This window comes from Bradyrhizobium sp. AUGA SZCCT0160 (assembly GCF_018130105.1).
Lineage (GTDB): Bacteria > Pseudomonadota > Alphaproteobacteria > Rhizobiales > Xanthobacteraceae > Bradyrhizobium.
On the sequence record NZ_JAFCMD010000013.1, the window covers coordinates 1 to 56,616 of the forward strand.

The following is a 56,616-nucleotide window of genomic DNA, read 5'->3' on the forward strand; positions in this document are numbered from 1 at the left end:
CAGGGCGGGATGGCGATAGATGCGCACTGATTTGGGTCGGCCGACTACAGAAATATTTTTGATTTACGGAAATTTTCTACTTGACACGATTTCTGAAACTCGGAATTGATTTGCCCGTCGGGTTGTTTTGTCGCAGCTAAGCGTCATTGCGAGGAGCGAAAGCGACGAAGCAATCTAGAGCCGCTATGCCGCGCTATGGATTGCTTTGCTTCGCTCGCAATGACGAACGACACCTACCTTTGCGGCAGCCGCTCGAAACTCGGCATGCCCTCGGGGACGTGGTGGTAGGGCTGCTTGTCGACGGTGTAGATCGCGATCTGCGGGCCGTCGAACAGGGAGGGGTCGTCGAGCGTGCCGACTTTCACCACGACACCTGGCAGTCCCGGTGGCCGCGTCACGACGTGGGTGCCGCATTCGGCGCAGAACTCCCGCGTCACCGCGCGTTCCAGGTCGGTGCGCTTGAACTGCTTGGGAGTCTCCTTGGTGTATTTGAAGCCGGCGATCGGCATCACCAGGAACATGTTGGTCGAGCCGCCAGTGATATACTGGCATTCGCGGCAATGGCACTGCGCTTTCATCATCGGGTCGCCCTCGGCCTGATAGCGCACCTTGCCGCAATAGCATCCGCCTTCGAGTTTCATGACATCCTCCCGGTTATCGTTGCAGTCAATTCTGCGCCGTGAGCAGGATTTGGCAATGCTTTTTTAGCTCTGGTTTCTGTTCCATCGTGATTTCAGCCATTCCCGGATTAGCTTGTGCAGGACGACGAAGGCGAGTTTGCTGGCAGGAGCACGTAATGGACGAGGACGGATTCTGGAAAATCGTGCAGCGCGCGCACGATAGTTCGGGTGGCGATATGGATCAGAAATGCGACGCGCTGCGCCAGCAATTCGCGGCGCTGCCGAAGGACGAGGCGCTCGAGTTTGCGCGGTTGTTCAATGAAAAGATGGATCAGGCTTATGACTGGCCGCTGTGGGGCGCGGCTTACGTCATCAATGGTGGCTGCAGCGACGACACCTTCTCCGATTTTCGCGCCGCGTTGATTTCCCGGGGACGCCAGGCGTTCAAGCGCGCGCTGTCGGATCCGGACTCCCTGGCGGACGACGGCTTTGATGAATTGGACTGGTTCTACGAAGGCTATCAATACGCCGTCACCGATGGCGTTGAAGCGGTTGGCGGCAACCTACCGGCGCGGAGTGCGCCAGCTCAGCCATCCGGAACCGAGTGGCAGGAGGACAAGGTTTACGACCTGTTTCCGAAACTCAGTGCGAGATTTGGGTGATGACACGCAATCCCGCAAAAGGTGTTCTATTTCGCCCCCGGTAGCCTCACCTGACTGTCGCGCATGTCGAGCGCAGATTTGCCCTGAATTTCCAGACAGCCGCTCTCGACCAAGGCGTCGATGCGTGCCGCCAGCACAAGATCGCCGACCTGAAGGACTTCATCATCCATTTCTGCAGCCAAAATCTCCCCGACGATCCTTGCCACCTTCTGCCAGTCGTTCGTTGCGCAAGACATCAACCGCGTATCGAAATACGAAATGGGCGCCGACACGAGTTCCGTGCCTTCGATGACGCGCAGCGGCGCGTTCTCGGAACGAAGCTGCTGCCACAGATCGCGATATCGCAACCGCGCGGCGGCCTGCAGCGGCTCGGCCAAGCTCCATAGCTTGTCTTGGCCAATTATGTCTGTCGGAATAATGCCAAGACTAATGGCCAAGGTCGACGGCGGTGTCGGGTCTTGCCCGGAGTTGCGAGGCACCTTGACCTCACTCAGATCGACCACGTCGCATGGCGCGTCTTCCATTCGCCACAGCCATTCGAGAAAGCCCGCATACTCCACGGTCGATCGCCGCGACGTCCACGCGACCTTTCGACGGCCAGGGGAAAGCGCCTCGCGCCAGAACGCTTCTGTTTCGGGAGTGATGTCATTCCATCCCGTCCAGCCAAGTTCGTTCTCCACCCATTTCGATCGGAGCGGCAGATCGGGAGGGTTGATGGGTCCGAAGCCAAGGTGGTCGAAAGAGGAATGACCTGATCGTCGCGGCCGGCATTCGCAAGAGCTTGCCTCAGACTGCCGGCGCCGGAGGGCGTGAATACGACGTGAAGCGGGGGGAGCGTCATCGACAGTCCTCGGTGAAGGCTTCCGATGCCATGTTGCCACTCAAGCGTCTACTCAAGTTCGATTCAATTTCCAAACTCCAAAAAAAAGAAAGGGGCTCCAACTTGCGCTGGAGCCCCTCAACGGTCAGGGCATTGCCGGGTATGTGCCCGAACCGGAGTTGTGGGTGCGACCCCTTGGGGATCGCACCCCGGGAGAACTCACATGTTGTAGGCGCGTTCGGTGTGCTCGGTGACATCGAGGCCTTCACGTTCGGTCTCGACGTTGACGCGCAGGCCGACGATGACATCGACGACCTTGAACAGGATGGCAGAACCGATGCCCGACCACACCAACGTGGTGCAGACGCCCCAGAGCTGCGAGACCATCTGGGCTGCGAAGTCGTATTCCGCGATCTTGCCGATGGTGTAGTCCATGACACCGGTACCGCCGAGTGCCGGGTTCACCAGGATGCCGGTGCCGAGCGCGCCGACGATGCCGCCGACGCAGTGGACGCCGAACACGTCGAGCGAGTCGTCATAGCCGAGCGCATTCTTCACCACGGTGCAGAAGAACAGGCAGACGATTCCGACCACGAGACCGAGCACGATCGCGCCCATTGGACCAGCGTAACCGGCCGCGGGCGTAACCGCCACCAGGCCCGCCACCGCACCCGACAACGCGCCGAGCACGGAAGGATGACCCTTGACGATCCATTCCGCGAACATCCAGGCCATCGCCGCCGCTGCCGTTGCAACGAAGGAGTTGGTCATGGCGAGCGCGGCGCCGCCGGAGGCTTCGAGGTTCGATCCGGCGTTGAAGCCGAACCAGCCGACCCAGAGCAGCGAAGCGCCGATCATGGTCATGGTCAGCGAGTGCGGGGCCATCAGCTCCTTGCCGTAACCGACGCGCTTGCCGATCAGGAGCGCACCGACGAGACCGGCGATGCCGGCGTTGATGTGCACCACGGTGCCGCCCGCGAAGTCGATCGCGCCCTTCTTGAAGATCCAGCCCTGGTCATCCCCGAAGGCGGTCTTCGCCGCATCGAAGGCGGCCTGCGCAGCCGCTTTGTCCGTCGCGGCTTCGAAGGTCTTGAGCGCGGCAGTAATCGCGTCCGGTCCAGCCCAGTACCAAACCATGTGCGCGATCGGCAGATAGATCAGGGTTACCCAGAGCGGTACGAACAGCGCGACAGCCGAGAACTTCATGCGTTCGGCGAAGGCGCCGACGATGAGTGCGGGGGTGATGCACGCGAAGGTCATCTGGAAGCAGATATAGATCAGCTCGGTGATGTTGACGTCGGCGGAGAAGGTCGCCGCCTGAGCGTCGAGAATCGTCTTGCCTTCCGGCGCGATCTTCAGGAACGCCTTGGAGAAGCCGCCGATGAAGTCCGATCCGCCGGTGAAGGCGAGGCTGTAGCCGTAGACCGCCCAGATCAGGACGACGATGCAGACGGTGTAGAAAACCTGCATCAGGACCGAGAGCATGTTCTTGGAGCGGACCAGACCACCATAGAACAGTGCAAGGCCGGGGATCGTCATCAACAGCACCAGCACCGTCGACGTGAGCATCCAGGCGTTGTCGCCCTTGTTGACAGTGGCTTCCGCGTAAGCGGAGGTTGCGGCGAACATGCCGACGGCGAGGGCCGTCAGTCCCGCGCTATAGGGACGTTTGAACGTCATTTGTTGTACTCCTGAGTGTCTGGGTTGAGCGCGAGATCAGAGTGCCGCGGCATCCGCCTCACCGGTGCGGATGCGAACCGCATGGTCGAGGTTGATGACGAAGATCTTGCCGTCGCCGATTTGTCCGGTTTTTGCTGCCGAGGTGATGGCGTCGATGGTCTTGTCGACCTGATCCGAGGCCACCGCGACCTCGATCTTGATCTTGGGCAGGAAGCTCACCGCGTATTCAGCGCCGCGATAGATTTCCGTGTGGCCTTTCTGCCGACCATAGCCTTTGACTTCCGTCACCGTGAGACCGTGAACGCCAATGGCGGTCAGGGCGTCCCGGACTTCTTCGAGTTTGAATGGCTTGATGATCGCCATAACAATTTTCATGGGTCCTATCCCCGCTTGGCCCGGTTCAGACGGACCGGGCGTTCTCGACTGAGGTTCACCACGCGGAGAAGTTCACTTCGCGGGCACAGCCAGGACCCTTAGAATCAAATGCCGTGCCAGAACGGCGGATTTCCCTAACAGTTTATGAATCCGGGCCTTTTCGGCCTTTCGGGGAGGGGAACCAAACTGCGCTATTCCGTCGCGCTTAAAAAATAGGCATGACTGGTCAAGGCGCGGGCACGCCAGACTCCGGACATAATCCTGCCCAGTGCGAGGGCAGGAAGCCGCTATTCTAGATGGGTAGTTCTACTGAAGCGCCTCGCCGTGCTGCGAAATATCCAGGCCTTCCAGCTCCTGCTGCAGTGACACCCGCAGCGGCACGAACGCGCTCACCAGTTTGAGCAGCACATAGGTGACGCCGCCCGACCACACCAGGGTGACGCCGATGCCGTAGAGCTGGATCAGCACCTGCTGCGGGTTGTTCTCGATCAGGCCGGCGCTGCCGCCGATGGCTGACGTTGCAAACACGCCGGCGAGCAGGGTGCCGGTCATGCCGCCAATGCCGTGGACGCCGAACACGTCGAGCGAATCGTCATACTTGAAACGGTGCTTGAGCCAGGTGCAGGCCCAGAAGCAAACCAGACCCGCCACAATGCCGATGATGATTCCATGCCACGGTGCGACGTAACCGGAGGCCGGCGTGATCGTGCCGAGGCCGGCGATCGCGCCGGAGATCATGCCGAGCACGGAGGGTTTGCGCCGCGTCGCCCATTCGATCGCGCCCCAGGTCAGCGCGCCGGCGCAGGCCGCCAGATGCGTTGCGGTGATGGCCATCACGGCGCGTGAATTCGCCGCCAGCGCCGAGCCGCCGTTGAATCCGAACCAGCCGACCCACAGCAAGCCGGTGCCGATGACGGCGAGCGACAGGTCGAACGGGGAAAGATTGTCGCTGCCATAGCCGTGACGCTGACCCATCACCTTGGCGGCAACCAGACCGCCGATGCCGGCGGACAGATGCACGACGAGGCCGCCGGCAAAATCCAGCACGCCCATGGTGGCGAGGAAGCCGCCGCCCCACACCCAATGCGCCAGCGGCACATAGACGAACATGAACCAGCCGATCGAGAACAGCAGATAGGCCGAGAACCGCATCCGGTCGGCCACCGCGCCCGCCACCAGCGCCACCGTGATGATCGCAAACGTCATCTGGTACAGCACGAACAGTATTTCCGGAATCGTCGTCGCCGCCGGGTGGACGCTGTCCATGGTGACGCCGATGAGGAACCAGCGGTCGAGCGTGCCGATCCAGGGACCTTCGCCGACGAACGCCAGCGAATAGCCGAAACACACCCATAGAATGGAGATGATCGCGACCGCAGCGAGGCTCTGCGCCATTGTCGCCAGCACGTTCTTCTTGCGCACCATGCCGGAATAGAACAGCGCCAGGCCCGGTATCGTCATCATCAGGACGAGCGCGGTGGCGACGATCATCCACGCGGTGTCGGCCGCGTTGATGGTCGATGTCTGCGCAAAGGCCGGTGTCGCCGGCCAGACGTTCATCGCAAGAATGCTGAGCGCAGCGATCTTCGCTGCACGAATCGAGAGTGCCCCCATGGAATTTCCCCGGCCTGTTGTCGTTCTGTTGTCGTTTTTTGTTCGCGCGTCAGGCGTCGTTGCCCGCGCGCGTTGAACTGAACTGAAAACTTTAGAGCGCGTCGCTGTCGGTTTCCCCGGTGCGAATGCGAAGTGCGTGATCGATCGGCGTCACGAAGATCTTGCCGTCGCCGATCTGGCCGGTGCGCGCATGTGCGGTGATGACCTCGACCGCCTTGTCCGCGACGTCGGAGGCGACCGCGATTTCGATGCGCAGCTTGGGCAGGAAGTTCACGACATATTCGGCGCCGCGATAGATTTCGGTGTGGCCCTTCTGGCGGCCGTACCCCTTGACCTCGGTGACGGTCATGCCGTGCACGCCGATGGCCGTCAGCGCCTGACGCACCTCGTCAAGTTTGAATGGTTTGATGATCGCGACGACGAGTTTCATGGTCAGGCCTTCATGTCTCTTGGGATGCACTCTTGGACGTTTCTCTTGGAAGTTTCTCTTGGAAGTTCTCGGATGGTCTTTTGGACGGTCTTTCCAGGCGGTCTTTTTGACGTTCTTTCGGGCGTGTTCGGCAGGCAGGCCGCCCGGCGGCGCGCTGCCAAAATCCAAATCTGGCATCTTTCTATGCAAATGGCACAAAAAACTTGCAGGTTTAAGGGGAAAACATTTGCAAGCGGTGACCTCGGTCACTGTACAGGGAATATGATCCTCCGACAGAATGGGTTTTTCGCCAGCCGCCCCGCCGGCTTCCGCCGTTTCCACGACCAAAGGGATTAAAAATGTCGAACCGATCGTGGTTTTATGCAGCGAATGGCCAGCAACAGGGGCCCTTTCCTGAAGCCCAGCTGCGCGATCTCATCACGAGGGGGACAGTCAGGGCCGACACGCTGGTCTGGTCCGAGGGAATGTCCGGCTGGCAGCGCGCGGGCGAAATTCCCGGCCTGATGCCGGCGGGTGGCGCCCCGCCGTCGGTTGCGCAACCGGGCGGCCCGCCGCCGATGAGCAGCGGCGCTGGCGGTTATGCGGGCGGAGGCGGTTACGGGGGTGGCCCGCTGTCGATCGATTTCGGCATCCTGGAGTTTGTCTGGCGCAGCCTCGTGATGATTATCGGAATGGTGCTGGTGATTCCGGCGCCGTGGGTCCTGGTCTGGTATCTCAACTGGATCGTGCCGTGCGTAAAGGTGCCGGGCCGTCCGAACCTCAGCTTCACCGGCAATGCGATGACCATCGTTCCCTGGTATTTCGGATTTATCGCGATCGTTATTGCCGTCGCCTTCCTCGGCAGCGACATTCTCAGCAATCTGATAAACCTTCTCCAGATCGTGCTCTACTGGCTGTTCGCCAAATGGTTCGTCGCGAACCTCGCGTCCAACGGACAGCCGCTCGGGCTCAGCTTCACCGGCTCGGTCTTGGCCTTTCTGGGATACTCGATCCTCGGGGTGCTCGCGATCTTTACGATCATCGGCTGGGCGTGGGTGTATACCGCGATGATGCGGTGGTTCTGCCGCAACATTCAGGGTACGCAGCGCGAAGTGCTGTTCATCGGCACCGGACTGGAGTTCCTGTGGCGTGCGATCGTGGCGGCGGTTGCGTCGATCTTCATCATCCCGATTCCATGGGTGTATCGATGGATGTGGCAGTGGCTGGCGTCGCAGACGGTGTTGGCCGAGCGAGGCGCGCAGCCGAACGGGTAAGGCGCAATCGCTTGAAAACGCTATGTCCGGCGCTGGCGAATCGAGCCTTCCTGGGCCACCGACGCCACCAGCGTGCCGTCGGGCTTGAAGATCAGGCCGCGGGCCAAGCCGCGGCCGCCCTGTGCGCTCGGTGAATCCTGCGAATAAAGCAGCCATTCGTCGGCGCGGAACGGCCGGTGAAACCACATCGCGTGATCGAGGCTGGCCGGCATCACGTTGCTGTCGAACAGCGTGCGGCCGTAGCGCGCCATCACGGCATCGAGCAGCGAGAAATCCGACGCATAGGCCAGCGCGCACATATGCAGCGCCGGATCGTCCGGGAATTTTGCCGCGGTGCGGATCCAGACATTGATGCGGCCGTCGTCGATCTTCTCGCCGAAATAGCGGCCGAGTTCGACCGGTCGCAACTCGATCGGCCGGTCCATCTCGTAATAGCGCTGGATGAACTCCGGCATCTCCTTGAACACCGGCTGTTTCGCCACTTCTTCGGCGGAGAGCTTTTCCGGCGGCGGCACGTCCGGCATCTTGTCCTGGTGGTTGAAGGCGCCTTCCTCCTCGGCATGGAACGAGACCATGATCGAGAAGATCGCGTTGCCATGTTGAATGGCGGTGACGCGGCGGGTCGAATAGCTCTTGCCGTCGCGCAAGCGTTCGACCTGGTAGATGATCGGGACCTGCGGGTCGCCCGGCAGGATGAAATAGCAGTGCAGCGAATGCGGCAGCCGGCCTTCGACGGTGCGGCACGCCGCCACCATCGCCTGTCCGATCACCTGGCCGCCGAACACCCGCTGCCACGCGGTTTTCGGGCTGTTGCCGCGAAACAAATTCACCTCGATCGGTTCGATGTCGAGGATCGAAATCAGGTCGGTCACGCTTGCGGACATGGCGGCACTTTCGGTTGCTTGGGTCATTCCGGGGCGATACGCAGTATCGAACCCGGAATCTCGAGATTCCCCGATGTGCGATAGCACATCTGAGGTTCACGCGAAGGCGCGTGCCCCGGAATGACGGTTTGGCCTTGTTTCAGGCCTCTGTTTCACCCAGCTATAGTCATGTAGCAAGTACAGACCATGACCCGCGAGTAAGGATTGCATGCCGGCACAGCGAAGTATTGTCATCTGCGGCGGCGCCTTTGCGGGGCTGGCGCTGGCGCTGGCGCTGCGTCAGGGCCTGGGCCGCGATATTCCGGTCATCGTGGCCGATCCGGCGCTGGCCTCAAAGCCGAGCCGCGATCCGCGCGCCACCGCGATCGTCGCCGCCTGCCGGCGGCTGTTCGAGGCACTCGGCGTGTGGGGCCAGATCGCGCCCACCGCGCAGCCGATAACAGACATGGTCGTCACCGATTCCAGGCTGGAAGACGCCACCCGTCCGGTGTTCCTCACCTTCGCGGGCAATGTCGAGCCCGGCGAGCCCTTCGCGCATATGGTCGAGAACCGCTATCTGATCGATGCGCTGGTGGCGCGGACCGAGGCCGAGGGCATCGAGCTGCGTGCCACCGCCGTGGCCTCGTTCGATTCACGCACCGACGGCGTCGACGTGACGCTGGCGGACGGCACGATCATCGAAGCCAGCCTTTTGGTCGCCGCCGACGGCGCGCGCTCAAAGCTGCGCGAACGCGCCGGGATCGCCACCCATGGCTGGGACTATGATCAATCCGGCATCGTCTTCACCGTCGGCCATGAGCGCGATCATGGTGGCCGCGCCGAAGAACATTTTTTGCCGGCAGGACCGTTCGCGATCCTGCCCCTGACCGGAAAGCGCTCGTCGCTGGTGTGGACCGAGAACCGCACCGAGGCCGCCCGCATCACCGCGCTCGGCGAGGACGAATTTCACGGCGAGCTCGAGCAGCGCTTCGGCCTGCATCTCGGCGAGGTCAAGGCGCTCGACAAGCCGCGCGCGTTTCCGCTCGGCTATTTCGTCGCGCGCTCCTTCATCGCCGAACGTCTGGCGCTGATCGGCGACGCCGCGCATGTGATCCACCCCATCGCAGGGCAGGGCCTCAATATGGGGCTGAAGGATGTCGCTGCCTTGGCCGAAGTTGTGGTCGATGCGGCGCGGCTCGGCATGGATCTCGGCCAGGCCGACGTGCTCGAACGCTACCAGCGCTGGCGCCGGTTCGACACCATGGCAATGGGCGTTGCGACCAACTCGCTGAACTTGCTGTTCTCGAACGAATCGACGCTGCTGCGCACCGTGCGCGACATCGGATTGGGCCTGGTCGACCGCGCGCCGCCGCTGAAAAGCCTGTTCATCCGCCAGGCCGCGGGCTTATCAGGCGAAGTGCCGCGGCTGCTGAAGGGCGAGGCGTTGTAAGGACGCGAATGGCGAATGGTTTTCCTATTCGCCATTCGCCACTCACTATTCGCCCGCTTCAATCGATCTTCCTCGCCTCTTCCGGCAGCATGATCGGGATGCCGTCGCGGATCGGGTAGGCGAGTTTGGCGGAACGCGAGATCAGCTCCTGGCGGGCGGCGTCGAACTCCAGCGGGCCCTTGGTGATCGGGCACACCAGGATTTCCAGCAATTTCGGATCGACGGTGCTGTCGAGGCGTTCGGTCGAATTCATTTGTGATCTCCAGCTTGGCCGGTCCCTTAGCACACCAAACTTGTCATCGCGAGGTGGCTATCCGCAGCATTTCGTCGAGCATGGCCTGTTGCTGCGCTTTCGGCAGCGGCTGGTCCGACAGGGCAAACCCGAGAAACGCCCAATAGAGGATTTGCGCGCGGGCGCGGGCCACCTCCGCGGATAGGCCGGACTGCGTCAACAGGCTCTCGACATAGCCGAGCCTGCGGCGGTCGATCGCCTGCACCGCCGCCCGCGCCGCGGGATCGACGCTGGCCCAGGTGCGGACCGCGTTTTCCAGCGCCAGTCTTGCGCCGAACACCCGGCGCAGCAGCACCTCGAGCGGATTCTCTTCCTTTGATGCGGCCTCGACCCCGGCGATGATCTGTTCGGCGGCGATTTCGCGCCATTGCTTGAGGATCGCGGCATGGAACGCGGAAATATCCGCGAAATGCCAGTAGAAACTGCCGCGCGACACCCCCATCGCCTTGGCCAGCGGTTCCGCCTTCAGCGCCGTGAAGCCGCTTTTCGCCAGCGTCTTCAGACCCTGGTCGACCCAATCCTGCCCCGAGAGGTGATCGCCCATGTTCCCGTCCTGCGACATCTCACCATACACCACTGTATTGACAGCCGCCAAGCCCCCGGCGCATAACCATACACAACTGTATGGAGGCATCATCCGATGCGCGATATCATTCTGCAATGCGCCGGCGTCGCCGGAATTGCGGTGTCCCTGATTCACGGCGTGCTCGGCGAAACCAAGGTGTTCGCCAAAGCGACCATCCAGCCCGAAAGCCTGCGGACCCTGATCCGGCTGGTGTGGCAGGCCGGCACCGTGGCGTGGATCGGCGGCGCCGTGCTGCTGATTGCAGCGCCTTCCTTCGGCTCCGAGAGCGCGCGGCACTGGATCGTCATTACCGTGATCGCGATCTACGCCTTTGCCGCCGCGGCGAATGCGTGGTGGTCGCGCGGACGCGGTTTTGGATGGAAGGCGCTGACCGCCGTCGTCGCACTGGCGGTCGCGGGATATTAGGCATCGCCCGACGTCGAAAGAACTGCCGCGGTGGCAAACGGCGGTGCTCTCCTGCCGTTCGCCGGGCTCGACCGGCGCACGCACGGTGTCGCCAATTTTGTGCAGCACATCGTCTGGCTATGGCGCGAGCTACCCGACCCCGTGATCGCCGCCGTTCACGGCATTGCGCTGGGCGGTGGCTTCCAGCTCGCCCTTGGTGCCGATATGCGATACGTCGCGCCGGGCACGCGCCTCGGCATTATCGAGGCGAAGTGGGGATTGGTGCCGAGTTGGAGCACCCCGTGAATACGAACCGTTTTTCTCTCCGATATGATCGCAGCGAACGCATTAACGCCAACGCTGCCGCAGCCCCGTATCACCACGGAAAGTTCCGTACTACTACGGCTGCGCTTCCTCGCCAGTCCCGCTTTCGCTCAGCGCGAAAGTAGCCCCGCACGCGGTTCCGGATCGAGCGATTCAATCAATCAAATGCACACTAACGGGCAGATAGATCGAGGTTTTCCGTAGAATCCCTGATGTATTCAACCATTATACATTCGCTCTTTACGTGCGGATAACTACGCCCTCGGAACCTGCAAGAAAATTAAGGAGTCGAATAGCCAGCGCGGGTAACCATGGTGAGGTACAACCATGGCCGAATGACATGTTCCGCGTTCTTAGCTGCCTTACGGTCGAACACGACTGGCGATTTGTTCTCCTCGCCGGCCTCGTTTGCTTTGTCGCAAGCGTCGTCGCCATCCATATCTTTCATCGCGCGATCTCGTCGCAATCCAGGACGCGGCTGATCTGGATTGCAATTGCGGGCGCCGCGATCGGGTACGGGATCTGGGCGACGCACTTCATCGCGATGCTCGCTTACGAGCCCGGTGTTACGACCGGATACGGCGTGGCCTTGACGGCACTGTCGCTCGCCGTGGCAATGATACTGACGTCCGGCGGGTTCGGCTTCTCCGCCAATGCGCCCGGCCGGTGGCGTGCGCCCATCGGCGGTGGAATCATCGGCGCGGGCATTGCCAGCATGCACTATCTCGGCATGTGGGCGCTCGAAGTCCCGGGCCGGGTCACCTGGTCGCTCGATCTCGTGTTCGCCTCCATCCTTATAGGCATGGCGTTCGGTTATGCGGCGCTCGCGTTCGCGGTCCGCTACAAGGATTTGTGGGGAACATTTGTCGCGGCGGTTTTCCTGACGCTCGCAATTGTCTCGCATCATTTCACGGCGATGGGCGCGGTAGAAATTGTCCCCGATCCGACGCGGGCACCTGACGAGATGTCACTTTCTCCCGCCTTTCTCGCCGTCGCGATTGCGGGCGTGGCGCTGTCGGTGCTCGGGATGAGCCTGGTCGGCGTGCTGGCGGATCGCCGCCTCGCCAACCGGACGCGCAAATTCGAGGAAATCATCGATCAGCTCTCGCACGCGCGACAGCAGGTCGAAGGCTCCCAAAGAGAATTGCAGGAGCAGAAGCTCAGGCTGGATTCGGCGATCAATAACATGGGCGAGGGTCTCTGCATGTTCGATGCGGAGAAGCGGCTTGTCGTCTGCAACGATCGATACGCGAAGATGTATCAGCTGCCGCCGGAACTGTTGCGGGCGGGAACATCACACCGCGAAATCATCGAGCATCGCATCAGCAACGGCATCCTCAAGACCGGCACCAATGACGGCGCCGCAAAGGTGATGTCGGCCCTGAATGCGCTGCCAAGCAACGTCCCGGCAAGCCGAGTCGACGAGCTCGCCGATGGTCGATTGATCTGCGTTACGAGGCAACCGATGCCCGGTGGCGGCTGGGTGGCGACGCACCAGGACGTCACCGAGCAGCGCAGGTCCGAGGCCAAGATCACGCATATGGCCCATCATGACGCGCTGACCGATCTGCCAAACCGCGTCCTGCTGAGGAAGCGCCTGGAGCTCGCCCTTTCCATCACGCGCAGGGGAGGCGCCGATCTCGCGGTGCTCATGCTTGATCTTGACCGCTTCAAGGAGGTCAACGACACGCTGGGGCACCCCACGGGAGACGCCCTGTTGCAAGCCGTTGCGGCGCGGCTGCTGGGGTGCGTCAGGGAAACGGCGATGGTCGCGCGGCTGGGCGGCGACGAGTTCGCCGTCATTGAGTGCGTGGAAAATCCGCTGGTGGAAGCCGTGGCGCTCGCCGAACGCATCAAGGCTGCGCTTTGCGAGCCTTTCGATCTTGGCGATCACCGGGTCACCGTCGGAACCAGCATCGGCATTGCCGTCGCGCCACGCGACGGAACCGATTCCGATGAGATTCTCAAGAAAGCGGACCTCGCTCTGTACTCCGCCAAGAATGGCGGGCGTGGTTCCTTCCGCTTCTTCGAGCCCGAACTCGACGAACTGATGCATGCCCGCCGCAACCTCGAACGGGATATGCGGAGCGCGATTTTCAATAATGAGTTCGAACTCCGCTACCAGCCGATCGTCAACTTCAAGAACGGCAAGATCAGCGGCTTTGAGGCGCTGCTGCGTTGGCATCATCCCGAGCGCGGTTGGGTCATGCCGGGCGATTTTATCCCGCTCGCGGAAGAAACCGGCTTGATCGTGCCGATCGGAGAGTGGGTATTGCGGACGGCGTGCGCGGAGGCGGCAAAATGGCCTGCCCATCTCAAGATCGCGATAAATCTGTCTCCGGCTCAGTTCAGAAGCAAGGACCTGGTTCGGGTCATTATCAGCGCCCTGGCTGGTTCGGGAATTGCGCCGCAAAGGCTCGAACTCGAGGTTACCGAAACGGCCATCATGCACGACAGCGAAGCCGTGTTCGCTGCGCTCGGTCAGCTGCACGAACTGGGCGTTCGAATTGCCCTGGATGATTTCGGCACCGGTTATTCATCCCTGAGCTTCCTGCAAAAGTTTCCATTCGACAAGATCAAGATCGACCGCAGCTTCGTCAGCGAGCTGACGAGTCCGAAGAAAGAATCCCGCGTCATCGCGCGCGCAGTGGTTCGATTTGCCGTAAGCCTCGGCAAGACCACGACGGCAGAAGGCGTGGAAACCAAGGAACAATGGGACATCCTCAGCGGAGAGGCCTGCCTCGAATCGCAAGGCTATTATTTCAGTCCGCCGGTAACGAGCGCCGAAGTCGCGAAAATGGTGCGCTCGCGGGCCAAGGCAGCCGCGAACGCGGCGTAGCCGGCGCGGTCTACTGCAGTCCGGTATCGCCGCCGCTGGTGCGCTTCTTGGCGAGGTCCATCTCGGTCACCGCGATCAGGATTTCCGCGCGCGTCTTCAAATCGGGCGCTTCCAGCATCGCCTGCTTTTCGGCGGGCCCATAGGGCGACATCATCGCCAGCGCATTGACCAGCGCCTCGTTGGGCGCGCTCTCGATGCCTTCCCAATCCACCTTCAAATTGTTGGCGTTGAGAAAATCGGTCAGCACCTCGAGCAGCGCCTCGCGGTCGACGGCTTCTTCGCCCTTGCGCGCGGTGAAGTCGTCAACAAAGGGGAAGAAATCCACCTTGCATTGCCGGTACGCGGTCAGCACCGTCAGCTCTTCGACCACCCGAAAGCGCGAGATGCCGGTGAGTTCGAGGATGTAGCGACCGTCGCCGGATTCGGCGAGCTGGGTGATGCGGCCGACGCAGCCGACCTTGAACAGCATCGGCCGCGCTTCGTCCTTGCTGTGGGAAATATCCGGCTGGATCATCCCGATCAGGCGGTGACCGTCGCGCAGCGCGTCGTCGACCATCGCCAGATAGCGCGGCTCGAAGATGTTGAGCGGCATCTGGCCGCGCGGCAGCAGCAGTGCACCCGGTAGCGGAAACACCGGAATGATTTCGGGAAGCTCGCCGGGTCCGCGGTATTCGGCATTGATCGGCATCTGCGGCCCCGGCTCTACTGCATGAGATGTCTATGTCTTGTGCGTATTCTTAATCCAAAACCGGCGTCCACGGTTGCGGAATACGCAACTCACGAGAACAGGATCGTCGACAGCCGCCTGCGTCCGTCCACGGTCGCTTCATCGGCCCCGCCCCACGCTTCGAAGAACTGCACCAGCTGCTTGCGCGCGCCATCCTCGTTCCACTTGCGGTCCCGCTTGACGATTTCGAGCAGCTGGTTGGTCGCTTCGGCACGGTTGCCTTGGGCGTTGAGCGCGGTCGCCAGATCGAATCGGGCCTGATGATCGAGCGGGTTTGCGGCGACTTTCTGTTCCAACTCGGTGACCGGACCGACCGATTGCGCCTGTTCGGCGAGATCGATCGAGACCTGCACGGCCTTGACGGCGGCGTCATTGCGTTTGGATTCCGGGACCATCGCGATGGTCTGCTTGGCCTGCTCGATGGCACCAGTCGTCACGTAGCATTTCGCAAGACCCGCCAACGCGGCGATATTGGTGGAATCGATCGACAGCACCTCGGCATAGATCTGCGCCGCGGCAGGAGCGTCGCCTTCCGCCAGCACGGCTTCGGCCTCGGCGAGAATTTCGGCAATGTTCGGTTCGCCCGGTGCGGCCATGCCCTTGGTGAGCTTGTCGATGAAGGCGGTGACCTGGCTCTCCGGCACCGCGCCCATGAAGCCATCGGCGGGCTGGCCGTTGACGAAGGCGATCACGGCCGGGATCGACTGGATTCCCATCTGGCCGGGGATCTGCGGATGCTGGTCGATGTTCATCTTGACCAGCTTGACCTTGCCCTTGGCGGCGCGGACGGCCTTCTCGATGATCGGCGTCAACTGACGGCACGGACCGCACCACTCCGCCCAGAAGTCGATCAGCACCGGCTGGCGCTTCGATTCCTCGATGACGTCCTTCACGAAGGTCTGGGTGGTGGTATCCTTGATCAGATCGGGTACGGCCTGCGGCGCGGGGCCGCCGCCCTGCTCAATTATCGTCACGATGTATCCTCGCCTGATGTCTTGAAAATTGGTCTCGAAAGCTGTCCCAGAGATTGGCGCCCTTCTAGCACGGAAGGGCGCGAAGTTCTCATCCGCTAGATGGCGGCTTGGGTCACAAAATTCAATCGGCCCGGCCCGCAGCGTGCTGCTCCGAACGATGGGCGGCCTCCCCATCACGTGTCCAGCCGGCGCGACGAATTGACCGGGAGGGCGGATCGGGGGCATCCGGGCGGAAGTCCGAATCGGCGGGATTCCCGGCAATTTGACCCAGGAATTCGCGCTGAGGAGACAGGGGAACCGATTACCGCGGTTTGGGCGCCGTTTCGGACCGATTCACGCCAATAAATTAAGAAAATCGGGCTATCTCGGTGGTTTCGGCCGCGTTCGCACTGTTGCATTCACGGCCTGCATTTGGCATAGCTCTGCCGTTGCCGGCGAGCGATCGCCGACATCTCGGATGCGGGTGTAGCTCAGTGGTAGAGCACGACCTTGCCAAGGTCGGGGTCGAGGGTTCGAGCCCCTTCGCCCGCTCCAAGATTTCTCGCATGCCAAACCGATGATTGAATGACAAGCCGCCGTCAGGCGGCTTTGTCGTTTGTGGCGGCGGGCGACCTGCCGCCGCGGCCTGCTTCTTCCACCGAACCTGCATGCCATCTTCTGATACCAAGGATTGCAGCGTCGTCTTGTGCCGCGCCGCAAGGATCGTGACACACGCGAGGCTGGCAATTGTTTGAACGAGGATATCGGCAGCGCCTTGAGGCGGACCTGGTCAAATGGGTCGCAGAGGGCGTGATCTCGGGCGACGCAGCCCATTCCATCCGCAAGGCGCGATTTGGCGAAGAGGCGACCTCGCGCCTGCCCGCCATCTTCGCGATGCTTGGCGCCCTGATGCTGGCGGCCAGCGTCAGCGCCTTTGTTGCCGCGAACTGGCAGGAGATTCCACGCCTGGTCAGGCTGGTCGGCATTCTCACGCTGATTGCGGCCTGTTTTCCCGTTGCCCTGCTACTCGGCCGGCGCGCGATCCCCTGGGGCGCCGATGCCGCCGTGACGTTCGCCACGCTGTGCTTTGGCGCCGGCGTGGCGCTGGTCGGCCAGATGTATCATCTGCCCGGCGACTGGCCGGCGGGCGCGATGCTGGTGGCGATCGGCGCGCTCATCGCGGCCGCGCTGACCGGCAAGAGCGGCCCGCTCGTGATTGCCTTTGCGGCGATGGCGGCTTGGACGCTCGGGCGGTCCGACGACGCGCAATGGCACGAAATCCATTGGCCGTTTTTCCTGCTGTTCGTTCCGGCATTTGCTTTGGCGCTGGGCCGCGAAAATCGCCTGGTGGCGCACGCGGCCGTTCTGGCGCTGAGCGTCTGGCTGGCCTCACTGATCTGGTCGCCGGCGGATCGGCTGATCCATGGCGGCATTGCGTTCTCGATAGCCTATATAGCGATCGGGCTGCTGGCGCTGGACCGCGACTGGCCCGCCGAGTTCCGGGCGCTCTTGCCATGGGGCGGCTGGGCCTTCGGCGTGCTGCTCTGCTTTGAAATCGAACTCGTTCTGGAAAAATATGTCCGCTTCGAGCACGCCATCGATGCGCATCTCGGCCTTGCCTATGTCGCCGCGGCGCTCGCGATCGCGGCCCTCGCGGGATTGGCGCGGGGCAGGGACAAGGGGCGGCTTGTGATCATCACGGCCTGCGCCATTGGCTTGACGATTCCGCTGATGCTGGCGGGCGGCCCCGCAATTCCGAGCCGCGTGCTGATCCCCATCGCCGTGCTCGTCAGCGCGGTGGCCTTGATCGCAGGCGGCCTGCTGGTCGGCTTGCGGACATTTTTCATGGTCGGTTACGCGGTGTTCGGCTTTTCGATATTGATCCTGCTCTGGCGCACGGTCGGCACATTGCTCGACCAGTCCCTGTTCTTCCTTGCCGCCGGTGTCGTGCTGCTGGGTCTCGCCTTGGGGGCGCGCAAACTCGCAAGCTGGTCAAACCGTGCCAATGAACAATCCTCTGGGAGTGCGGCCTGATGAGCACCGTCGACAGCCTGATCGGGCGCGTGCCGTTGCTCCCGCGCTACATCCTCGCCGTGCTGATGCTCTGCGGACTGATCCTCGCGATGGTCTATCAACGCGCGGAAATATTGCGAAACGGCCAGGAAGTCCGGCTCGAGATCGTGCCCGTCGACCCGCGCGACCTGTTTCGCGGCGACTATGTCATTCTCGATTATCGAATCTCGTCAATTGACTTGCCGAAGGACGCAACGAGTGAGTTCAAACGGGGACAAAAAGTATTCGTGACCCTGCGGCCCGACGAGACCGGCAAGGCGAGGGCGGTCGCGATCGCATCCGAGCGGCCGGCAGTGTCCGGCGCCGATATCGTCATTCTGGGCAAGGTGGACGCGGGATCGGTTTGCCCACCCAACGAGAGCGGGCTGAGAGTTTGCAAACCCGGAATCCGTGCCGCCCTCGTGAAATACGGGATCGAAAGCTATTTCGTGCCGCAGGGCGAGGGCAAGAAAATCGAGACGACCGAAAAGGCGCGGCTGGAGGTGGTCGCGGCCGTGACGCCTTCCGGCCAGGCCGCGATCAAGCGCCTGCTGATCGACGGCAAGCCCGTCTATGACGAGCCGCCGTATTGACAGGCGGCGCCCTGCCCGCGGAACGCTTCTCTATTCGAAGAGAACGTGTCAACCTGTAGTTACCCTAGGTTGCATGTTCATTTCATGCCGCGGGCGAGGCATGTCCCATGAGCCGAAAAATCATTCTGCTGTCCGACGGCACCGGTAACTCCGCCGCAAAAGTCTGGCGCACCAATGTCTGGCGCACCTTCGAGGCGCTGGATCTTTCCGGCAACGACCAGGTCGCGTTCTATGACGACGGCGTCGGCACCTCGTCGTTCAAGCCGATGGCGATCCTTGGCGGCGCATTCGGTCTCGGCCTGCGCCGCAACGTCATCGCGCTCTACAAGTTTGCCTGCCGGAATTATCGCGACACGGACGACGAATTGTTCGGCTTCGGCTTCAGCCGCGGTGCCTTTACGATCCGGATCGTGATGGGGTTGATCGACAGCCAAGGGCTGGTCAAAGCCGATAACGAAGCCGAACTGCATAGTCTCGCGAGTGCGGCCTACCGCGCCTATCGCCGGGATCGCTATCATGACCTGAGGCTGGAAGCACCCTACCAGTGGTTCCGCAACAAGTTCGGTCCGCACTACCCGCCCAAGGAGGTTCGCAGGAACGTCAAGGTCAGGTTCATCGGCGTCTGGGACACGGTTGCCGCCTACGGCATGCCGGTCGACGAAATGACCCGCGGCATTCATAAATATCTCTGGCGGCTCGAGCTGCCGGGCAAGCATCTGTCCGCGAGCGTCGCGCGCGCTTGCCAAGCGCTGGCGCTCGACGAGGAACGCACCACCTTCCACCCGCAGCTCTGGGACGAGACCGCCGGCACCAATGGCGGCGCGGCGGTGGTGGATCCCACAGCAAAGCGCTTCATCAAGGACGAACGTATCAGCCAGGTCTGGTTCGCCGGCGTGCATACCAATGTCGGCGGCGGCTATCCCGACGATGCGCTGGCCCACATCCCCTTCGTCTGGATGATCACCGAGGCGAGGCGCTGCGGGCTCAGATTCAAGTCGGATTATGCGGGCCAGCCGCCGAGCCCCGACCACATGATTGCCGATCCCGATACATTCAAGAACGCGATCTCGAAGCGCGACAAGGATGGACGGCTGTACGATCCGCGCAAGGGCCTTGGCGGATACTATCGCTACGGGCCGCGCAAGCTGGTGCCGGCCTTCTATCCGAAGAAGCTGGAAGAAGACGAGGTCGACGTCGTCAGCGCCAAGATTCACGAAAGCGTCTTCCGGCGCATCGAGAACAACGCGCATGGCTACGCGCCGGTCGGCCTGCCGCCATATTACGACGTCGTCAAGGAGGACGGCGAGATCGTCGCGCCCGACAAGTTCAGCATCGCGCCCGCCACGCAACCCTTTGAGACGAGCGCCGCCGCGGCGCAGCGCGCGTTGGCGCAGGAGCATGTCTGGAACTGGGTCTGGCTGCGCCGCATCACCTATTTCGCCACCGTCGGCGCGACGCTGTGGCTGCTCGTCTTTCCGCTCATCAGCAGCGCGCAACGCTATGATGAATATACCAGTCCGATCCGCTGGGTGTCCCACCTCGTACGCTTTGTCGGCGGATTCCTGCCGGACTTTGCGACGACCTGGATCGACGGTTACGCGCGCGCGCCGGCCTGGTTCGCCTTCATCGCTGTCCTGGTCACAGGCCTGCTGGTTCTGTCCTCGAAGATCGCAGGCCGCACGTCGAACCTGATGGCCTCGATCTGGCGGAAGTCGCCGGGAGCGCCGTCAGCGCTCCCTGACAACTGGATCTATGATCTGCGCAGCAGCCCGCTTTACATCCGCATCCAGGACACTTTGAAGCAAAGGATCGCTCCGGGCTTCTTCGCGGCGGTGTTCGTCTATCTCGGATTTGCGCTTGTCAGCCACCTTGCTTACGACGGCTGGGACATGGCCGGATATACCTGCGTGCATCGCGATTCCGATCCGAAACCCGCGGTGCTCGCCGTCAACCAGACCGCGCGCGTCGAATTCGAGACGTCGGATTTGTGCAAGGCGACCGGCATCCTGGCTGCAGCATCGCGGCCGCTATTATGTGACCATTCAAGCCGGCGGCAAAAACGGCCAAGACAAGCAATGGTTCAATGGCCTTGCCCGCATCGGCACGCCGGTCGGGGGCTTTTCCAGCAAAGAGCGGCCGCAATGGTACGAGCGCGTCTATCTCTGGCTATTGCTGCCGATGCGGCGGGAATTATCCAAGGACTGGTTCCGCATCGTTTTGCGTTTTGGTAACGTCGGCGGCGAAGAAGACTCCTACGAGCCAGATCCCTATGACGACATTATCCAGTTCAACATCACGCCGACGATTGCGCCGAACGGCAAGGAAGAACTGTTCGTCTTCGTCAACGACGCCGTGATCGGCATCCCCGGTCTTTACGATTTGCTCTACCGCAACAACCGCGGCACCGCCGTGCTGACGGTGAAGCGCACGCGGTAGCGCTCTCATCCCGTGGCGATCCTCGCCTTCCGGATCAAGGTGCTTCGACGCCCGGCCACCGTTCGATCCGGCCGCGGCGCTGGCTCGAAACGAATATTGCGGTGCAGCGCTTCCCTTGCAAAAAGTCCGAAACAAAACCGGACGAAGAATATTTCCACTCAATCTAATTTCGTCTGACAGGGTAGCGCAGCCTACGCTTCTCTCCTGCAATGGATGTGCTACCATTTTAGGGTCTATTCCACCTCACCTGACCAAGTTCGCCTCGAACGTTCAAAATAATAACAGGCGCAGCCGCACAAGGCTGCATAGGGAGTGACGCGATGAAATCGGCTTTCCATCGATCTGTTCTTGCGCTCACGGCGATCCTCGTTGTCGCGGGGGCCAGCCAGGCCAACGCGCAACAGAAGCCGCTCAAGAAATACGAATCCGGCACCAAGGAATTCTGGACCAACCCGCCGCCCGACTGGTTTCTCGGCGACGAGACCGAGGCGCAGAGGGGACAGGCGCCGCCGTCCGGCCCGCCGACCGGCGCAACCGACGCCGAACTCGCCAAGCTGATCCCGAAGATCAAATTGCCAGCGGGCTTCAAGATCGAGGTCTACGCCTCGGGCGTGCTTGCGGCGCGGCAGATGGCCTGGGGCGACAAGGGCACGCTGTTCGTCGGCTCGTTCGGCCTCGGCAACGTCTATGCGATCAAGGACAATGGCGGCAAGAAGGAGGTCAAGACCATCCTCAAGGGCCTCAACATGCCCACCGGCCTCGCGTTCCGCGACGGCGCGCTCTACGTCATCGCGGTCGACAAGCTGATCCGCTACGACAACGCCGAAGCCAATATCGACAATCTCGGCGCCGGCAAGGTGGTGTATGACGACATGCCGTCCTACGCCGCGCATGGCTGGAAATACATCGCGGTCGACAAGGAGGGCTGGTTCTATCTGCCGTTCGGACCTCCCTTCAACATCGGCATTCCGCCGACCAGCGTCTCGCAGATCCGCCGTGTCGATCCCAAGACCGGCAATGCGGAAATCTGGGCGCTCGGCGTCCGCAACAGCGTCGGCGGCGATGTCGATCCGCGCACCGGGCGGCTCTGGTTCACGGAAAACGCCCGTGACTGGATCAGCGACGACTTGCCGAGCGACAAGCTCAACATGATCTCGAAGATCGGCGAGCATTTCGGCTATCCCTATTGCCACCAGGGCAATATGCCGGATCCGAAATTCGCGATGGGTCACAAGTGCTCGGAGTTCACGCCGCCGGTGCTCAATCTCGGTGCGCATGTGGCGCCGCTCGGCATGAAGTTCTACACCGGCAGCCAATTCCCCGCTGAGTACAAGAACAACATCCTGATCGCCGAACACGGCTCCTGGAACCGGAAAAAGTATCAGGGCGCCCGGATCAAGCGCGTGATCGTCGGTCCCGACGGCAAGAACGCCAAGCAGGAAATCTTTGCTTCCGGCTGGCTCGAAGGCGACCAGGGCTATCTCGGCCGGCCCAACGACATCATCCTCGACAAGGACGGCTCGATCCTGGTGTCCGACGACTGGGCCGGTGCGATCTATCGCATCAGCTACGCGAAGAAGTAGGGCGGAGATAATAGGGGCTGCGGTTGCTCGGGAACGAGTGGCCGCAGCTTCGCGTTTTGGAATGGAACATGCTCGTCATGCCCGGACTTGATCCGGGCATCCATCAACGCAAAATTTCTTGAAGAGAGATGGATGGCCGGGTCAAGCCCGGCCATGACGACGGGAGAGCTATGATGCGACTTGCGTTTACCGGGATGCTACTAGCAGCAGCGATGATATGCGGCCCCACCCATGCCGCCGATATCGCCGCCGGCAAGGCGAAGGCCGAATTGTGCGTCGGCTGTCACGGCGAAAACGGCATTTCGCAGATGGAAAACATTCCCTCGCTGGCGGCGCAGCCGGACATGTTCATCCAGTGGCAGTTGGTGTTCTACCGCGCCGGTGCCCGCAAGAACGAGCAGATGCAGCCGATCGTCGATCAGCTCAACAACGAGGACATCCGCAATCTCGGCGCCTATTTTGCTTCGCTCCCGCCGCCGAAGGCGCCGCCCGACGACAAGCCGGATCTGTCGAAGAAGGGCGCGCAGGCGGCCGCGGGCGGGCGTTGCGCGTCTTGCCACCTGCCAGACTACGCCGGCACGAAGGCGGTCGCCCGCGTCGCCGGGCAGCGTCAGGATTATCTCGTCAAGGCGCTGCACGACTACAAATCAGGGGTGCGGTCCGGCGGCGGCATGGCGGCGATGGCCAGTGTCGCCTATTCCCTCAGCGAAGAAGAGATCGAGGCGCTGGCGCATTATCTGGCGCATTTGTAATTGCTGTCGTCCCGGCTCAAGGCCGGGACGACGCCAAAAATAGATCCCGCGGCGTGTCGCTACCCCCGCTGCTTTTCATACGCCTTGAGATGGGTGTAGGCGATGCGCAGCTTCGGCACCGGAATTTTCGCGGCGTCGGCGCGGGCGACGAGATCGCCGATGACGTGATCGGCTTCGACCGGAAAGCCTCCCTTGATGTCGCGGAACATCGACGCCGTCATCGGTGAACCTTCGGCGGTCAGCAAACCGCGCGTGCGCTGGAAGAACGGGCCTGTCGGCTCGTGACCTGCGGCCTTTGCGATCGCGCTGGTCTCATCGAGCATGCCGAGCAGGAAATCCCTGCCGCCCGTCACCGCCAGGATGTTCCCCACCGAAGTGCGCATCAGGCAGGTCGATGCCGCCAATGAGGCGAGGAATACCCACTTCTCCCACATGTCCTGCATGATGTGTTCGCTGGCAAGTGCGCCAATATTGCCGCTGGTGAAGATTTCCGAGATCGCACGGACGCGGTCCGACATGGTGCCGTCGCGTTCGCCGAAATTGAGCGACTGCATCGGCGCCAGCTGCACCACCTCGCGCGCCTCATTGAGCGTCGCGGCAATAGCGCAGAGGCCGCCCAGCACGCACTCCGCGCCAAATCTTTCGTCGAGCACGTTCAAGTGCAGCATGCCGTTGAGCAGCGGGATGATCGCCGTATTTGGGCCAACCGCCGGCGCAAAGGATTTTATGGCGTCATCGAGGTCGAACGCCTTGCAGCTCAGCAGCACCACGTCGAATTCTTCCGAGAGCTTGTCGGCCTGCACCGTCGGCGGATTTTTCAGCGTGACGTCGCCGCCAGGGCTCTTGATGACGAGGCCGGCGGAGGCGAGTTCAGAGGCGCGTTTGGGCCGCACCAGAAACGTCACGTCGCGCCCGGCCTGAAGCAGCCTGCCGCCGAAATATCCGCCGATGGCGCCGGCGCCGACCACGAGAATGCGCATTGGTTTAGTCCTGTTGTTGTTGTTCTTGGAGGGCGAATAGTGAGTAGCGAATGGCGAATAGGGAAGGCCCATTCGCTATTCACTACTCGCCATTCGCCACCTTACCACTTCTCCCCGAACGGACGAATCTCCAACTCGAACGTCCAGGCGCTGCGCGGCTGCTGGTAGAGCTGCCAATAGGACGCCGCGACCGAGGCCGGCGGCATCAGCAAGTCAGGATTATCGAGGGCTTCCTTGCCCCAGAGCTGCTCGCGGCGCTCGCGCACCCAGGCAGTGTCGACGCCGGAATCGATGATCAGATGCGCGACATGGATGTTCTTTGGCCCGAGCTCGCGCGCCATCGATTGCGCCACCGCGCGCAGGCCGAATTTGGCGCTGGCAAAGGCGGCAAAACCGCTGCCGCCGCGCAGGCTCGCGGTCGCGCCCGTGAAGAAGATGTTGCCCTGGCCGCGCGGCAGCATCAGCCGCGCCGATTCCCGGCCCGCCAGGAACCCGGCCCAGCAGGCCATCTCCCAGACCTTTCGAAACACGCGGTCGGTGGTCTCAAGGATCGGGAAATTGACGTTGGCGCCGACATTGAAGATGCAGACCTCCAGCGGCGCGTGCGCGTCGGCGTCGTTGAGGAAGGCGGCGACCTCGTCCTCCTTGCGCGCATCGAGCGAGCGCGCCACGATCGACCCGCCGGCCGATTCGATCTCTTTCTTCAGCGGCTCCAGCTTGGCGCCGTCCCGTCGGCCGGCGAAAACGGTGAAACCTTCGGCGGCGAATTTCTTGGCGATCTCGCCTCCGATGTAGTCGCCGGCGCCGATCACTGCGACGGTGGCGTTTCGTTTTTGCATTGGTGAACTCCACATCTGCTTCTGTGGCGCCGTCATTCCGGGGCGATGCGCAGCATCGAACTACGATGTGCAATTGCACATCTGAGAATCTCGAGATCCCGGGTTCGCTGCGCGCCCCGGGATGACGCTACGCGTCATTTCCCCACAACCATCTCCTCGACTTCGCGCAGCTGTTCCTTGCCGAAGAACATCTCCTTGCCGACAAAGAACGTCGGGGAGCCGAACGCGCCGCGCTCGACCGCGGCTTGCGTGTTCTCGATCAGCTTTGCCTTTACATCCGCGTCCTGTGAGCGGGCCAGTAGCTTGCCTGCATCGAGGCCGGAGGAGGCCAGCGCCTTCGCGGCGACTTCCGGGTCGTCCATTTTCTTCGGCTCGACCCACATGTGATGAAACGCAGCTTCGACATATTTCTCGAACACACCTTCCATTTGCGCCGCGACCGCTGCTCGCATCAGGTTCAGCGTGTTGACGGGAAAAAATGGATTCCAGGTGTAGGGCTTGACGCCAAAGCGCTTGACGAAGCGTTCGGTCTCGATCGCGTGGAACTCGCGCTTGTTCTTGACGCCGGCGAGCGTTTCGGCCGGCGACTTGTTGTTGGTGGCCTTGAAGATGCCGCCGAGCAGCACCGGGACATACTCGAATTTCGTGCCGGTCCGCTTTTCGATCGCCGGGATCGCCTCGTGGCTGAGGAAGGCGTTGGGGCTGCCGAAATCGAACAGGAACTGCGGATTGGAGCTCACGGCATCCTCCTGACGGTTTCTTATATGATTACTATCATCCAAATGAGCCTAGCCGGTCGATGCTGCGAGATCAACAGATAGAGCGGGCTGACGCCGTCAGCCCGCTCCATCGTTTTCGCGAAGTCATGTTCCCTGCGCGGCCTGGTCGCTGTAGGCCAGCTTGACGATGTGGTCGCGCACATCCACCGGCCAATCCGCGATCAGTCCGGCGAAGCGGCGCCGGTCATCGGCGAACAGAGCGCGCGAAGCTTCCTCGAAATTGGCGAGATTGCCGGCCATCGCAGACATGAAGTGGTAGGCCGCATCGCGCGCCGCGCGCAGGCGGTCGCGATCACCGTTGATGCGGCGGGCTTCATCCACCAGCTTGCGCAAGGCCACCGACGCGCCGCCGGGCTGGGTGTTCAGCCATTCCCAGTGCCGTGGCAACAGCGTCACCTCGCGTGCCACCACGCCGAGTTTGGGCCGGCCGCGGCCGCGCGGCTCCGCCGGCCCGAGTTCGGGAGCAGCGGCCTCGGGCTCGGTGCGTGGAAGCCTCGCGACGATTTCGTCCTCGCTGCCGCGCAGGTCCAGATCGAGCGGTCGGCCGCTGCTGTCGCTGAAGATGTGGACCGAGCCGGCCATCCGGCCGGCCCGCTTGATGGCGAGCGCCACCTGGGCAAGGGAGCCGGTAATGAAGCGCCGTTCGCCTTCGAAGGCGGTAAAGCTTTGGGTCATTTTGCGTTTCCGAAACAGCCACATGGGATAAATATACCCGGGTATATTTGGTCTGTCAATATTACCCGGGTATTTTGTTCCTCAGCCCTATAATATGCCGTCCTATTGTCTAGGGCTGGTAAGTCGCAAAATCGGCCAAGGCCTGATACGGGAACATCCGCAATTCCCGGAGGGACAGCCATGCTGACGGTGCACCATCTCAACAATTCCCGCTCGCAGCGCGTGCTGTGGCTGCTCGAAGAGCTCGCCGTGCCCTACGAGATCGTGCGTTATCAGCGCCAGGCCGACATGCGCGCGCCGAAAGAGCTGCGCGCCATTCACCCGCTCGGCAAGTCGCCCGTGATCACCGACAACGGTAACACCATCGCGGAGTCAGGCGCGATCGCCGAGTACATCATAGGCACCTATGGCAACGGCAAGCTGATCCCCGCAACGAATACGCCGGAGCGGCTGCGCTACACCTATTGGCTGCACTATGCGGAGGGCTCCGCGATGTCGCCGCTGCTGCTCAAACTGTTGTTCACGCTGATGCCGAAGCGTGCGCCGGCGTTGCTGCGGCCGCTGGTGCGCAAGGTCTGCAACACGGCGCTGACCACACTGGTCAATCCGCAGCTCAAGCAGCACATGGATTACTGGGAGAGCGAACTGGCGAAAAGCGAATGGTTCGCCGGCAACGAATTCTCCGGCGCCGATATCCAGATGAGCTTTCCGCTCGAAGCCGCCGCGGCGCGCGGCGGGCTGGAGCAGGGACATCCGAAGGCAATGGCGTTCATCGAACGCATCCACGCCCGTCCGGCCTATGCCCGCGCGCTGGAAAAGGGCGGGCCGTATGTGGTGGGGAGGTAGCTCCCCCGTCATTGCGAGGAGCAAAGCGACGAAGCAATCCATCGGTCCGCTATGCCGCACTATGGATTGCTTCGCTTCGCTCGCAATGACGCCTCACGGCCCTACCGCCGCGATCACTTCCTTCACCAACCTGGCGAGCCCTTTGATGTCGCCTTCCGGATCGACGCTGTCGCCGAGACGCACGACGACGAGACGCTGTGACGGCATGATCACGATGCGCTGGCCGAGATCGCCGGCTGCAAAGAACGCGTCGCGGGAGATACCGAGCCGCACGCGCTCCTTGGCGCGTTCATGCTCGCTGCGGTTGGTCAAAAAGCCGGCGCCATAGTCGGTGTCGAGCGTGGCGGCGGCGGAGAAATCCACCCAGTCCTCGTGCAGCAGGCGTTTGCCGCCGACAATGCCGTCATTGACAAACAGCAGTCCGAACCGCGCCCAGTCCCGTGCGCTCGCCAGCATGTTGGTCGATCCCTGCAGCGTGCCCGTCGCGTCGAATTCCAGCGTGACGTTGCGCATGCCGAGAGGATTGAACAGTTCGCGCCACGCAAACGCCAGGCTCTGCTCCGGTCCGCCGACGGCATCGCGAATGATCCGCGCCAACAATTGCGTGGTCGGGCTGGAATAGGCCCACCGCGTGCCCGGCGGCGCGACAAGCGTAGCGTTGACCGCGAAGCCGGCCATGTCGTCGGTCAGATAGACCATCTGGCCGAAGCTGCTGGCCTCATCGAGTGCCAGCCCGGTGGTCATGCGCAGCAAATGCTCGACCTCGATCTCGCGCCTGAGATCGCCGCGCCATTCCGGTATCGGCGCGGGCATCGATGGCGTGACAAGGCCTTGCTGGGTCAGCACGCCGATCAAGGCATTGGTCACCGACTTGGTCATGGAAAAGCCGGGCAGCGGCGTGTTGACGCCGATGCCGCTGGCGTAGCGCTCGGCGATCACCCTGCCGTCATGCACCACGACGACAGCCTTGGTGCGCCGGAACGGCGGCTCGGCTGGCTCCTCGAAGGCGTGATCGAGCGCGGCGTTCAATGCCGGATTGGACGGCGCCACGACATCGGGGCCGGCAATCTCGCCCAGCAGCGGCGGCGATTTCGGTACCTTCAATGCGTCAATGTCGCTCCTGAGGATGTACGGCTCCTTCGTTCCGTGCCGCAGCACACAGCCGAGGCCTTCATGGTAGACAGCGCGGCTGCCGAACATCCATGCCGCCGACGCATCGACACTCATCGCCGTGTGATCAACGTGGAATCGCAGCGCCGTGCGCAGGCGGCGCAGTCCGGGACGCTCGATGGTTTCCGAAAACACGGTTTGCGGATCGAGGCCGGAGACGAAGGTCTTGGCGCAGACGTTGTGCGCGACCAAGCCGGTGGCGATGCGGATCGTGCGATCGGGGCGGTAGATGATGCAGGCCGTCGCCGACACGGTCAGCAGCAACGCGACAGCGGTCCAACTTCGCCAGCCCACACGTCTCTCCGCTATCAGTCCGTTTCCAGCGCTACGGCTTCGCGGCGGCGACCGAGGGCAGCGCCTGCACGGTGACGCCGGGCGGCGGGACGTCATCATCAGGGACGAAGAAGTCCGGCATCAGGGCTACAGATTTGTCGACGCGGTAAGGTTCGAAATCGCGCACGCCACTGGCATAGAGCACCTTGTCGTCGATGCAGAACTGCCCGGTGAATTCGCGGGACGGCTTGGTGAAGATGACGTAAGCAGCGTCGCCCATGATTTCAGGCGTGCGGCTGGCGCGCATCATGGCGTCGCCGCCGAGGAGATTGCCGACCGCGGCGGTCGCGATCGTGGTGCGCGGCCACAGCGCGTTGACGGCGACGCCTGCCGATCTCAGTTCACCTGACAGCCCGAGCACGCACATGCTCATGCCGAACTTGGCCATCGTATAGGCGGTGGAATGCTCGAACCATTTCGTCTTCATGTCGAGCGGCGGCGACAGCATCAGGATGTGCGGGTTTTCGGCCTTCTTCAGATGCGGGATGCAATATTTCGACACCAGGAAGGTGCCTCGCGTATTGATGCCCATCATCAAGTCGAACCGTTTCATGTCGGTCATCTGCGAATTGGTCAGGCTGATGGCGCTGGCATTGTTGACGCAGATGTCGATGCCGCCGAACTCGGCCACGGTTTTCTCGATCGCCGCGATCACCTGCGCTTCGTCGCGAATATCGCACAGCACCGGCAGCGCCTTGCCGCCGGCGGCGCGCACCTCGTCGGCGGCGGTGTAGATGGTGCCCTTGAGTTTTGGGTGCGGCTCGGCGGTCTTGGCCGCGATCGCGACATTGGCGCCGTCACGCGCGGCGCGCAGCGCTATCGCCAGCCCAATGCCGCGGCTGCCACCGGATACGAACAGCGTCTTGCCTTTGAGGGATGTCATGGGAGGACTCCATTATCGACGCATGGTTAGGGACGCGCAAATGGTCGGGCTCCCTCCCCCCTTGCGGGGGAGGGTCGGGGAGAGGGGTGGCGTCATCGGGACCGCTCGTGTGAACCCCTCTCCCTAACCCTCCCCCGCAAGGGGGGAGGGAACGCACCTTTGCTTGCGGCGACACTTCAGAAAAACAATCCTACGCCGATGATGCGATCAGGCAAATCGGCGGCTTTACGTCACTGCCCCGCCGCCTCTGCACCACGCGTACGCGGATCGGGAGCGCCGAGCAGGCCGGTGGGCGTAACGGCGATCGAATTGGCCGAGGTCTGGCCGAGCGGCACGATCACCTGATGCCCTTTGGCCTTCAGCGCATCGAGCGTCTCCTGCGGAAAGCCGCGTTCTGCGCGCACTTCGTCGGGCATCCACTGATGATGCACGCGTGGCGCGGCGACGGCAGCCGCAACATCCAGCTTGTAGTCCAGCGCGTTCACGACGACCTGCAGCACCGCCGAAATGATCCGGCTGCCGCCGGGCGTTCCCGTCACCAGCACCGGCTTGCCGTCCTTCAGCACGATGGTCGGCGACATCGACGAGAGCGGCCGCTTGCCGGGGCCGGGCAGATTGGCCTCAAAACCCACCAGCCCGAAGGCGTTGGAGGCGCCGGGCGCGGCGGTGAAATCGTCGAGTTCGTTGTTGAGCAGCACGCCGGTGCCGTCGGCGACCAGGCCGACGCCATAGGGGAAGTTCAGGGTGTAGGTGTTGCTGACGGCGTTGCCACTGGAGTCGACAACCGAATAATGCGTGGTGTTGCTGCCCTCGCGTTGCGGGGTAATCTTCAAGACATCGGCCGACGGCGTCGCGCGTTCCGGATCGATGCTGGCGCGTTGCCTCGCCGCATAATCCTTGGCAAGCAGGACCTGCATCGGTGCGTTGACGAAATCGGGATCGCCGAGATAGCGGGCGCGGTCGGCATAGGCGCGCTTCATCGCCTCGATCATGACATGCAGCGAGGGCGCCGAGCCCTGCTTCATGTCGGACATCGGAAAGCCTTCGAGGATGTTCAGCGTTTCCAGCAACACCGTGCCGCCCGACGACGGCAGCGGCATCGAGACGATGTCGTAGCCGCGGTAATTGCCGCGCACCGGCGCGCGGAGCAGCGCCTGATATGATCTCAGATCGTCCGGCGTCATGATGCCGCCGGCACTGCTCACCGCCTTCGCCAGTTTTTCGGCAACCGGTCCTTCATAGAAGCCGCGCGGGCCCTGTTCGGCGATCGCGGTCAGCGTGGCCGCCAGATCAGGCTGGATCAGCCGGTCGCCGTCGCGCAGCTGCTCACCATCGGCACGCGAGAAAGGTTTTGCGGAATTCGGCCAGCGCGCCATCCGGCGATACATGTCGGAGAGGGTATCGGCCATGTCGTCGGCGACGATAAAACCGTCGCGGGCCAGTTCGATCGATGGCTGGATGGTCTGTGCGAGGGTGAATTTGCCGGAGCCGTATTTTTCCAGCGCCAGCGCCAGGCCCGCCACGGTGCCGGGCACGCCGATGCCGAGCGCCGAATTGCGCGATTTGTCGGTGTCGGGTTTGCCGTCGGCGCCGAGATACATGTCGCGCGTGGCGGCTGCTGGCGCGGTCTCGCGATAATCGATCGCGACGGCTTCGTTGCGCTCGGCGGAATGAATCACCATGAAGCCGCCGCCGCCGATATTGCCGGCGCGCGGGTAGGTCACCGCCAGCGCAAAGCCGGTCGCGACCGCGGCGTCGACCGCATTGCCGCCCTGCCGCAAAATGTCGGCGCCGATGCGGGCCGCGAGTTTTTCCTGCGCCACCACCATGCCCTGCTGGGCGGATACGGCGCGAACCGTAGCAAGGTCCGGCGGTGTATAGAGGCGGCGTTGCTCCTGCGCATACGCCGCTGTGCTGCATGCAACAACGAGCGTGATGGTCGCCAGCGCGCTACGCCACTTATTCGTGCAGAAAATCATCCAAAATCCGCCGCAGTTGGAGCCGGTGTAATGCTTGGCAATCGCACACGCATGATAATCGCATGCTATATGGGTTCGAATTCGACGGGCAAAACGCCTTGTCGTGATCGATGAAGGAAATTCCTGGGCATGACGGTGATTTCTCCGCAGGCATCTGGCGCTGATATTCCAGGAAAATATCCGCCCCGCGCCGCCGTCGTCAGCTGGATCTTCTTCGATTGGGCAGCCCAGCCCTATTTCACGCTGATCACCACCTTCGTGTTCGCGCCGTATTTCGCGGGCTTCGTCGCGCCGGATCCGGCGACCGGGCAGGCGCTGTGGGGGTTTGCCACCGCGGCCGCGGGGCTGTTGATTGCGCTGATGTCGCCGATCCTGGGCGCGATTGCCGACGCCAGCGGCCGCCGCAAGCCGTGGATCGCGGGATTCGGCTTGCTGCTGGTGATCGGATCGAGCCTGATGTGGTTCGGAAAGCCCGGCGATCCCAGCATTATCCCGACACTGCTGCTGTGTTATGCGATCGCAAGTGTCGGCGTCGAATTCGCCACCGTGTTTAACAATGCGATGATGCCCACGCTGGTGCCGCCGGACAAGATCGGACGGCTGTCCGGCACCGGCTGGGCCACCGGCTATGTCGGCGGCATCCTCAGCCTGATCCTGGTGCTCGGTTTTCTCGCTGCCAACCCGCAGACCGGACGCACGCTGTTCGGCTTCATGCCGCTGTTCGGCCTCGACCCGGTGACGCATGCGGGTGACCGCATCACCGGGCCGCTGACGGCGCTATGGTTCATGCTGTTCACGCTGCCGATGTTTTTGCTGACGCCGGATTATCCGGCAAAGCTTCCGGTGCGCGCGGCGTTGCGCGAAGGTTTGAGTGAGCTGAAGCAGACGCTGCGCGAACTGCCGAGGCAGAAATCGCTGGCGACGTTCCTGCTCGCCAACATGATCTATACCGACGGGCTGGTGTCGCTGTTTGCCTTCGGTGGCATCTATGCGGCGGGCACGTTCGGCTGGCACACCATCCAGATCGGCACCTTCGGCATTGTCGCGGCGATCGCGGGCGTGTTCGGGGCCTGGCTCGGCGGCAAGCTCGACGACCGCGTGGGGCCGAAGCGCGTGATCGCGATCAGCCTCCTGGTGCTGCTGCTGGCGCTCGCCGCCATCCTGCTGGTCGACAAGGATTCGATCCTGTTCGTGAAGGTCGACCCGCCCGTCCCCGGCGGACCATTATTCGCCGGGGCTGCCGAGCGCGCCTATCTCATCCTCGGATGTCTGATCGGCGGTGCTGGCGGTCCGCTGCAGGCGGCGTCGCGCACGCTGCTCATTCGCCTCGCGCCGCAAGATCGCATCGCGCAGTGTTTCGGGCTGTTCGCGTTGACCGGAAAGGTCACCTCGTTCGTCGGACCGCTGCTGATCGGCGTGGTCACGGCGGTGACCGCGAGTCAGAAAGCGGGGATGGCGCTGCTGGTGGTGTTTTTTGTCGTCGGGCTGGCGCTGTTGTGGCGGGTGAGGGAGAGGTGAGGTTGCCGCGCTCTCTCAACACGTCGTCCCGGCCTTGAGCTCAGATGCGCAATCGCGCATCTGAGCTCAAGGCCGGGGCGACAGTAATCAATGCCGGAAATGCCGCACGCCGGTGAACACCATGGCGATGCCGTGGTCGTCGGCGGCCTTGATCACCTCGTCGTCGCGCATCGAGCCGCCGGGCTGGATCACAGCGGTGGCGCCGGCTTCGATGCAGGCCAGCATGCCGTCGGCAAACGGGAAGAACGCGTCCGACGCGACCACCGAACCCTTGGTCAACGGTTCGGCGAGCTTGAGTTCAGCCGCCGCGTCCAGCGCCTTGCGGGCGGCGATGCGCGCGGAATCGACCCGGCTCATCTGGCCGGCGCCGATGCCGACGGTGGCAAGATCCTTGGCGTAAATAATCGTGTTGGATTTGACGTGCTTGGCGACACGGAAGGCGAATTTGAGATCGCGCAGTTCGGCGTCCGTGGGCGCGCGCCTTGTCGCGACCTTCAGCGCCATGTCTTCGATCACGGCGTTGTCGCGGCTTTGAACCAACAGACCGCCGGACACGGTCTTGGCGGTGAGGCCCGGCTTGCGCGGATCGGGCAGGCCGCCGACCAGCAGCAGCCGCAGATTCTTCTTTGCGGCGACGACGGCGATGGCTTCCTCTGTCGCGTCCGGCGCGATGATGACCTCGGTAAAGATTTCGGTGATCGCGCGCGCAGCGTCGGCATCGAGCGTGCGGTTGACCGCGACGATGCCGCCGAACGCCGACGTCGAATCGCAGGCCAGCGCCCTCTTGTAAGCGCCGAGCAGATCGCTGCCCTCGGCAACGCCGCAGGGGTTGGCATGCTTGACGATGACGCAGGCGGCGGTGCGGGCCGGGTCGAACTCGGCCACGCATTCATAGGCCGCGTCGGTGTCGTTGATGTTGTTGTACGACAGCTCCTTGCCCTGAAGCTGGCGCAAGGTCGAAACGCCCGGCCGCTTGTCGGGCGTGGCATAGAACGCCGCGGTCTGGTGCGGGTTCTCGCCGTAGCGCAAGGACTGGATCAGCTTGCCGCCTAAGGCGCGGAAGTCCGGCGCGTCGTCTTTCAACTGAAGCGCAAACCAGTTCGAGATCGCGGCGTCATAGGCGGCGGTGCGGGCGTAGGCTTTTGCCGCGAGGCGGCGGCGCAGTGTCAGCGAGGTCGCGCCGTTGTTGGCGGCGAGCTCGTCGAGCACGGATTGATAGTCGCGGGCTTCGACGACGACGGCGACGTCGTCATGGTTCTTCGCCGCGGCGCGGATCATCGCCGGGCCGCCGATGTCGATGTTCTCGATGCAGTCTTCGTATTCGGCGCCTTTGTCGACGGTCGCCTCGAACGGATAGAGGTTGACCACCAGCAGATCGATCGGCGCGATGCCGTGCGCCTGCATCGCATCCGTGTGTTCCTTGTTGTCGCGGATCGCGAGCAGGCCGCCATGCACCTTCGGATGCAGCGTCTTGACCCGGCCGTCCATCATTTCGGGGAAACCGGTGAGGTCGGACACATCGCTGACCTTCAGCCCCGCGGCCGCGATCGCTTTTGCCGTGCCGCCGGTGGAGACCAGATCGACGCCGTAGCCTGCAAGCGCGCGGGCGAATTCGATCAGGCCCGTTTTGTCGGACACGGACAATAGGGCGCGGGTCACTCGGCGCGGATGGTCAGTCATGGCAGGTTTCCTGGCAGGTTCGCCAGCCCGGTAGCATGGTTTTGCCGGTCATGAAACCGCGGACGATGCCGGAATTCGGGAAAATACCGGGGATATTGGCATGCCAGTTTTCGTCATTGCGAGGAGCAAAGCGACGAAGCAATTCATCTATCCGTTATGCCGCGCTATGGATTGCTTCGCTGCGCTCGCAATGACGGCTCGCGAATCCCCTACAACGGCAATTCCGGCTCGCGGCGGGCGTTGCGCCTTGCGTTGGTCGCCGCGGCTGAGGTCGAGGAACGGACAAAATTCCAGCGGATCGAGGTTGCCTGCCGTGAATCCTGCCGGATCACGATCTGGGCGGTGCGGCGGGGGCCGTCATTGCCGGCCAGGAACACGCTGTCCTCGAGGTCGACCTTGTCGTCGAGCGCCTCGAAGGTCCAGACGTCGCGGTTGGGCAGTACCAGCATGACACCGCGGGCGTCGGAAAGCCGGCTCGCCTTCACGGACGGGTGCAGATGAAACCGCAAGGCAAAATCGCTGCCGTTGCCCTTGAAGCGCGAGCCCGGTGCCGGCGACAGCGTGTCCTCGCCGTCGAGCCGCGCGCCATCAGGCGCCATCATCAGCACGCGGCGGTGCACGACGCCGAATCGCGGCAGATAGCCGTCATGCGATGCGGTCAAGAGATCGCCGTTCTCCACGGCCTCGCGATAGCTCTCCACATTGGCCGGGCCGCTGGTGACAGGCGCACCCTGCAGCAGCCGCTTCATCGCCGATATCTCGACGAACTGGCAGGACGACGTCTCGTGATAGGTCAGGGTCGAATGCGCCGCGGTGCTGCGCGCAAAGGCGCGCCAATTGTCGCGGCCGGTCGACGGCATTCCGCAATTGACGACGATCCGGCTCGGCCCGGAGGACAATTCGAACGCCAGGCAGCCGGCATGCGCGTCCTGGCTGATATTCGGCGGCGGCGGCGGACCGGTGTCCATGATGACGGTGGTGGCGCCGGCGTCGAGGCGCTGAAAGCCGGTATGCGGCATGTGCGCCATCGGCACGCCGTGGGTGTCGTCATAGGCCAGCAGCGTCGCCACCAGATCGTTCGGCGCGTTGCTCATGCCGTTGAACAGCGCAAAGGCGCCGTCGCCATGACGAAAGAAGCGCAGCATCGGCATCATGCGGTCGATCGCGTTCAATAGCGCCGGCGGCGGCGCGATATTCCTTGCAGCAAAAGTCTGGCGCAGCGGCAGCATGTCGCTGAGCAATTCAACCAGCGCGCCGGGATTGCGCGAGATGTGCCCGCCGTCGGGCAGGATCTGCCGCTGCAATTCGTCGGACAGCCGCCGTGACGCCGAGCGGATATGTTTGGCCTGGTTGGCGAGGCACAGCGAGGCGTAGCAAAGCGCGATCAGCACCTGGACCCGCGGCACGCCGTCGGCGATGTCGAGCATGGTGTAGCGCAGATAGCGGATCTCGCGGGTCAGCCCGCGCAGATATTTGCGATAGAATTTGCCGTCGGTATCGCCGAGCACCAGCGGGGCCTGCGACAACAGCGAGATGACGCGGCGCGCCAGCACATCGGCGCGGCGCTCGAGCGGCCGCTTGCGGCCGGGATTCGAAATCCAGTCGTCGACCAGCGAACGGGCGTTGGCGCGGGTCAGCGCGGTGTCGGCCGCGCGCAGATGGCGCAGCCAGCCGAAGCCGAGCAGCGCCACTTCCCAATCTTCCGACGGCGGCTCGAGATCGAAGATCGAGCGGCCGTGGCAGGTCACGATCTTGCCGGCGAACACGAAACGGCCGGCGTAGATTTCGGCGGCGCGGGTGGCATCGGCGGTGCGCAGATCATGCGGGGCGATGATCAGCCGGTCGGCGCGGCCCGGCCAGAGCCGCGACAGCCCGACGGTACTGCCGCTGGCGCGCGCGATCACGCCCCGCGTAAAGCGGCTCGCGACCAGCGTCGTAATGCGTCTGCGTTGAGCGACCGACACGCCTGACCTTGATGGGAGGAGATCTTGTGGCGAATCCTTTGTAATCCGGAAACGCGCCCAAAACACCATCTTGAAAGTGCGCGAATCACCCGATGGTCGCGAAAAACAGGTGCAAAATCAGGATTTAACCAGCCGCGCGGCGTAAAATCCATCCAGCCCGCCAAGCCGCGGGTCGTCGTGGGGCAGATGGCAGGGCAGGGTACGCAAATCGCCATCGGCCGTGACGATCTCGGCAAGGCCTGCGACCTCGCCGGCGTCGACCGGCGCCCGGCGCACGCCTGATTCGGTCGCGAGCAGCGCTGCCACCGCCTGCTCGCCTTCCTCCGGTTCCAGCGAACAGGTGCAATAGACCAGCGTGCCGCCCGGCTTGACCAGCGCGACCGCCTTTTTCAGCAGCCGGAGCTGCAGCGCGCTGAGCGCCGCGATGTCGGTTTCCTGCCGCAGCCAGGCCACGTCGGGATGGCGCCGGATGGTGCCGGTCGAGGTGCAGGGTGCATCCACCAGCACGCCGTCGAACGTGGCGTCGCCGCCGGGCCATTCGGCGCCATCGGCAACGACGTCATTGGCCTGCAGCGACAGCCGCGAAAGATTGTCGCGCAGCCGTGTCATCCGAGGCGCCGAACGATCGACCGCGGTGACGCGTGCGCCGGCTTGCGCGAGTTGGGCGGTCTTGCCGCCGGGCGCGGCGCAGAGATCGACGATGCTCTTGCCGTTGATGTCGCCGAACAGCCGCGCCGGCAGTGCGGCGGCGGCGTCCTGTACCCACCATTGCCCCTCGGTGAAGCCGGGCAGCATCGTCACGGAACCCTGCAACAGGGTGCGCACCGTTCCGGTCGGCAGCGTTTCGCCGTGCAGGCGGGTCGCCCATTGCGGCGCGTCCGACTTCACGGTGATGTCGAGCGACGGTTCATGGCCGATCGCAATGGCCATCTCGCGCGCGGTGGTCTCGCCATAGGCCGCGATCCAGCGCGCCAGCAGCCACGGCGGAATGTCCAGCGTCTGCGCCTTGACCTCGTCGATCAGCGGCTGGCCTTCGCGCGCACAACGCCGCAGCACGGCATTGACGAGCCCGGCATATTTCGCGGCGCGCCGGTCGGATTGCACCAGCCGCACCGACAGGTCGACGGCGGCATGATCGGGCACGTCCATCCAGAGAATCTGCGCGGCACCGATCAACAGCGCGCTTTGCGCGCGCGGCGCGTCGGTCGGAACGCCGCGATTGAGCAGGCGCGACAACAAATGACCGAGCGTGCCGAGCCGCCGCAGGATCGTTGCGACCAGCCGCCGCATCAGCGCGCGGTCGCGATCGGCGAGCGATTTCAATCCGGGATGGGCGCCGGCGCCGTCGAGTTGCTCGTCGAGGGTGCGGTGCTTGTGCAGCACGCCGTCGAGAATGTCGGCCGCGATGCGCCGCGCTGCGAGACCGGGAACTTCGGCAGGAACTGCGAATCTTGAAGGGGGCATGAAGAAGGAATATCTCGGAAGGTGCTGAACAGGGTTTCGGCGCATGCCATCGAAGTGAAGAACTTGGAAATGAAAAACTCATTTGGCATGCGAATATGCCAAATGTAAGAATCGCGCCGACGATTTCATGATTGTGATGCCGGCGATGCGTTCGTCCTTGTGCTACGAGATCGGCCGCAGGAAAGTTTTGCCGGAAATTTTGCGATGACCGACGACCCCCGATCACCGTCTGCAGCTCTTCCCGGCGCCGCCCCCGGCAAGTTGCTGACGCCGGCCGCCCAGCGTGCGCTCGCCGAGGCCGAAGCGCGCCGGAAAGCCGCTGAGGCCAACGCCGCTCAACCGGCACAAAAGGAATTGCAGGGTCCGAAGGGGCCCGAACCCACCCGTTACGGCGACTGGGAGCGCAAAGGCATCGCCTCGGACTTTTGAGGCGAATTGGCCCTTGCGGGATTAGCCGACTCGGCCCACCATATTGGGAATATGTCCCCATATAAAAGAATAAATACTTATCGGCCTCCGTATCGAAGTGGCTGGCGGCGCCGGTTCTCGGCGGCTTTGCCCTGGGTATTCGTGTTCGCCATCGCCGCGGCGTCGATGCTGCCGCTGCGGCATTGGATGCATTGGCCGTTTCCGCCTGCGGCCGACAGTCAGGCCGCGCGCGATGCCGAGACGATCTGGAAGAGCGCCGGCCGTCCCGATCTGCGTCACGCCGTCGACGTGATCCGGACCGTCGATGGCGACACGTTCGAGGCGCGGGTGCATTTGCCTGATGGCCTTTCACTGAACACACGGGTCCGCCTGCGCGGCATCGACACGCCGGAGTTAAAGGCGTCCTGTCCGCAGGAATTGCAGATGGCGGAAGCCGCGAGCGACGCGCTACGCGGCCTGCTCCGCGAAGGCGCGGTCACGATCTCAAATATCGGGCCGGACAAGTATGGCGGCCGGGTGGTGGCCGATGTGGCGACGAGGAAGACCACCAGCGTCTCGGCTGCGTTGCTGGCCGGTGGTCATGGGCGCAGGTACAGCGGCGGTCATCGCAACGGCTGGTGCGCGAACGCGGGCAAGTAAGAGAACAAGTAAAAGAAAAAGCCGCGCTGTTGCGCGGCTCTTTGTAGTTCGTCATTCCGGGGCGATACGCAGTATCGAACTATGATGCGCAATTGCGCATCTGAGAATCTCGAGATTCCGGGTTGACGCTACGCGTGCCCCGGAATGACAAGGGTCGCGATCAGCGCGTCACCGTCACCTGCGTGCCGACCGAAACGCGCTGGTACAAATCGGTGATATCGGCGTTGAGCATGCGGATGCAGCCATAGGAGACAAAGCCGCCGACCGAGCCCGGTGCGTTGGTGCCGTGGATGGCGTATTCGCCGCCGGCGAGCGTCATTGCCGCGACGCCCATCGGGTTGCTCGGCGAGCCGCCGGGAATGACGTTGGGCATGTTCGGCTTGTCGCGCCTCACTTCGGCGGGCGGCGACCAGGCCGGGTTCTGATACTTGCCGTCGATGCGGGTGGTGCCTTCCCACTGCTTGCCGGCGCGGCCGACGCCGACCGGATAGCGCACCGCGCGGCCCTGATCGAGAATGAGATAAAGGCGGCGCTCGCTGGTCTTCACGACGATCGTACCCGGCGTGTAATCGCCGCGGACACCGACGATCTCCGGCCGCGCTTGTGCCGCCGACGACATCAAAACGCCCATCCCGATGGTGGCGGCCAGCGCCACCGCAATCCTCATCGACATCAATTTCTCCCGCCCACTCGCCCCGTCAGGGGATCCTCAAATGCCAACGCAAACCTATCAGAAATAGGGGTTTGCCGTCTCACCCACGCATTTTTAACCGCGTGTCTTAACCGGATGGTTTCCAAGCCGGCGGTGAGACCCGTTTCGATGGCGAAACAAAAGGAAATGTTCGAATTAAAGTAAATGACTTGAAAACAACACTCGTCCGGAAACGTCCCGGGCAGCGGTCACCGCCCTGACGATTGCGTGAGCCGGCCAGGTCCGGGCGGGGTACCACGAATTGCCCAAACGCTCCGCCGCCGGTGTCGCCAGGTACCGGCCCCCCGAACATGACGAAAAATTAAGCCGGGCAAACCCGAACGCGGCGTCGCGACGATGCGGCTACTGGCTGCGGCCCATTTCCGGGGCGCAGGAGTTCGGCTCATGCGAGCACTGGTTGAGATAATTTTGCTGCGCCGGGGCGTCCGCGCCGGCGGCGGTCGCCTCACGGCACTGCTGGCCGCAATGCTGCTGGGGCTATCAGCGCTTTCGGCGGGCGCCGTGGCGCAACCCTCCTACGACGTCAGGGAGGAGGTTCGCGACGAACCGGTGCAGGGCGAAGCCCGCGCGGTGCTGTTGCAGTATGGGCGTTTCGTGCAGCACGCCCGCTTCGGCGAGGTGTGGGTGCCGACGGTCACGCCGCAAGGCTGGCATCCCTATCCGCCGTGCCAATGGGTCAAGACCAAACAATTTGGCTGGTACTACGACGACAAGACGCCGTGGGGCCAGATCGTGCACCACTATGGCCGCTGGTTCTGGGATCAGCAGATCGGCTGGGCCTGGGATCCCGGTTCGCAGTTCAGCCCCGGATGGGTGGTGTGGCGATCCAGCCCCGAATGGACGGGCTGGGCGCCGATGCCGCCGGACCAGGCCTTCCCCAGCATGTCGTCCGATCAGTTCAACAACAGCGATCAATGGATATTCGTCGAGACCGCGAAGTTCAACGCTGGTTGCGACGCGGCGCAGACGGCGCCAGTCGAACGCATTCCGGTGCTGCTGCGCCAGACCAAATGGATCACGGCGTACGAATTCGTCGACGGCATCGTCGTCATCGTGCTGCCGCCTTATCTGATCGGGCCGTTCGTCCATGTGCAGATCGGATTCAGTCCGTGGCCGGCATGGTTCATGGTCCAGATGATGAAGAACTCCAATTTCGTGTGGCAGAAGACGTTGAACCCCAACGTCGCGCAAGTCTGCACACCGTCGAACGCGAAGTGAGGGAGCAATCATCATGACCCTCGCTCGAAAAATCTCGATCAATGCCAGGACGATGCTCACGGCGATGTTCGCCGCGGCGCTTGCCGTCCTCGTATTGTCAGCTTCGACGCCATCCGCTTTCGCGCAAGCGCCTGCGCAGGAGTCCACCCAACACTCTGCCAGCGCCGCGCCGCAACAAGACGCTGCGAAGCTAAGGGACGAATTCCGCGGCGTGCTCACGCAGTACGGCCGGTTCGTCCAGCACGCCAAATATGGAGAGGTGTGGATCCCCACGGTGACGCCGCAGGGATGGCGTCCCTATCCGCCCTGCAACTGGGTCAATACCCGCAAATACGGCTGGTACTACGACGACAAGACGCCGTGGGGCGCGATCGTCCATCACTACGGACGTTGGGTGTCGGATGCGCAGATGGGATGGATATGGACACCAGGTGCGGAGTTCAGCCCGGGTTGGGTTGTCTGGCGCACGTCGCCGGAATGGGTCGGCTGGGCGCCGATGCTGCCCGATCAAGACGTAAAGACGGTTTCCACCGCCGACTTCAACAGTGCCGCCTACTGGATCTTTGTCGAGACGCAGAAGTTCGCGCAAGGCTGCAATGGCGCGGCACCGCCGCAGCAGATCCCGGTGCTGCTGACGCAGACGACCTATGTGACCGACATCAAGCTCGTGTATGGAATCACTGTCATCGTGTTGCCGGGATATGTGGTCGGCCCGTGGATCGACATCGACATCTTCTTCTCGCCGTGGCCGGCCTGGTTCCTGGCGCAGAATTTGATCGACTGGAATTTCATCTGGAACAACCTCGCCGTCATGAGTGCGATGGCTCCGGAATGCCCGCCGGTGAGCCCAAAGCAGGGCGGCGGTTACAAGCCGTTGCCGGTCCACAATCCTGTGTCGCCGCTGCCGCCGCGTCTTGATCAGCCGATCGGCAATGGCCCGCCGGTCGTCGTCGTGGTCCCGCCGGTGTGCCCGCGCGGCACGGTTCTGGATCATGGCATATGCCGGTTGCCGGATTTCTGCCGCCCGGGAATGGTGCGGGTGGGCCATCTGTGCGTATTCCCGACGAGGCCCGATCCGTTGCCGAAGCCGCCGGTGACCGAAAATCCCTGCGCCGGACTCAGCGGCATCGCGCTGCGGCGCTGCCTCCACGCGCACCGGCCACATGGCGGCGACGGCAAACCGCCGGTGACGGGTCCGGTTACGGGTACCGGCGACGGCCGGCCGGTGGGCAATCCACCGTCGTCAAACGGCGGCCATACCGGACACAACCCGATTGGCGGCGCCTCCGGGACAGGCAAACCCGGTGTGCGGATTCCGAACGTGATTCGCCCCAACGGCTCGGGTGACAATGTGCGGATCAGGGAGCCGGTGCAGTTGCCGAACCGCCTGCCGCCATCGACTTCAGCGCCGATGCGGCCGAATCCCAGTCCGGTGGTCGTGGCACCGAGCGGCGGCCTCAACAAGACGACCGTCGGCTCTGCGCCGCCGATCGCGCCCCGGCCGGTGCCCGTGACCGCGCCGGAGAGGAAGACTCTCACGCGTTGAGGATGAAACAAAAAAGGGCTCCAGTTATCCCGGAGCCCTTTCATTGACTGCCGTACTATGGCCTCCCCACAGACGTCATCCCCGCGCAACGGCTTGCCGTTGTCGCTGGAGGTGCGAGCCCTCTTAGGCGAGCCTCGAAGGATGGGCCACGGGCCGTCTATCCTTCGAGGCGCGCAAGAGCGCGCACCTACGGGTGAACGCAATTGCGTTCATCCCGGGGATGACGGCAACCCTATTGCGCGCTACGCCCCCGCGCCCTTCTTGTTTTGCCGGTTGTGCACGAGATCGTCGACCACGGCGGGATCGGCCAGCGTCGAGGTATCGCCGAGGCTTGACGGTTCGTCCTCGGCGATCTTGCGCAGGATGCGGCGCATGATCTTGCCGGAGCGGGTCTTCGGCAAGCCGGGGGCGAACTGGATCAAATCCGGCGAGGCGATCGGGCCGATGTCCTTGCGCACCCACGCCACCAATTCCTTGCGCAGCGCTTCGGTCGGCTCCTTGCCGGTCATCAGCGTCACGTAGGCGTAGATGCCCTGGCCCTTGATGTCGTGGGGATAGCCGACCACGGCGGCTTCCGAGACCGCCTCATGCGCGACCAGCGAGCTTTCGACCTCGGCGGTACCCATGCGATGGCCGGATACGTTGATGACGTCGTCGACGCGGCCGGTGATCCAGTAATAGCCGTCGGCGTCACGGCGGCAGCCGTCGCCGGTGAAGTACTTGTTCTTGTAGGTCGAGAAATAAGTCTGCTCGAAACGCGCGTGATCGCCATAGACCGTGCGCATCTGGCCCGGCCAGGATTTGGCGAGGCAGAGATTGCCCGAGGTTTCGCCGTCCAGCACCTTGCCGTCGGCATCGACGATCTCGGGCACCACGCCGAAGAACGGCCGCGTCGCCGAACCCGGCTTGAGTTTTGTCGCGCCCGGCAGCGGCGTGATCAAAATGCCGCCGGTCTCGGTCTGCCACCAGGTATCGACGATCGGGCAACGCTCGTCGCCGACCACGCGGTGATACCATTCCCAGGCTTCCGGATTGATCGGCTCGCCGACCGAGCCAAGCAGCCGCAGGCTCTTGCGCGAGGTCTTCTTCACCGGCTCGTCGCCGCCCTGCATCAGCGCGCGGATCGCGGTCGGGGCGGTGTAGAAGATGTTGACCTTGTGCTTGTCGATGACGTTCCAGAACCGCGAATTATCCGGATAGTTCGGCACGCCTTCGAACATCAGCGTGGTCGCGCCGTTCGCCAGCGGTCCATAGAGAATGTAGCTGTGGCCGGTGACCCAGCCGACGTCGGCGGTGCACCAGTAGATGTCGCCGTCGTGATAGTCGAACACGTATTGATGCGTCATCGACGCGAAGACGAGATAGCCGCCTGACGTGTGCAGCACGCCCTTGGGCTGGCCGGTGGAGCCTGACGTATAGAGGATGAACAGCGGATCTTCCGCGTGCATCGGCTCGCACGGGCATTCCGTCGTCACCATCTTGGCGGCTTCTTGATACCAGAAGTCGCGGGTCGGGTTCATGTCCACAGTGCCGCCGGTGCGCTTGACCACGACGACCCAGTCGACGCCGCCGCTCTTGGCAATCGCGGCATCGACATTGGCCTTCAGCGGCACCTTCTTGCCGCCGCGCAGGCCTTCGTCGGCGGTGATGACGATCTTGGACTGGCAATCGGTGATGCGCTGGGCGAGGCTGTCGGGGGAGAAACCGCCGAACACCACCGAATGAATGGCGCCGATCCGCGCGCAGGCCAGCATCGCATACGCCGCTTCCGGGATCATCGGCAGGTAGATGGTGACGCGGTCGCCCTTCTTGACGTTCCTGGTGCGCAGGATGTTGGCCATCTTGCAGACTTCGTCGTGCAGCTGGCGGTAGGTGATATGTTTGGACTCATTGGGATCGTCGCCCTCCCAGATGATCGCGGTCTGGTCGCCGCGCTTGTCGAGGTGGCGGTCGATGCAGTTCCAGGCGACGTTCAGGACGCCGTCCTCGAACCATTTGATCGAAATATTGCCGGGGGCGAAGGAGGCGTTCTCGACCTTGTGGAACGGCTTGATCCAGCCGATCCGCTTACCCTGTTCGGCCCAGAAGGCGTTGGGGTCGGCGACCGAATTCGCATACATCTCGCGATACTTGGCGTCGTCGATGAAAGCGCGCTTCGACCAGTCTGCCGACACGTCGTAAATCTTCTCGGACATTTTCCCCTCCGCTGATTGCGAGCTCTACCCGTAAGCGGTCGCAAGCCGTCTTGATTATTACGATGATTAGGCGTCGCAGGGGGCCCGGACAAGGCGGAAACATCTGCGACCTTGGTCGGTTTCCCGCGCTCCCGCAGTGCCCCGGCCGGCCCGGTCCGGCCATCACTTTCGCGTTTTGGTGCGACCCAAAATCAACGTTATCGCGCGAATGGCTCCCATACCGGTATCTAATAACCGTTCATCGCGGAATCGGGACTCGCAAAGGGGTTCGTTACCCCCTAAATGGCCTTTCCGGGGTGCAGGGCCCCGCCGGAACCAAGCCGTAGCAAGCGGCATTACCGGACGAACAGCGGAGCAGGACAACGACGGTCATGATGGATCAGGTGAATTTCGAGGCTACGCGGCCCAATTCCGCTGATCCTGCCGTCGCACTGGCAGAAGCGCTTGGCCAATTGCCGAAAGCGCCGCTGAAGGCCCCCGCGAAAATCCCTTCTCCGAAAGAAAAGCTCGCCAAGCATGAGCCGAAGATTTCGGTCGAGTCGCTGGCGCAGGAACTGGGTCTCAAGCTCGGCGACCAGAACGAGCTGACGATCCGCCGCATTAAGCGTGGCAAGACCTATTCATTTGTTCGCGCCAACGGCACGGCGATCCGCCACGCCGGCACCATCCGGCGCCTGAACTCGATGGCGGTGCCGCCGGCCTATCAGCAGGTGCGCTATTCGCCCGATCCGACCTCGCATCTGCAGGCGGTCGGCGTCGATGCCGCCGGCCGGCTGCAATACCGCTACCACGCCGATTGGGAAAAGGTCCGCGAGCACCGCAAGGCGCATCGCCTGGCGCGCCTGGTTGCGGCCTTGCCGAAGATCCGCCGCAACGTCTCGATGCATCTGTCCGGCGACGAGCCGACGCGCGAGTTCGCGCTATCGGCCGTGATCGAACTGATCGCCCGCACCGCGATCCGGCCCGGCAACGAATCCTACGCGCGCCTGAACGGCACCCGCGGCGCCACCACGCTTTTGAAGTCCAACGTCACGCTGGAAGACGACAGCTTCGTCCTGACCTTCAAGGCCAAGGGCGGCAAAGCCGTGCGCAAGGAATGCGATGCGGCCAAGCTCGTGCGCGCGATCGGCATCCTGCGCAGCGTGCCGGGCAAGCGCATGTTCCAGTACCGCGACAATTCCGGCACCGTGCGTACTGTCTCGACCACGACGGTGAACGGGTTCCTGCGCGAGATCGCCGGCATCAAGATTTCGCTGAAGGATTTCCGCACCCTGATGGCGTCAGCCGTGGTTTTGGAGTCATTGTCGCGGATCTCGCCGGCGGCGAGCGCCCGCGGCCGCAAGAAGCAGGTGCTGAAAGCGGTTCGGGCTGCCGCCGATGAACTGTCGAACACGCCGGCGATCTGCCGCAAGAGCTACGTCCACGATACCATCGTCACCGCCTTCGAGGACGGCATCCTCGAGCGCTTCGCCGCGACCATGAAGGGCTACCGTTCGCAGTCGAAACGCGAGGCGCTGCTGGCGCAAGTGGTGACCGCTGCCGCGGCGGCGTAGGCAACGCCGTCATGCGCGGGCTTGACCCGCGCATCCATCTTCAAAAAAGCTTTTCGAAGTTTGATGGATTACCGGGTCATAGGCGAGCGGAAGCGACGCCGTCCTACGGACGGCTATGCCCGGCAATGACAGATTGCGAGCGCTACTGCCCGCCTACCTTTGAGGACATCTTCCGTTCATCCACGCCGACCGGCTGCACATCACGCGCGTCCTCGCCGGCAACATGCGCATTCGACAGGAACACAATATTCCTGCCGCCGCGCTTGGCGTCGTACAGGGCGTCGTCAGCCCATTTGGCGACCATCTCCGGTGCGGCGCCTTCGTGCGCGAACGCAACGCCGAGACTGATCGTCACCACGCAGGTCGAATCGTTGGCGGGATGGATGCCGGGATTGACGATGCCGAGCCCCTCCACTGCGCTGCGGATGCGTTGCGCGATCGTCCAGGCCAGATCGGGCGTGGCATGCGCGAGAACGACGAGGAATTCCTCGCCGCCATAGCGGAACACCGCATCCAGGCCGAGCCGGACCGAGTCCTCGATCGTATCAGCTACCCGCCTGATGCAGGCGTCGCCGGCGGCGTGGCCGGCGGTATCGTTCAGGTGCTTGAACAAGTCGATATCGGCCATGATGAACGCGATACTGGCTTTCGGAACCGTCGGGTCGCGCCAGAGCCGGTCGATCAGATCGGTCGCCGAACGGCGATTGCCGAGCCCGGTAAGCGGGTCGCGCGTCGCCAGTATTTCCAGTTGATGGTTGGCGCGCCTCAGGGCGTCGCTGCGATACTGGTTGCGCAAGGACAGCAGGAAGGCTTTTTGACCGAGGAGCGACTGGGTTTTCCGCGCGATCGTCGCCGCATACATGCCCATCGCATAGAAGATCGACGTTCCGACCGCTTCCTTGGATTCGATCGCGGGATTGAAGATTTCAAAGCCGAAGAAGATCCCGATGGAGCAGATCATCAAAGACAGCGTCCAGAGATAGTCGATGCTGAACACCACGATCGCGATCGTGTTGACGTACATGATGCAGGTGAGGAAGCGCTCGTAGTTGCCACCGGCCGCGACCGCGAGGAAGCCGTAAGCAATCATGACTGATGTCATCAACAGCAGCAGCGACAGGCCTTCGACCGCGGCGCTGCGCGGTTTTCGCCAGATCAGATAAGCACAGCCGTGCATCGCCGGAACCAGCAGGCCGCTGATGATGGTGGTGTGCATGAGGAAGTCGGGCGCCAGCAGGTAGCTGATCGGAACGAACGCGACGCTGATCAGCCCGACCCAGACCATCCACGCGCGCGCGATCTTGCTGCGTTGCGGCCAGTCCTTCCTGCGATAGGCGCGAACCATCTCGGGAGAGAACCGGATGTCGCGCGTGCGCTGGGACAGCAGGCGCTCGGTCTCGGCTTCGAGCGCCGGCGTCACGAGCACGTCCGCCGCATCGTCGAGCGGCGTCGCGTTCAGGCTGCTGGAACCCGATCTCAAGGCGTATCTCTCCCGCTGGCGTGCTTGCCGCACGCGGCAGGAGTTAGCGCCCGAAATGCTAAATTTCTCCTGCAAACGGGATCGGGGAGTATTACGGGATAAGGGGATGGTTAAGGTGCCAGGATAAGGTGCTATATTACCCTGATTAAGAAGCCCCGTTACTTTGCATCGAGTTGTTTCGCGATTTTGTGTCTGACCCCCGCCAGGTTCCACCCAAGCGCGTCGGCACTGCGCGCTGTTTCCGCGAGGCGTTACAATCCGCCCATCTTGCAGACCATGTTCCATTCGTCCGCGGTCACCGGCTGGACCGACAGCCGCGAATATTTCACCAGCGCCATCGCGGCGAGCTTCTTGTCGGCCTTGATCGCGGCCATCGTCACCGGGGTCTTCAGCGGCTTGTCGGCCTTGATGTCGACGCAGACGAACTTGCCGGTCTTGTCGGTCGGATCAGGATAGGCCTCCTTGATGATCTCCGCGATGCCGACGATCTCCTTCCCCTCGTTGGAGTGGTAGAAGAAGGCGCGGTCGCCTTTCTTCATGGCCACGAGATTCTGCCGCGCGGTGAAATTGCGCACGCCGGTCCAGGCTTCGCCCTTGGCGCCTTTCGCAACCTGCATATCCCACGACCACACCGAGGGCTCGGACTTCACCAGCCAGTACGCCATTTATTCCTCCGCCTTGAACGGCCGCGTCAGCAGGCCTTCGATCGCGGCATCGATCGTCACTTTGCCGGCCAGGATCGCTGCCACCGCATTTGATACCGGCATGTCGACATTTTGCGAAGCCGCCAGCTCGATCAGCACGGGCGCGGTGAATGCGCCTTCCGCAAGCTTGTCGCGCGCCGGTTGCTCGCCGCGCCCGAGCGCGATGCCGAGCGCGAAATTGCGCGATTGCAGGCTCGAGCAGCTCAGGATCAGATCGCCCAATCCGGAAAGTCCCGCCAGCGTTTCGGCGCGCGCTCCGCAGGCGCGGCCAAGCCGTGCCAGCTCGCTGAAGCCGCGCGTGGTCAAGGCGGCCAGCGCCGAGGCGCCGAGCTTGCGTCCTTCAACGATGCCGGCCGCGATCGCCAGCACGTTCTTCGCCGCCCCGCCGATCTCGACGCCGCGGATATCCGTGGTGTGATAGGGCCGGAAGGTGGATGAGCCGAGCGCCTGCACCAGCGCGCTTGCCAGTGCTTCGTCCTTTGCCGCCAGCGTCACGGCGGTCGGAAGTCCGCGCGCCACATCGTCGGCGAAGCTCGGTCCCGACAGGATCGCAGGTATCGCGTCGGGGGCGGCTTCCGCGATCACTTCGGTCATGAATTTATGCGTGCCGCGCTCGATGCCCTTGGCGGTGGCGATCACCGGCGTCGCCTTCTTCAGATGCGGCGCCAGCGCCAGCGTCGCTTCACGCAAATTCTGCGCGGGCGTTGCGATCAGGATAATGTGGGCGCCGGCCGCCGCCGCGATGCGGTTGGTGATTTCGATGCGCTGGTCCAGGCGCATGCCCGGCAGCCGCGGATTGGCATGCGCCATCTTCATTTGCGCGGCGTTTTCGGCGTTGCGTGCATAAAGGATGACATCGCGGCCGGCGCGCGCCGCGACGGCCGCAAGCGCCGTGCCCCAGGCGCCCGCGCCGATCACAGCGACGGTGTTGTCCAACGGCATCGCTAGAATCCCGCCCTGGTGTTGGCGTAGCCCGCCGGCGCTGCGGCATTGGCATCGAGCAGCCAGCGCGCGCGGGGCGGCGCATCCATCGTATCGGTCAGTCCAAGCGCCATCCGCTCGGCGCCGGCCCAGGCGATCATCGCCCCGTTATCGGTGCAGAGCGCCGGCGGCGGAATGATCAGCGTGGTCTGCGCTTTCGCCGCTACATCCTGCAGCGCGTCGCGGATCGCGTGGTTGGCGGCGACGCCGCCGGCCGCGACCAGCGCGCGGGGCGGACCGAACTGCTCGTGGAACAGCCGCAGGCCGACGCTCAATCGATCGGCGGTGGATTCCAGCACCGCGGCCTGGAAACTGGCGCAGAGATCGCTGACATCCTGCGGCTCCAACGGCATCATCCGGCTGGTCTCGTTGCGCACGGCGGTCTTCAGTCCCGACAGCGAGAAATTCGCATCCGGCCGTCCGAGCATCGGGCGCGGAAACGCAAATCGCTTCGGATCGCCGCCGGCGGCCGCGCGCTCGACCTCCGGTCCGCCGGGATAGGGCAGCGACAACATCTTTGCGACCTTGTCGAAGGCTTCGCCCATGGCGTCGTCGACGGTGGTGCCGAGCCGGACATATTTGCCGACGCCGACCACCGCGACGATCTGGGTGTGCCCGCCCGAGGCAAGGAACAGGCAATAGGGAAACGCCAGCGCGCAAGTCAGCCGCGGCGTCAGCGCGTGGGCCTCGAGATGGTTGACCGCGATCAGCGGCGTGTCGTGCACCATCGCGATCGCCTTTGCGGTGGTGAGACCGACGATCACCCCGCCGATCAGGCCGGGACCCGCGGCGGCGGCGACTGCCGACAATTGCGCATAGCCGATTCCGGCCTCTTTCATCGCGCTATCGACAATGCCGTCGAGCAGATCGACATGGGCGCGCGCTGCGATCTCCGGCACCACGCCGCCGAAGCGGGCGTGCTCGTCGGTCTGCGAGCGCACGATATTGGACAGGATCCTGCCGCTGCCGTCGCTCGCCCGCTCGATCACCGCCGCCGCGGTCTCGTCGCAGGTGGTCTCGATACCCAGCACCAGCATCGGCGTGTCGCTATCCAATTTGATCCCTTGCGTATCAGGTCAAAACAACGCTTCCGTAACCCGGTAGCATTACGAGGTCTCTGGGTGCAATCGCCGGTTAAAGCCGAAACATTTTGCGCCAAGGCTTTTTCTAGCGCCAAGGTATTTTTGGAGATCTGAGGCATGGCCGTTCTCGTCACGCGCCCGCATCCGGACGATGAGGCCACCGCCGCAGCCCTTCGCGCCAGGGGTTTTGAAGTGCTTCGGGCGCCGATGCTGCGATTTGAGGCGGTGCCGTTCCATGACGATGCCGATGCCCGTTACGGCGCCATCATCGTCACGTCAGCCAACGCGCTGCGCGCCATCGCGCCGCATCTGGCCGATAGCCGGCTGCTGAAATTGCCGCTGTTCGCGGTCGGCGAACACACCGCCTCGGCTGCCCGCGACGCCGGTTTCAGCGAGGTGATGGCGGCCAGGGGCGATGCCGGTGCGTTGCGCGATCTGGTGCTGGGGGCTGTGAAATCGAAGCAACTCAAGAAAGCCAGCACGCTGCTCTATTTGGCCGGCGCCGATCTCGCGCGCGATCTCGCGGGCGAATTGGGCGAGAAGGGGTTCACCGTCGTGACGCACACGACCTACCGGATGATTCCGGCGTCCAGCCTGCCGCAGGAAATATGTGACGCCTTCGTGGCGAACCAGATCGAGGCGGTGTTGCATTATTCACGCCGCAGCGCGCGGGCCTTTCTGAACGCGGCCCGGTCGGGCGGCGTCGAAATATCGGCGCTGGCGCTGCCACAATGCTGCATTTCCGCTGCCGTTGCCGCCGTCTTGCGCGATGCCGGCGCGACGCAGGTCACGGCGGCCGCCCAGGCCGACGAAAATGCCTTGTTCGAGGCTTTGAGCCGTGCTTTGCGGACCCGATTGGCCTAACCCCGCCCGATTCTGATAGGTTCAGGGCAACTCACGCTAAGGGAACCGCTGCGATGGTCGACGACAGGCCCGAAAATCAGGGATCACCGCCCGAATCGGAGCGGCCCAAGCGCGAGCCGCCGACGATCGATCTCGAGGCGACCGAAGTGACCAGCGAACCTGCGAAAGCAGGCGATACAACGAGTGCGGATACCGCCGCGCCCGAGACCGCGGCGCCTGAGGCCGCGGCGGCCGACACCGAGACTGCAACCGCGGCGGCCGCGGCGGAACCGGCGCCGCAACCGGTGCCTGCGCCGGCGCCGGTCTCGCCCTGGATCGTTGCGCCCGTCTCCGGCGCGGTGGCGGCCGCGCTCGTGATCGGCGTCGGCTGGATGCTGGGCTGGCCCGCCGTTCAGCCGGCGGCAGCGCCGCCTGCGCCGCAACTCAACGCCGCGATCGATGGTCTCACCACGCGTGTCGCAGGCCTGGAGACGAAAACAAGCAAGCCCGCCGCGCCGGTGGCCGATCCGGCTTCCCTGGCGCGGATTGATACGCTGGAAAAATCGCTCGCCACGTTGCGCGGCGAACTCGCAACCGCGCGCACGCAGAACGAAAAACTTGCGTCCGCCGTCAACGAAGTGAAATTGGCGCCGCGCGCCGACGGCGCTCCCGCTCCCGCGCCCGATCTTTCCGGGATCAACGAACAGATCGCGAAGATCGAAAGCAGCGTACGGGCGCAGGCCGCGGAGATCGCACAGCAAGGCAGCAAGGTCGCCGACTTAAAGCCGGCCGAGACGAAACCTGCCGACGATCAGCCGCTGCGCCGGGTGGTGGCGGCGGCTTTGCTCGATGGTCTCGTGCGAACCGGCGATCCCTATCCGGCGGCGCTGAACACGGCGAAGGCGCTGGCGCCAAACGCCGACGCGCTGAAGCCGCTTGAGCCGTTCGCGGCAACGGGCGTGCCGAACGCCGGCAAGCTCTCGGGCGAATTGCTGACGCTGGTGCCGAAATTGTCGCCGGCGGTGCCGCAGGACGCCGCCACGACTGGTTCGGGCATCGTCGAGCGGTTGCAGGCCGGCGCCGCCAAGCTGGTCCGCATCGAACGCACCGATACCGCCGGCAATGACCGCGGCGCGGTGGTGGCGCGGGCGACCGCGGCGGCGTTGCGCAACGATGCCAATGAAGCGCGGCGCGAATTGAAAACGCTGGCGCCGGCCGATCGCGCCCCGGCGCAAGCCTGGCTCGACAAGGCCGATGCGCGCGATGCCGCGCTGGCCGCCTCCCGTCAATTTGCGGCCGACGCCATGGCCGTGCTCGCCAAACCGGCGCAATAAGGAATCCGATGGTCCGGATCATTCTGTTTCTGCTGTTGATCGCGCTTGGTGCAGCGGGCGCGTCGTGGGTGGCCGAGCAGCCCGGCGACGTCGTGCTGTTGTCGGGCAATCTGAAGATATCGACCACGCTGCCGAGGTTCTTGGCGGGGCTTGGCATCGTCATCGTTGCGGCCGTCATGCTGTGGGCGATCCTGCGCGGCCTGTGGCGCACGCCGGCGCGTCTGCGCCGCAATCGGCGCGAGAAGCGTCACGCCCGCGGGCGGCACGCGATCACGCAGGGATTGCTCGCGATCGGTCACGGCGATTCCACCGCCGCCCGCGCGCATGCCGAAGTCGCGCGCCGCCATGCGGCAGAGGATCCGCTGGCGCTGCTGCTGGAAGCGCAATCGGCGCAGCTCGATGGCGATCGCGAAGGCGCGCAGCGCGCTTTCCACGCCATGGCCGAGCGTGAGGATACGCGGCTATTGGGCCTGCGCGGCCTGTTCATCGAGGCGCAGCGCGCGGATGATCCCGTCGCCGCCGTGATGGTCGCCGAGGAAGCGCTGAAACTGTCGCCGTCATCGTCATGGGCGTCGCATGCCGTGCTCGGCTTCTGCTGCGCCAAGAGCGACTGGACCGGCGCGCTCCGTATTCTCGACAACAATCAATCCTCGGGGCTGATCGACAAGACGACCTATCGCCGTCACCGCGGCGTGCTGCTGACCGCACGCGCGCTTGAGCTGGAGAAGGTCGATCGCGATCTCGCGCGCCAAAGCGTGATGGAGGCGGTCAAGCTGGCACCGACGCTGGTGCCGGCCGCGGTGCTCGCGAGCAAATTTGAAAGCGAGGCGCATCAGGTGCGGCGTTCGATGCGCCTGGTCGAAACCGCGTGGCTGGCGCAGCCGCATCCTGATCTCGCCGATGCCTATGCCCATGTGAAGCTCGGCGATTCCGCGCGCCAGCGGCTGGTGCGCGTCGAAACGCTGGCGGCGAAAGCACCCGGCCATATCGAGGGCGCGCTCGCGATCGCGCGCGCCGCGATCGACGCCTCCGAATTTACCAAAGCGCGCGAAGCGCTGGCGCCGTTCATCACCGCGCCGACGCAGCGGGTGGCGCTGCTGATGGCGGAGATCGAGCGCACCGAACATGGCGACAGCGGCCGGGCGAGGGCGTGGACCTTGCGCGCGGTGCGCGCGCTGCACGATCCGGCCTGGACCGCGGATGGCTATGTCAGCGATCGCTGGCGGCCGGTCTCGCCGGTCACCGGCCGCCTCGACGCCTTTCAGTGGCAGACGCCGGTCGCGGCCTTGCCGTCCGACAAGGGCCCCGCCATCGAATCCTCACCGTTCGAAGAGGCGATGCTGGCGACGCCGCGCCGCGCGGTCGTGCTCGAGCCGCCGGCTCCGGCCCCGGTCGAAAGCGGGCCGGCGGAACCGGCGGCCCCCGTCGCGCCGGAGCCTGTTGTCGCGCCCGCGGCTGCGGCCGCCCAGGACAACGCGCCGCCCGCCGCCAGCGTCGAACCGGAACCCGCCCCTGCGGCGGAGCCTGAGCCGTCCCCCGCACCGACGCCGCCGCCCGCCCAACAACCGGCGCCCGCCGTTGCCGCGCCGCTGTTTCGCGCCCGCCAGGACATTCCGAAGGCGGTTCCGGCACCGATTCCGGCCGTGATTCCCATTGTCCGGGCGCCGGACGACCCGGGAATCGACGAAGACGGCCCTCCGGACGAATTCGCCCAGCAAATCGGCCCGCCCAAGGCCCAGGCCGGCGGCTGGCGGGGATTTTTGTCACGCTGGGGCGGGGAGTAGAGTTGGGAGGCAGCGTTTTTCTTGCCAAGGCGGGCGCTGCCCGATATCAGGTGGCACGCGTTTTCGGCCCATTTGCCGAACGCTGCGTCTGGTCCGCCGCAATAGCTCAGTTGGTAGAGCACGTCATTCGTAATGACGGGGTCACAGGTTCGAGTCCTGTTTGCGGCACCAATGACTTAGCCGGTTTTCGGCACCTTCAAAAATCAGCCGGGGTAGGTCGGGGGTAGGTAGCGCCCCGCGCGGCCAATCTGCCTGTTCGGCCCTTGAGCGCTATCGCCGTTCGCTCTGCGGCGGGTTGGCGTTGGGGGCGGTTGACGAGGCTTCAGCGTCCTCGGCAGGCACTTCGCGCGCTATCAATCGGGCGAGTTCGACAAGGCCATCGTCGAACGGGCGGGCGCGCGGGGTTGGTCTTTCCGGCCGGGAGGCGACCCGGCTCAACGCTGCTAGGATTTTCATTGTACGATTCCCCCGACCGCTGCGGCACTGGGTCAAGGCACTCTAAAGCGCTTCGTTCCGATTTGATTAAAATGAAGGCCGACAACTGAAGAACGTAGTCAACGCCGTCCTAACGTCGGTCAAGGTCAGTGGCCTCTTAACGCGTGAACGCTAAGATGATGGGCCCATGCCTGACAACGTCCACAAATTTCGCAGAATCAAATGGGCAGACCCGAAGTGGTTTAAGATGATCGATGGTTTCAAGTCAAAGCCGCGCGGTTCGCGCTATTTTTCTGGCTTGGTAGGCTTCAACGCGCCCGAAACAGGCAGCCGCGCGCGATGCGAGACAGAACGTCAAAAGGGCGAAGCAGCCCAGCGGCGGCTTCGCGAACAGCGGCGGTCGTCCTGATTTCCAGCAAGTCACTTGCTCTTGTCCGGCGGGAACGGAAGGCGCTAATGCGTGCAACTTTGGACGCCGCTCCTACTCTGCCCCGCCCGTGGTGCTGACCTAGCGGAATGATTCGGTCGGCCGCCATAGACACGCTCAACCTTGTTTGGCGTCGATGCCTTGTCCGATGCTGAAGGCAAAGCGGACCTACGACGCATCATGCCGAAGCGACGCGAATGACCCAGAGCCGAACTCGCGGCTATGCAGCCGTTATCGACCAGCATGCAATCGCCAAGGGGCGACGTCTGTGGCAATCAATTCAAAGATTGCCTGCGACATAATCTCCCTGAAAGCAGTGGCAGGGGGCGGGGTTCCACTGCACTCTGCTTCTACCGACAGTTTTGAATTCCCTGCAGCCGAAGCAAATATTTCATTGAGTAGTCGAACGCAGTCGTCCCACTCAGCATGTGACGGCGGTTCGTCGGCTCGAATATGAATGAAACACTTCTGCGGGTCGGCGGCAGCGTAAATGCCTTTGATCCATGTGAATGCGGGCCAAATCAATTCGAACAATGCCAACTGTATGCCGGCCAATTTCTCATTCAGTGCATCTTCTGACAGGCCGTTCATTATAAAGCAGCTCCGAGCATCCAAGTGAGGGCAACCAAGAAAGCTGTCGAGGCCATCGAAGGTGCATTCTGATATCGCCGAGTGTCAATGCTGCGCCGTCGGCTATTGGCACTTAACGGACCTAATGCGAAGGACCAACGAAGTCCGCTGATAGCGTTAAAGCGGACGTGATCCGCGCAAGCGATTCGTCCGCTGATCTATCCACACCCGCCGCCGGTCGCGCCCCGATGCTTTTCAGGGCGCAAGGGCGGGTGTGATTCGCGAA

At 63.5% G+C, this 56,616-nt stretch carries 52 protein-coding genes, 2 tRNA genes and 1 pseudogene; 25 read left to right on the plus strand and 30 right to left on the minus strand.

The window, feature by feature from the left end:
* Nucleotides 1–233 precede the first annotated feature (233 nt).
* Entirely contained in the window at nt 234–641 is a 408-nt protein-coding gene (locus JQ558_RS20790; protein ID WP_192740635.1) for a GFA family protein, read from the minus strand.
* A 155-nt stretch (nt 642–796) separates the two neighbouring features.
* On the opposite strand from JQ558_RS20790, the gene JQ558_RS20795 reads away from it, so the two are divergent.
* On the plus strand, nt 797–1,282 hold the full coding sequence (locus JQ558_RS20795) for a DUF4240 domain-containing protein (RefSeq protein WP_212294760.1): 486 nt from the start codon (nt 797–799) through the stop codon (nt 1,280–1,282).
* Between the two features lie 26 nt (nt 1,283–1,308).
* Here the strand turns inward: JQ558_RS20795 and JQ558_RS20800 are convergent, their stop codons facing one another.
* From JQ558_RS20800 to JQ558_RS20820, 5 genes are all read right to left on the minus strand, one after another.
* Complete coding sequence (locus tag JQ558_RS20800) at nt 1,309–1,962, minus strand: DUF3658 domain-containing protein (RefSeq protein WP_212294762.1); 654 nt, start codon at nt 1,960–1,962, stop codon at nt 1,309–1,311.
* 359 nt (nt 1,963–2,321) lie between these two features.
* Nucleotides 2,322–3,782 (minus strand): ammonium transporter, encoded by a 1,461-nt coding sequence (locus JQ558_RS20805; RefSeq protein WP_212294764.1) that lies wholly within the window; start codon nt 3,780–3,782, stop codon nt 2,322–2,324.
* Between the two features lie 36 nt (nt 3,783–3,818).
* Entirely contained in the window at nt 3,819–4,157 is a 339-nt protein-coding gene (locus tag JQ558_RS20810; protein WP_008142813.1) for a P-II family nitrogen regulator, read from the minus strand.
* A gap of 306 nt (nt 4,158–4,463) precedes the next feature.
* Complete coding sequence (locus JQ558_RS20815) at nt 4,464–5,717, minus strand: ammonium transporter (protein ID WP_249142568.1); 1,254 nt, start codon at nt 5,715–5,717, stop codon at nt 4,464–4,466.
* Nucleotides 5,718–5,862: 145 nt separating this feature from the next.
* Nucleotides 5,863–6,201 (minus strand): P-II family nitrogen regulator, encoded by a 339-nt coding sequence (locus tag JQ558_RS20820; RefSeq protein ID WP_192740630.1) that lies wholly within the window; start codon nt 6,199–6,201, stop codon nt 5,863–5,865.
* Nucleotides 6,202–6,539: 338 nt separating this feature from the next.
* On the opposite strand from JQ558_RS20820, the gene JQ558_RS20825 reads away from it, so the two are divergent.
* Nucleotides 6,540–7,454 carry a DUF4339 domain-containing protein gene (locus tag JQ558_RS20825; protein WP_212294766.1) on the plus strand — a complete coding sequence of 305 codons (915 nt, stop codon included), beginning with the start codon at nt 6,540–6,542 and terminating at the stop codon, nt 7,452–7,454.
* A 20-nt stretch (nt 7,455–7,474) separates the two neighbouring features.
* On the opposite strand, the gene tesB is transcribed toward JQ558_RS20825, so the two are convergent.
* Nucleotides 7,475–8,338, minus strand: a complete 864-nt coding sequence (gene tesB, locus JQ558_RS20830) for an acyl-CoA thioesterase II (RefSeq protein WP_212273442.1) — start codon at nt 8,336–8,338, stop codon at nt 7,475–7,477.
* Between the two features lie 208 nt (nt 8,339–8,546).
* Here tesB and JQ558_RS20835 point away from each other — a divergent pair, with 208 nt between their 5' ends.
* Nucleotides 8,547–9,767: a ubiquinone biosynthesis hydroxylase gene (locus JQ558_RS20835; protein ID WP_212294768.1), complete on the plus strand. Its 1,221-nt coding sequence runs from the start codon at nt 8,547–8,549 to the stop codon at nt 9,765–9,767.
* A gap of 58 nt (nt 9,768–9,825) precedes the next feature.
* Here the strand turns inward: JQ558_RS20835 and JQ558_RS20840 are convergent, their stop codons facing one another.
* Complete coding sequence (locus tag JQ558_RS20840) at nt 9,826–10,020, minus strand: Trm112 family protein (protein WP_212273444.1); 195 nt, start codon at nt 10,018–10,020, stop codon at nt 9,826–9,828.
* A gap of 43 nt (nt 10,021–10,063) precedes the next feature.
* A complete protein-coding gene (locus tag JQ558_RS20845) occupies nt 10,064–10,603 on the minus strand; it encodes a TetR/AcrR family transcriptional regulator (RefSeq protein WP_212294770.1) in 540 nt (179 codons plus the stop codon).
* Nucleotides 10,604–10,699: 96 nt separating this feature from the next.
* Between JQ558_RS20845 and JQ558_RS20850 the strand changes: the two genes are divergently transcribed.
* The 3 genes and pseudogenes from JQ558_RS20850 (at nt 10,700) to JQ558_RS20860 (ending at nt 14,192) form a co-directional block, all read left to right on the plus strand.
* On the plus strand, nt 10,700–11,050 hold the full coding sequence (locus JQ558_RS20850; RefSeq protein ID WP_212210265.1) for a hypothetical protein: 351 nt from the start codon (nt 10,700–10,702) through the stop codon (nt 11,048–11,050).
* Nucleotides 11,051–11,317 (plus strand): annotated as a pseudogene (locus tag JQ558_RS37900) (enoyl-CoA hydratase-related protein); the annotation flags it as partial. It abuts the gene before it with no gap.
* 376 nt (nt 11,318–11,693) lie between these two features.
* Nucleotides 11,694–14,192, plus strand: coding sequence for an EAL domain-containing protein (locus JQ558_RS20860; protein ID WP_212294774.1), 2,499 nt, complete (start codon nt 11,694–11,696; stop codon nt 14,190–14,192).
* A gap of 10 nt (nt 14,193–14,202) precedes the next feature.
* Here JQ558_RS20860 and JQ558_RS20865 read toward each other — a convergent pair whose 3' ends face one another.
* Nucleotides 14,203–14,880: an LON peptidase substrate-binding domain-containing protein gene (locus JQ558_RS20865; protein ID WP_212210268.1), complete on the minus strand. Its 678-nt coding sequence runs from the start codon at nt 14,878–14,880 to the stop codon at nt 14,203–14,205.
* Between the two features lie 89 nt (nt 14,881–14,969).
* On the minus strand, nt 14,970–15,893 hold the full coding sequence (gene trxA, locus JQ558_RS20870) for a thioredoxin (RefSeq protein ID WP_212294776.1): 924 nt from the start codon (nt 15,891–15,893) through the stop codon (nt 14,970–14,972).
* 459 nt (nt 15,894–16,352) lie between these two features.
* Here trxA and JQ558_RS20875 point away from each other — a divergent pair.
* The 7 genes from JQ558_RS20875 to JQ558_RS20900 all read left to right on the plus strand — a co-directional run bounded on the left by JQ558_RS20875 (nt 16,353) and on the right by JQ558_RS20900 (nt 23,288).
* Nucleotides 16,353–16,427 (plus strand) — tRNA-Gly (locus tag JQ558_RS20875).
* A 192-nt stretch (nt 16,428–16,619) separates the two neighbouring features.
* Nucleotides 16,620–17,906, plus strand: a complete 1,287-nt coding sequence (locus tag JQ558_RS20880) for a DUF2157 domain-containing protein (RefSeq protein ID WP_212294778.1) — start codon at nt 16,620–16,622, stop codon at nt 17,904–17,906.
* Nucleotides 17,906–18,517, plus strand: coding sequence for a GDYXXLXY domain-containing protein (locus JQ558_RS20885; RefSeq protein ID WP_212294779.1), 612 nt, complete (start codon nt 17,906–17,908; stop codon nt 18,515–18,517). The genes JQ558_RS20880 and JQ558_RS20885 overlap by 1 nt, the downstream gene beginning before the upstream one ends.
* A 107-nt stretch (nt 18,518–18,624) precedes the next feature.
* Nucleotides 18,625–20,748, plus strand: a complete 2,124-nt coding sequence (locus JQ558_RS20890) for a DUF2235 domain-containing protein (RefSeq protein WP_249142560.1) — start codon at nt 18,625–18,627, stop codon at nt 20,746–20,748.
* A complete protein-coding gene (locus JQ558_RS37330; protein ID WP_249142561.1) occupies nt 20,735–20,953 on the plus strand; it encodes a hypothetical protein in 219 nt (72 codons plus the stop codon). The genes JQ558_RS20890 and JQ558_RS37330 overlap by 14 nt, the downstream gene beginning before the upstream one ends.
* Nucleotides 20,954–21,273: 320 nt before the next feature.
* A complete protein-coding gene (locus tag JQ558_RS20895) occupies nt 21,274–22,536 on the plus strand; it encodes a sorbosone dehydrogenase family protein (protein WP_212294781.1) in 1,263 nt (420 codons plus the stop codon).
* A gap of 173 nt (nt 22,537–22,709) precedes the next feature.
* Nucleotides 22,710–23,288, plus strand: coding sequence for a c-type cytochrome (locus tag JQ558_RS20900; RefSeq protein WP_249142562.1), 579 nt, complete (start codon nt 22,710–22,712; stop codon nt 23,286–23,288).
* A 59-nt stretch (nt 23,289–23,347) separates the two neighbouring features.
* Here JQ558_RS20900 and panE read toward each other — a convergent pair whose 3' ends face one another.
* The 4 genes from panE to JQ558_RS20920 form a co-directional block, all read right to left on the minus strand.
* A complete protein-coding gene (panE, locus tag JQ558_RS20905; protein WP_212294784.1) occupies nt 23,348–24,268 on the minus strand; it encodes a 2-dehydropantoate 2-reductase in 921 nt (306 codons plus the stop codon).
* 101 nt (nt 24,269–24,369) lie between these two features.
* Complete coding sequence (locus tag JQ558_RS20910; protein WP_212210276.1) at nt 24,370–25,107, minus strand: SDR family oxidoreductase; 738 nt, start codon at nt 25,105–25,107, stop codon at nt 24,370–24,372.
* A gap of 134 nt (nt 25,108–25,241) precedes the next feature.
* Nucleotides 25,242–25,847 (minus strand): 2-hydroxychromene-2-carboxylate isomerase, encoded by a 606-nt coding sequence (locus JQ558_RS20915; protein ID WP_212210277.1) that lies wholly within the window; start codon nt 25,845–25,847, stop codon nt 25,242–25,244.
* 123 nt (nt 25,848–25,970) lie between these two features.
* Nucleotides 25,971–26,561 carry a DUF2239 family protein gene (locus JQ558_RS20920; RefSeq protein WP_212210278.1) on the minus strand — a complete coding sequence of 197 codons (591 nt, stop codon included), beginning with the start codon at nt 26,559–26,561 and terminating at the stop codon, nt 25,971–25,973.
* A gap of 180 nt (nt 26,562–26,741) precedes the next feature.
* Between JQ558_RS20920 and JQ558_RS20925 the strand changes: the two genes are divergently transcribed.
* Nucleotides 26,742–27,407: a glutathione S-transferase family protein gene (locus tag JQ558_RS20925; RefSeq protein WP_212294785.1), complete on the plus strand. Its 666-nt coding sequence runs from the start codon at nt 26,742–26,744 to the stop codon at nt 27,405–27,407.
* A 93-nt stretch (nt 27,408–27,500) separates the two neighbouring features.
* Here the strand turns inward: JQ558_RS20925 and JQ558_RS20930 are convergent, their stop codons facing one another.
* The 3 genes from JQ558_RS20930 to ggt form a co-directional block, all read right to left on the minus strand.
* The gene (locus JQ558_RS20930) at nt 27,501–28,871 is read right to left on the minus strand and encodes a serine hydrolase (protein ID WP_312015009.1); all 1,371 of its coding nucleotides are present in this window, start codon (nt 28,869–28,871) and stop codon (nt 27,501–27,503) included.
* A gap of 31 nt (nt 28,872–28,902) precedes the next feature.
* Nucleotides 28,903–29,793, minus strand: a complete 891-nt coding sequence (locus JQ558_RS20935) for an NAD(P)-dependent oxidoreductase (protein WP_212273490.1) — start codon at nt 29,791–29,793, stop codon at nt 28,903–28,905.
* A gap of 230 nt (nt 29,794–30,023) precedes the next feature.
* On the minus strand, nt 30,024–31,772 hold the full coding sequence (gene ggt / locus JQ558_RS20940; protein WP_212294787.1) for a gamma-glutamyltransferase: 1,749 nt from the start codon (nt 31,770–31,772) through the stop codon (nt 30,024–30,026).
* A 129-nt stretch (nt 31,773–31,901) separates the two neighbouring features.
* Here ggt and JQ558_RS20945 point away from each other — a divergent pair, with 129 nt between their 5' ends.
* Nucleotides 31,902–33,290, plus strand: a complete 1,389-nt coding sequence (locus JQ558_RS20945) for an MFS transporter (protein WP_212294789.1) — start codon at nt 31,902–31,904, stop codon at nt 33,288–33,290.
* 87 nt (nt 33,291–33,377) lie between these two features.
* Here the strand turns inward: JQ558_RS20945 and purH are convergent, their stop codons facing one another.
* From purH to JQ558_RS20965, 4 genes are all read right to left on the minus strand, one after another.
* Nucleotides 33,378–34,970 carry a bifunctional phosphoribosylaminoimidazolecarboxamide formyltransferase/IMP cyclohydrolase gene (gene purH / locus JQ558_RS20950; RefSeq protein WP_212294791.1) on the minus strand — a complete coding sequence of 531 codons (1,593 nt, stop codon included), beginning with the start codon at nt 34,968–34,970 and terminating at the stop codon, nt 33,378–33,380.
* A complete protein-coding gene (locus JQ558_RS20955; protein ID WP_212294794.1) occupies nt 34,963–35,112 on the minus strand; it encodes a hypothetical protein in 150 nt (49 codons plus the stop codon). Before JQ558_RS20955 ends, purH begins: the two co-directional genes overlap by 8 nt.
* A 67-nt stretch (nt 35,113–35,179) precedes the next feature.
* Nucleotides 35,180–36,934, minus strand: a complete 1,755-nt coding sequence (locus tag JQ558_RS20960; protein ID WP_312015010.1) for a heparinase II/III family protein — start codon at nt 36,932–36,934, stop codon at nt 35,180–35,182.
* Nucleotides 36,935–37,051: 117 nt separating this feature from the next.
* Entirely contained in the window at nt 37,052–38,398 is a 1,347-nt protein-coding gene (locus JQ558_RS20965) for an RsmB/NOP family class I SAM-dependent RNA methyltransferase (RefSeq protein WP_212294798.1), read from the minus strand.
* 204 nt (nt 38,399–38,602) lie between these two features.
* Here JQ558_RS20965 and JQ558_RS20970 point away from each other — a divergent pair, with 204 nt between their 5' ends.
* Nucleotides 38,603–38,827 (plus strand): DUF1674 domain-containing protein, encoded by a 225-nt coding sequence (locus tag JQ558_RS20970; RefSeq protein ID WP_212273496.1) that lies wholly within the window; start codon nt 38,603–38,605, stop codon nt 38,825–38,827.
* A 51-nt stretch (nt 38,828–38,878) separates the two neighbouring features.
* Nucleotides 38,879–39,466 (plus strand): thermonuclease family protein, encoded by a 588-nt coding sequence (locus JQ558_RS20975; RefSeq protein ID WP_212294800.1) that lies wholly within the window; start codon nt 38,879–38,881, stop codon nt 39,464–39,466.
* Between the two features lie 160 nt (nt 39,467–39,626).
* On the opposite strand, the gene JQ558_RS20980 is transcribed toward JQ558_RS20975, so the two are convergent.
* A complete protein-coding gene (locus JQ558_RS20980) occupies nt 39,627–40,139 on the minus strand; it encodes a L,D-transpeptidase (protein ID WP_212210290.1) in 513 nt (170 codons plus the stop codon).
* Between the two features lie 423 nt (nt 40,140–40,562).
* Between JQ558_RS20980 and JQ558_RS20985 the strand changes: the two genes are divergently transcribed.
* Nucleotides 40,563–41,396: a DUF6600 domain-containing protein gene (locus JQ558_RS20985; protein WP_212294802.1), complete on the plus strand. Its 834-nt coding sequence runs from the start codon at nt 40,563–40,565 to the stop codon at nt 41,394–41,396.
* Nucleotides 41,397–41,409: 13 nt separating this feature from the next.
* Nucleotides 41,410–42,942: a DUF6600 domain-containing protein gene (locus JQ558_RS20990; protein WP_212294804.1), complete on the plus strand. Its 1,533-nt coding sequence runs from the start codon at nt 41,410–41,412 to the stop codon at nt 42,940–42,942.
* 242 nt (nt 42,943–43,184) lie between these two features.
* Here JQ558_RS20990 and acs read toward each other — a convergent pair whose 3' ends face one another.
* Nucleotides 43,185–45,137, minus strand: a complete 1,953-nt coding sequence (acs, locus tag JQ558_RS20995) for an acetate--CoA ligase (RefSeq protein WP_212294806.1) — start codon at nt 45,135–45,137, stop codon at nt 43,185–43,187.
* 371 nt (nt 45,138–45,508) lie between these two features.
* Between acs and JQ558_RS21000 the strand changes: the two genes are divergently transcribed.
* Nucleotides 45,509–46,690 (plus strand): DNA topoisomerase IB, encoded by a 1,182-nt coding sequence (locus tag JQ558_RS21000; protein WP_212294808.1) that lies wholly within the window; start codon nt 45,509–45,511, stop codon nt 46,688–46,690.
* A gap of 142 nt (nt 46,691–46,832) precedes the next feature.
* Here JQ558_RS21000 and JQ558_RS21005 read toward each other — a convergent pair whose 3' ends face one another.
* The 4 genes from JQ558_RS21005 to tsaD form a co-directional block, all read right to left on the minus strand.
* Nucleotides 46,833–48,170, minus strand: coding sequence for a GGDEF domain-containing protein (locus JQ558_RS21005; protein ID WP_212273505.1), 1,338 nt, complete (start codon nt 48,168–48,170; stop codon nt 46,833–46,835).
* Between the two features lie 251 nt (nt 48,171–48,421).
* Nucleotides 48,422–48,835: an EVE domain-containing protein gene (locus JQ558_RS21010; RefSeq protein ID WP_212273506.1), complete on the minus strand. Its 414-nt coding sequence runs from the start codon at nt 48,833–48,835 to the stop codon at nt 48,422–48,424.
* Complete coding sequence (locus JQ558_RS21015) at nt 48,836–49,816, minus strand: NAD(P)H-dependent glycerol-3-phosphate dehydrogenase (protein WP_212294810.1); 981 nt, start codon at nt 49,814–49,816, stop codon at nt 48,836–48,838.
* Between the two features lie 2 nt (nt 49,817–49,818).
* Complete coding sequence (tsaD, locus tag JQ558_RS21020) at nt 49,819–50,892, minus strand: tRNA (adenosine(37)-N6)-threonylcarbamoyltransferase complex transferase subunit TsaD (RefSeq protein ID WP_212210353.1); 1,074 nt, start codon at nt 50,890–50,892, stop codon at nt 49,819–49,821.
* A gap of 162 nt (nt 50,893–51,054) precedes the next feature.
* Between tsaD and JQ558_RS21025 the strand changes: the two genes are divergently transcribed.
* From JQ558_RS21025 to JQ558_RS21040, 4 genes are all read left to right on the plus strand, one after another.
* Complete coding sequence (locus tag JQ558_RS21025; protein ID WP_212294812.1) at nt 51,055–51,801, plus strand: uroporphyrinogen-III synthase; 747 nt, start codon at nt 51,055–51,057, stop codon at nt 51,799–51,801.
* Nucleotides 51,802–51,854: 53 nt separating this feature from the next.
* Entirely contained in the window at nt 51,855–53,114 is a 1,260-nt protein-coding gene (locus tag JQ558_RS21030; RefSeq protein ID WP_212294814.1) for a COG4223 family protein, read from the plus strand.
* Nucleotides 53,115–53,122: 8 nt separating this feature from the next.
* Nucleotides 53,123–54,898: a heme biosynthesis protein HemY gene (locus tag JQ558_RS21035; protein ID WP_212294816.1), complete on the plus strand. Its 1,776-nt coding sequence runs from the start codon at nt 53,123–53,125 to the stop codon at nt 54,896–54,898.
* Nucleotides 54,899–54,993: 95 nt separating this feature from the next.
* Nucleotides 54,994–55,069 (plus strand) — tRNA-Thr (locus JQ558_RS21040).
* Nucleotides 55,070–55,168: 99 nt separating this feature from the next.
* On the opposite strand, the gene JQ558_RS21045 is transcribed toward JQ558_RS21040, so the two are convergent.
* The gene (locus JQ558_RS21045; RefSeq protein ID WP_212273511.1) at nt 55,169–55,354 is read right to left on the minus strand and encodes a hypothetical protein; all 186 of its coding nucleotides are present in this window, start codon (nt 55,352–55,354) and stop codon (nt 55,169–55,171) included.
* Between the two features lie 166 nt (nt 55,355–55,520).
* Between JQ558_RS21045 and JQ558_RS21050 the strand changes: the two genes are divergently transcribed.
* The gene (locus tag JQ558_RS21050) at nt 55,521–55,742 is read left to right on the plus strand and encodes a hypothetical protein (protein ID WP_212273512.1); all 222 of its coding nucleotides are present in this window, start codon (nt 55,521–55,523) and stop codon (nt 55,740–55,742) included.
* A gap of 249 nt (nt 55,743–55,991) precedes the next feature.
* Here the strand turns inward: JQ558_RS21050 and JQ558_RS21055 are convergent, their stop codons facing one another.
* Nucleotides 55,992–56,351 carry a hypothetical protein gene (locus JQ558_RS21055; protein ID WP_212210301.1) on the minus strand — a complete coding sequence of 120 codons (360 nt, stop codon included), beginning with the start codon at nt 56,349–56,351 and terminating at the stop codon, nt 55,992–55,994.
* Nucleotides 56,352–56,616 lie beyond the last annotated feature (265 nt).

Bases quoted from the DNA above. Each gene is read 5' to 3' on its own strand.
- JQ558_RS20895 (WP_212294781.1), top strand. From the start codon at position 21,274: ATGAAATCGGCTTTCCATCGATCTGTTCTTGCGCTCACGGCGATCCTC.
- JQ558_RS20925 (WP_212294785.1), top strand. From the start codon at position 26,742: ATGCTGACGGTGCACCATCTCAACAATTCCCGCTCGCAGCGCGTGCTG.
- JQ558_RS20920 (WP_212210278.1), bottom strand. From the start codon at position 26,561: ATGACCCAAAGCTTTACCGCCTTCGAAGGCGAACGGCGCTTCATTACC.
- JQ558_RS21050 (WP_212273512.1), top strand. From the start codon at position 55,521: ATGCCTGACAACGTCCACAAATTTCGCAGAATCAAATGGGCAGACCCG.
- JQ558_RS21035 (WP_212294816.1), top strand. From the start codon at position 53,123: ATGGTCCGGATCATTCTGTTTCTGCTGTTGATCGCGCTTGGTGCAGCG.
- JQ558_RS21010 (WP_212273506.1), bottom strand. From the start codon at position 48,835: ATGGCGTACTGGCTGGTGAAGTCCGAGCCCTCGGTGTGGTCGTGGGAT.
- JQ558_RS21015 (WP_212294810.1), bottom strand. From the start codon at position 49,816: ATGCCGTTGGACAACACCGTCGCTGTGATCGGCGCGGGCGCCTGGGGC.
- JQ558_RS21055 (WP_212210301.1), bottom strand. From the start codon at position 56,351: ATGAACGGCCTGTCAGAAGATGCACTGAATGAGAAATTGGCCGGCATA.
- JQ558_RS20840 (WP_212273444.1), bottom strand. From the start codon at position 10,020: ATGAATTCGACCGAACGCCTCGACAGCACCGTCGATCCGAAATTGCTG.
- JQ558_RS21025 (WP_212294812.1), top strand. From the start codon at position 51,055: ATGGCCGTTCTCGTCACGCGCCCGCATCCGGACGATGAGGCCACCGCC.
- JQ558_RS20790 (WP_192740635.1), bottom strand. From the start codon at position 641: ATGAAACTCGAAGGCGGATGCTATTGCGGCAAGGTGCGCTATCAGGCC.
- JQ558_RS20945 (WP_212294789.1), top strand. From the start codon at position 31,902: ATGACGGTGATTTCTCCGCAGGCATCTGGCGCTGATATTCCAGGAAAA.
- JQ558_RS21000 (WP_212294808.1), top strand. From the start codon at position 45,509: ATGATGGATCAGGTGAATTTCGAGGCTACGCGGCCCAATTCCGCTGAT.
- JQ558_RS20850 (WP_212210265.1), top strand. From the start codon at position 10,700: ATGCGCGATATCATTCTGCAATGCGCCGGCGTCGCCGGAATTGCGGTG.
- JQ558_RS20900 (WP_249142562.1), top strand. From the start codon at position 22,710: ATGCGACTTGCGTTTACCGGGATGCTACTAGCAGCAGCGATGATATGC.
- tesB (WP_212273442.1), bottom strand. From the start codon at position 8,338: ATGTCCGCAAGCGTGACCGACCTGATTTCGATCCTCGACATCGAACCG.
- JQ558_RS21045 (WP_212273511.1), bottom strand. From the start codon at position 55,354: ATGAAAATCCTAGCAGCGTTGAGCCGGGTCGCCTCCCGGCCGGAAAGA.
- JQ558_RS20890 (WP_249142560.1), top strand. From the start codon at position 18,625: ATGAGCCGAAAAATCATTCTGCTGTCCGACGGCACCGGTAACTCCGCC.
- tsaD (WP_212210353.1), bottom strand. From the start codon at position 50,892: ATGCTGGTGCTGGGTATCGAGACCACCTGCGACGAGACCGCGGCGGCG.
- JQ558_RS20980 (WP_212210290.1), bottom strand. From the start codon at position 40,139: ATGTCGATGAGGATTGCGGTGGCGCTGGCCGCCACCATCGGGATGGGC.
- JQ558_RS20985 (WP_212294802.1), top strand. From the start codon at position 40,563: ATGCGAGCACTGGTTGAGATAATTTTGCTGCGCCGGGGCGTCCGCGCC.
- JQ558_RS20825 (WP_212294766.1), top strand. From the start codon at position 6,540: ATGTCGAACCGATCGTGGTTTTATGCAGCGAATGGCCAGCAACAGGGG.
- ggt (WP_212294787.1), bottom strand. From the start codon at position 31,772: ATGATTTTCTGCACGAATAAGTGGCGTAGCGCGCTGGCGACCATCACG.
- JQ558_RS20835 (WP_212294768.1), top strand. From the start codon at position 8,547: ATGCCGGCACAGCGAAGTATTGTCATCTGCGGCGGCGCCTTTGCGGGG.
- JQ558_RS20865 (WP_212210268.1), bottom strand. From the start codon at position 14,880: ATGCCGATCAATGCCGAATACCGCGGACCCGGCGAGCTTCCCGAAATC.
- JQ558_RS20820 (WP_192740630.1), bottom strand. From the start codon at position 6,201: ATGAAACTCGTCGTCGCGATCATCAAACCATTCAAACTTGACGAGGTG.
- JQ558_RS20910 (WP_212210276.1), bottom strand. From the start codon at position 25,107: ATGCAAAAACGAAACGCCACCGTCGCAGTGATCGGCGCCGGCGACTAC.
- JQ558_RS20965 (WP_212294798.1), bottom strand. From the start codon at position 38,398: ATGCCCCCTTCAAGATTCGCAGTTCCTGCCGAAGTTCCCGGTCTCGCA.
- JQ558_RS20810 (WP_008142813.1), bottom strand. From the start codon at position 4,157: ATGAAAATTGTTATGGCGATCATCAAGCCATTCAAACTCGAAGAAGTC.
- JQ558_RS20815 (WP_249142568.1), bottom strand. From the start codon at position 5,717: ATGAACGTCTGGCCGGCGACACCGGCCTTTGCGCAGACATCGACCATC.
- JQ558_RS20860 (WP_212294774.1), top strand. From the start codon at position 11,694: ATGTTCCGCGTTCTTAGCTGCCTTACGGTCGAACACGACTGGCGATTT.
- JQ558_RS20975 (WP_212294800.1), top strand. From the start codon at position 38,879: ATGTCCCCATATAAAAGAATAAATACTTATCGGCCTCCGTATCGAAGT.
- JQ558_RS20970 (WP_212273496.1), top strand. From the start codon at position 38,603: ATGACCGACGACCCCCGATCACCGTCTGCAGCTCTTCCCGGCGCCGCC.
- JQ558_RS20805 (WP_212294764.1), bottom strand. From the start codon at position 3,782: ATGACGTTCAAACGTCCCTATAGCGCGGGACTGACGGCCCTCGCCGTC.
- panE (WP_212294784.1), bottom strand. From the start codon at position 24,268: ATGCGCATTCTCGTGGTCGGCGCCGGCGCCATCGGCGGATATTTCGGC.
- JQ558_RS20990 (WP_212294804.1), top strand. From the start codon at position 41,410: ATGACCCTCGCTCGAAAAATCTCGATCAATGCCAGGACGATGCTCACG.
- acs (WP_212294806.1), bottom strand. From the start codon at position 45,137: ATGTCCGAGAAGATTTACGACGTGTCGGCAGACTGGTCGAAGCGCGCT.
- JQ558_RS20935 (WP_212273490.1), bottom strand. From the start codon at position 29,793: ATGACATCCCTCAAAGGCAAGACGCTGTTCGTATCCGGTGGCAGCCGC.
- JQ558_RS20885 (WP_212294779.1), top strand. From the start codon at position 17,906: ATGAGCACCGTCGACAGCCTGATCGGGCGCGTGCCGTTGCTCCCGCGC.
- JQ558_RS20845 (WP_212294770.1), bottom strand. From the start codon at position 10,603: ATGGGCGATCACCTCTCGGGGCAGGATTGGGTCGACCAGGGTCTGAAG.
- purH (WP_212294791.1), bottom strand. From the start codon at position 34,970: ATGACTGACCATCCGCGCCGAGTGACCCGCGCCCTATTGTCCGTGTCC.
- JQ558_RS20795 (WP_212294760.1), top strand. From the start codon at position 797: ATGGACGAGGACGGATTCTGGAAAATCGTGCAGCGCGCGCACGATAGT.
- JQ558_RS21030 (WP_212294814.1), top strand. From the start codon at position 51,855: ATGGTCGACGACAGGCCCGAAAATCAGGGATCACCGCCCGAATCGGAG.